Source organism: Arthrobacter sp. TS-15 (genome assembly GCF_006964045.1).
Classification (GTDB): Bacteria; Actinomycetota; Actinomycetes; order Actinomycetales; family Micrococcaceae; genus Arthrobacter.
In genome coordinates this window covers 1-54,114 of sequence record NZ_SDXQ01000047.1, presented here as the reverse complement: position 1 = coordinate 54,114, position 54,114 = coordinate 1, and the positions used below count along the sequence as shown (strand labels likewise).

The following is a 54,114-nucleotide window of genomic DNA, read 5'->3' as shown; positions in this document are numbered from 1 at the left end:
GAGCGGGGGCGGGGGTGGTAAGCACCTCTTTCTCATCGGCGTTGGTGCTCAAGTTGCCGGCTACCGAACTTTCCGTCGCGTAGTCCGGAGGAACGCCGCGGGAAGGTGTCGGCTCGAAGGGGACCCAGCCCAGGCCCTCGAAGTACAGCTCAGGCCACGCGTGCGCGTCCCGGGCGTCAACCTCGTACTCGGGGAAGGATCCCTGACCCACCAAGGCCACCGATTCACCCGTGAGGCGGCCCGGCGCGTAGCCCACCGCAATCCTGCTGGGGATGCCTTCAGCCCGTGCCATGACCGCCATGGCGGAGGAGAAATGGACGCAATAGCCGCTCTTCACTGCAAGGAAGTCGGCCAGGACCGAGAGGCCATTGCCGTCATAGCCATTCTGGACGGGAGCCTGAAGTGAATAAGTGAACTCGCCTGAACGCAAGTACTTCTGGATGGCCAGCGCCTTGGCGTAATTGCTGCCAGCCGATGCCGTGACGGTATCAGCCGTTTGGCGCACGATATCCGGAAGGTTCCCGGGGACCCTCAGGAAGTCCTCGGAGATATCCTGCGGAACGGCATTGGCCTGAGATAGGGACTGCGCAGTGATCTTGGGAGCTGCGGAGAAAACCACATACCGTTGCGCGCGGGTGGTGGTCTCCGTGCTCATGATGCTCAAGGTTGATGGATCCCACGTCCATCGTCCGTTAAGGCCGTTTACTGAGGCGGGGGCAAATGGAGCAGGAAGGTAAGGGCTGGAAAACAGGCCCGCATTGACCGACGTGACCGCGTTGACCACCTCGCCTTGGATCGCATATCCGGTCTCGATCCTGTCCACGCCCGCCCGGCGACCCGCCCCCCGATCATCAGGGGCCCAGGTTTCGCCGTCGAAGTTCTCCACCGTCACGGAGCGGAGGTACAGGGGAGCGCTGGCACTGGTGGCATAGGTGATGCGTCCCGAACCGGTGGGGCTGCGGAGGCTGTTGCCCAAAGTGATCATCGGGTTGAGCCCATTGGAGGTTCCCCAGGGGCTCAGCCGGGAGCCCTGCGGAAAGGTGCCGGTCTCGAAACCGGGAATCACCACAGGGACGGTCATGGTCAAGGCCAGTGCCAGGCCGCCTGTAATCACAGAGCGCCTGAACTGCCCGGCTCCACGTCCTGAACCCGACTGCAACCTCGCATCCGGGGCGAACCAGTGGCTGCACCCGAGGATGAGCAGGTAGCCCACGGCCGCGCCCATGAATCCGGCGACGCCCACGCTCTGGGGTTTGATGGTTGCCGGGACCACCATGACAGCCAGGAGACCAATACCGCTGGCGGCCGGCATGGACAGGGGAACGGCAAGGGCATCGATCAAGATCACCAAGAGGCCCAGGCAAGCGCAGAGGACAAAGACGATCCCCGCGTTGGGTGCTACAGGCGCACTTTCGGACACCACTGTCTCTGCAGCCCGTTTGATAAGGCGTCCGACGGCGGTGAAGGTTCCGGTGGTGGGGATGAACCCCGCCAGGCTTTCCTGGCGGCAGAAAATGAAGCTGAGAATGCCGGCCAACGAGGCAAATGAGGCCAAAGTGACCAACAACGGCTGGGCACGGAGCGCTCGGAGTACAGCAAGCGCCAGTGCGACCACCACCACGGTGGTGATCAGCGGCATGAACCAGGCCCAGCCCCTCAGGACTCCATTCAGGGACAGGGCAGCGCCAAGAACGGCCACTGAGACTGATCCCGCCATGACCCACGGGTATGGTCCGGCCCCCGGGGCCCGTGGCCGTAGCGGCTTGCCGGGTGCGGGCTTGCCGGAATCGGGTGTGCCGGAAGGACCGCCGGGTTGAGTCGGCGCTTTGGGGGAGCCTTGGTGTGATGTAGCTGTCATCGGGGCACCGCCGCTCCACGCCGGACATCCATGGCGGCATCGGCTGCCGCCACGATTCCGCCCTCGTCGAAGGCAGACCAGGCTGAGGTCAGCCGGGTCTTTGAGGTGACTGCCGCAGCTCTCCAACCTGCCAGGCGCAGGATCTCCAATACTTGGTCGGTGTTACGCGAAGCATCGGTCACCACCATGGCGAAAGCATTGGCGCCATACCCGGCCGCGGGAGCGAGCGCCCGTGCTTCTGCGAGTGTCAGGTTGCCCACCAAGGCCAGCAGGGGACCGCGCAGGCGATGCGCCGAGAGTTTGTCCATCAGGTGGTCGTTGAACGGAGAATCCGCAGACTCCGCGCCCGCTGCGCCGGAGGTGCCCTCTTTATGTTCCGGACCGGATTTGTGGTCCCCGATCTCGGCCCGGTGGTGATCCGGCCTGACGTGCCGGGGGCCGTTCAGCTCCACGGCCGCCAAAGCCTCAGCGATGGCCTGAAGGCCGCCCGCACCCGAGAACTCCTCCGCATCAGGATCCGCGGCCGACCTCGAACGGTGGAACGCCGGCCCACCGAACGAGTCAAGGAGCCGCAACGAATAACTTCGTTCCGCCAAGTGTGCGGCGATCGACATCGCTGCCGTAACTGTCCACTCAAAGTTGGTACTGGTGACCAAATCCGAATCTTCGTCACGGCTTCCGAACACGGAGCCGTTTCCGGAGGCAAAGGCGGTGAACCTTTGGTCAAGGATGAGAGTCGCTTCCGGTGTGGTTACCGACTCCTCCTGGCGGACCATGAGCTGGCCATGGCGGGCCGTGGCGGCCCAGTGAACGCGTCGCATGGGGTCCCCATGCCTATACTCGCGGGTCATAATGTCGTCGTCGCTGGGATTGGCCCGGATGCGGGTTGCCGTCACGCCGTCATTGCCCCGCGCTCCGGCCAGGCCCGTGACGGGAAGTTCGACGGCGGCAGGCGTCACGGTCAGGAGGTCGCCGTCGTCAATTGCGTGCCTGCGCAAAGACAAACCAAACGGGTCACTGAACTCTGCCGTGACCGGACCGATCCGGAACTGTCCACGCTTGCCCGAGCGAAGGTGATACTCGTAGCGGCTGGTGCCACCTGACGCTGACCTGGCCGGAAAACGGAAAGCGGGAGGCTCCCCGAAACGCTGAGGCAACTGCTCCTCCATGATGACCTGCCCCGTGGCAGATGAAGAACGGGCAATGGCCAGGCGAACAGTGGTGGTGCTTGAGGTCTCCACCGTGGACGGGTTGAACTCGCGGTACACCTGGAACTTTGGTTTGAGTACCCGGACGCCGGCAAGCGCCACCAATGGCAGGAGAATCAGCAAGACCGCCAAGGACAGGAGATCGCGCCTTCCCATGACGTAGGCGCACCCCAGGGAAAGGGCCCCGGCTGCCAGGAGTCCCCAGCCACGGTTGGTGAATAAATGCTTGGGAAGCCGATCCATGAGCGCCATTGGGGCGTGTCTCCTAAACGCTATGCCTGTCCCTGCGCCATGCGCCGGGCGGTTCCTGGGCAACGGGCAGGGAAGCGAAGATGCCCCGAAGAATACTCTGTGGAGTATCGCCCGAACTCGCGGCCTTGCGATCCAGGATGATCCGGTGGGCCAGCACCGATTCGGCAACGTCCACCACGTCATCAGGGAGGACAAAATCGCGGCCATCCAAAGCTGCCGTGGCCTTGGCAGCACGCAACAATTGCAGCAAAGACCGAGGGCTGGCGCCCAGGCGAAGGCGTGCGCTGTCCCGGGTGGCCCGTCCAATGGCCACCGTGTACTCCTTGATGGCCGTGGAGACGTACACCTGCTGGACCGTGGAAATCATGGCAGCAACATCGGCAGCGGTCACCACGGGAGTAACGTTTACCAAGGGCGAGGACGCCTGATGCGTCTCCAGCATCTCGATTTCGGCGTCCTTGTCCGGGTAGCCCATGGAAATCCGAGCCATGAAGCGGTCACGCTGGGCTTCAGGAAGCGGGTAGGTGCCTTCCATTTCGATGGGATTCTGTGTGGCCACCACCATGAAGGGCAATCCCAGCTGGTAGGAATGGCCGTCCACGGTTACCTGGTGCTCCTCCATGCATTCCAGCAGCGCGGATTGGGTTTTGGCCGAAGCGCGGTTGATTTCGTCACCGATGACGATGTTCGCGAACACGGCTCCGGGGCGGAACTCGAACTGCCGGGAAGACTGGTTGTAGATGGACACGCCAGTGACATCGGAGGGAAGCAGGTCAGGGGTGAACTGTATGCGGGAGACCGTACAGTCCACACTCCTCGCTAACGTCTTGGCCAACAGGGTCTTGCCCACGCCCGGGACGTCCTCCAAAAGAAGGTGACCCTGGGCCAGGAGGACCGTCAGGGCGAGCTTTGCCGCGTCCGCCTTACCGTCAATGACCTTATTGATGGAACCCAGGATGCGCTGGCTGGCATCGTGGAACCGTTCCGCGTCCATGACCTGCGGCCTATGCCCGTTGAGCCCGGAACCATCCTGTGGCAGGGTGCTGTAAGCCTCGCCCTGGACGGGCGGAGGCTCAACGGTGACTTGTTGCTTGGACTCCATGAATCGCCCTTCAGCCGTGGCCTCGGCAACAGCAATCTTCGCTAAACGCTGTTGTTGTTGACCGCTTGTCCGTTCCAGACTACCTAGACATTGGCCGCCGCTGACATAGTGCTCCGGAATTTATGTGCCATGTGGAATTTAGTGTGTACAACTTGGTGGTTGCCCAAGGAGGACCGCAGTCCGATTAAGGTGGAAGCATGTGCAACTCCCTCGCCCCAGCACCCTACAGGGCGCCATCCGATGCAGCAGAAGAAAAAGATTCCCGCCGGGAATACCCGCCGGCACCGGAGCCCCTCCCCGTAGCCGTCATGGATAACCACACACATCTGGACTTCAGGCACGGACTGATCGAGGTCTCCGTCAGGGATGCCATGGACTCCGCAGAAGCGGTGGGCGTGCAGGGAGCCGTGCAGGTAGGTTGCGACCTCGAATCGTCACGATTCACAGTGCAGGCCGTGGACGCTGATCCCCGGCTACTGGGCGCCGTGGCCATCCACCCCAACGACGCCCCCGAATACGCGGCCCGCGGGGAGCTGGAATCCGCGCTCGCCGAGATCGAGGAGTTGGCCCGGCATCCGCGGATACGGGCCATCGGTGAGACAGGGTTGGATTTCTTCCGGACCCACGGTGAAGGACTGGCGCATCAGCGGTACTCGTTCCGCCGCCACATCGACATCGCCAAACGGCTTGACCTGACGCTGCAGATTCACGACCGCGACGCCCACGACGACGTCGTCCAGGTTCTGCGCGAAGAAGGCGCTCCCGAGCGTGTGGTTTTCCACTGCTTCTCCGGAGATGAAGAACTCGCCCGGATATGCAACCGGAACGGATGGTACATGTCGTTCGCCGGGACAATGACGTTCAAGAATGCCGGGAACCTCCGCGCCGCCCTCGCCATCGCCGAGCCAAGCAGGATTCTGGTGGAAACCGATGCACCGTTCCTCACACCCCATCCCCACCGTGGCAAGCCAAATGCCAGCTATATGGTGCCCTACACGGTCCGGTCCATGGCGGACGTGACAGGAGATGACTTGTCCGAACTTTGTTCCCGCCTGGCCGAAAATACCTTGAATGCCTACGGATCCTGGGCATAAACGGCCCTTCTGGTGTCCAGGTTCAGCAGCCCGGCTGGATACCCGGTATGCACGTTTCTTGGTTCGTTTATAACGGATCGGTTACTGTGTTAAACAAGTAGCCGGGGTCGGGGAAGGCCTTCGGACAACTGCGTCGGTTCATTCCGGGGCAATCAGTTGAATGTTTTTTGGCGGCGCAGATGCCGGCAGCAAGAGCAGGACCAGGCGTATTGCCTGGCCCTGATGTTTTGCGGTCGGCATTACTTTTGCGCTTTTCCCCGTGCCCGGATGGTCTGAGAGTAATGGGCGATCGTGATCAAGTTCTTCACAACGGATGGCAAGTTCAGCTTCCTCAAAGTAGGTACCCAGTTGCTGGTAGTCGCGGCGCTGGTGGTTGGTGTTGTGGCCTTCGTGGGCAACAACAAGACCGTCACCCTCAACGTGGACGGCAAAGTGAGCTCCATCCAGACCTTTGGCGGCACTGTTGACCAAGTGGTCAAGGCAGCCAAGGTCGAGCTGAAGGACGCGGACCGCGTTTCGCCGGCCCTCGACGCGAAGGTCGACAACGGTTCAGTAGTGAACGTCAACCTGGCCAAGGCCGTGTCCATCGAACTGGACGGCGCCCGGAAGACCGTGAACACCACGGCCCCTGATGTTGCAGGCCTTGTGAGCGAGCTCGGCGTAGCCAGCTCCTCCGAAATCTCCCAGCCCAAGGAAGCGTCGTTGGAAGTAACCGGCTCGTTCGTTTCCATCTCCACGCCCAAGACCATCAGCGTCGTAGCTGACGGCAAGGACACCAGCACCACCACGACGGCGGCCGACGTCGCCACCGTGCTCAAGGAGACCGGAATTACTGTGGGCGCCAACGACCACATCTCCCAGCCCGGCAATGCTCCGATCGTCCAGGACATGGTAATCAAGGTCTCCCGCGTGGACACCAGCAAGACCGCCGAAGCCACAGAAGAAGTTCCCTTCGAAAGCGTGAAGAGCGACAGCGCGGAGCTCTTCAAAGGCGAAGAGAAGGTGACCCAGGAAGGCGTGGCAGGATCGTTGGTCAAGACTTTCAAGCTTGTCCTCGTCGACGGCCGTGAAGCTTCCCGCACCCTGGTCTCCAGCAACGTCGCCACCCAGCCGGTTCCCGAGAAGATCAGCGTCGGCACCAAGGCCCGTCCCGTTGCCACTCCCGCTCCCCAGGCAGCAGCCGCCGCAGCGGCACCCGCAGCCAGCGGCCCCACCGGCGCCCCGAACGAAGCCATGTGGGACAGGATTGCGCAGTGCGAATCGGGCGGAAACTGGTCCATCAACACCGGCAACGGCTACTACGGCGGACTGCAGTTCTCCAGCCCCACCTGGTTGGCAAACGGTGGTGGAGCCTACGCTCCCAACGCCAGCCTGGCCACCAAAGCGCAGCAGATTGACATCGCAAACCGCCTCTACGCAAAGAACGGCCTCAGCGACTGGGGATGCGCCCACGCGGCCTGACCCCGCACAGGCGATACGATACCTAGGTGACTGAACCGAATTCCGAACCCGCCGCCGTCGCGCCTTTGATGGGTGCCACAGATATCCGACGGCTCGCCGAAGAAATCGGTGTACGCCCCACCAAAACGCTGGGGCAGAACTTTGTGATCGACGGCAACACGATCCGCAGGATCGTGGCCGCTGCCAACATAGCCGATGGTGAGACCGTGCTGGAGGTTGGCCCCGGCCTTGGCTCCCTGACGCTCGGCTTGCTGGACGCAGCCAAGACCGTGGTCGCCGTCGAAATCGACCCCGTCTTGGCGGAAAAACTGCCCGAGACCGTGCGGGCCTGGCGTCCCGAGGCGGAAGAGAACTTCCACCTGGTGCTCTCGGACGCCATGAAGGTCACCGAACTGCCCCTGCCTCCCACCGCGTTGGTGGCCAACCTGCCCTACAACGTGGCTGTGCCCGTGGTGCTTCACCTGCTGCAGCATTTCCCTAGCCTCCAGCACGGCCTGGTCATGGTGCAGGACGAGGTTGCCGACCGTCTTGCCGCCACGCCGGGTTCCAAGATCTACGGTGTTCCGTCGGTCAAGGCTGCCTGGTACGGGCACATGCGCAAGGCGGGTGTGATCGGAATGAACGTGTTTTGGCCGGCACCGAAAATCCATTCAGGATTGGTGGCTTTCACCCGGCACGACCCCCCGGAAACGCATGCAACCCGTGAACAAGTGTTCGCTGTCATTGACGCAGCCTTCGCGCAGCGGCGGAAGACACTGCGAGCAGCACTTGCCGGTTGGGCCGGGAGCGCCTCCGAAGCCGAACGGTGCCTCGTTGCCGCCGGTGTTGACCCCACCGCACGCGGCGAGGTCCTGGACATCAACGCCTACGTCAAGATCGCCGAAGCCCGCCACCCTGTGAGCGCATGAACCCGGGCGGCCGCAAACCCAGCAGCCTCCCGTTCGTGCGGGAGCGCTTCCACGCCCGCACAGTTCGGGTCAAAGCCCCGGGCAAAGTCAACGTCTCCCTGAGCGTAGGCCCGTTGCGGCCTGATGGCTACCACTCGGTTGCCAGCGTGTACTTGGCCGTCTCCCTGTATGAGGAAGTGGCTGCCACAAGTACAGAGACTCCAGGAATCACCGTCAGCATCAGCCCGGACAGCACACTGGACCTTGACGGTGTGGATATCCCCTTGGACGAACGCAACCTCGCCTACAAAGCGGCAGCCATCATGGCTGAAGTGTCTGAAAAGCCAACAGGCGTGCACTTGGAAATCACCAAACGTGTGCCCGTGGCCGGTGGAATGGGCGGCGGATCCGCAGATGCCGCAGCCACCCTGTTGGCGTGCGACGCACTGTGGAACAGCGGCCTCTCACGCGATGAACTCGCGCATTTGGCGGCCGAGCTGGGCGCGGACGTTCCGTTTTCGCTCCTGGGCGGCACCGCCGTCGGGCTTGGTGTGGGAGACGAACTCTCACCCGCACTGGCCAAGGCACAAATGGACTGGGTGCTGGTTTTTGCCGACTACGGGCTGTCCACACCTGACGTATTCCGCACCCTTGACGGTCTCCGGGATTCCGAAGGCGTCGAGATTCCGGAGCCCGTTGATGTTGACCCCACCATCCTCCAGGCCCTGCGGAACGGCGATCCCGAAACCCTCAGCCGCGTGCTCATCAACGACCTCCAGCGGGCCTCCATCACGCTCGCCCCCCAACTTCGCGACACCATTGGGCTGGGCGAAGCGCGAGGCGCCCTCGCCGGCATGGTGTCAGGCTCCGGTCCCACCATCGCGCTGCTTGCCCGGGATTCCGTCGCAGCCGCGGTTCTTGCTGAAGAGCTTGGCCACCGTGGACACAATGCCCTGGCCGTACACGGTCCGGTTCCCGGCGCCCGGATCATCTCCGATACCCTCCTTTAGTACCCTCCAGCTCCCGTACCCCCGCATTCCAGCAGTAGAAAGTAGTACCCATTGGCCCACCTGCTTGGCGGCGAAAACCTCACCGTTTCGTTCGCGACCCGCACTGTCCTCGACGGCGTCACCCTAGGCTTGGAAGATGGCGACCGCATCGGCATGGTGGGCCGCAACGGCGACGGTAAATCGACGCTCATGCGCCTGCTCGCCTCCCGCTCGACGCCGGACTCCGGTCGCGTCACCAAGCGCGGGGACGTCAACGTCGGCTACCTGGACCAGGGCGACGTGCTCGACGGCGACCTGACAGTGGGCGCTGCGATCGTCGGCGACCGCGCGGACCACGAATGGGCGGCCAATCCCAAGATCCGCGAAGTCATGGGCGGACTGGTGGGCGATGTGGACTGGCACGCCAACGTCCACGCCCTCTCCGGTGGCCAGAAGCGCCGCGTCGCGCTGGCCAAGCTCCTCATCGAAGACCACGACGTCATCATGCTGGACGAACCCACCAACCACCTCGACGTCGAAGGCGTCGCCTGGCTGGCCCGACACCTCAAGACGCGCTGGCGCGCCAACCAGGGCGCCTTCCTCGTAGTTACCCACGACCGCTGGTTCCTGGACGAAGTCTGCAATTACACCTGGGAAGTCCACGACGCCATGGTGGACATGTTCGACGGCGGGTACGCCGCCTACGTCTTGGCGCGCGCCGAGCGCGACCGCACCGCCGCCGTCGTCGAAAGCAAACGCCAGCAGCTTGTCAAGAAGGAACTTGCGTGGTTGAGGCGCGGCGCTCCCGCCCGAACCGCCAAGCCCAAGTTCCGCATCGAGGCTGCCAATGACCTCATTGCCGATGTTCCCGACCCCCGCGACTCCGTTGCCCTCAGTAAAATGGCCACCGCACGCCTGGGCAAGGATGTGCTTGACCTTGAGAACGTGACGCTGGACTTCCTGGACGGCAACGTGGGGCAGAAGCTCTTTGACAACATCACGTTGCGTCTGGCCCCGGGCGAACGGCTGGGGCTGGTGGGCGTCAACGGCGCCGGCAAATCCACCCTGCTGAAACTGCTTAATGGCGAAATCCAACCGAGCTCGGGCAAGGTCAAGCGCGGTAAGACTGTGGTCACGGCCGTATTGACCCAGGACGTTAAGGAACTGGACGACGTCTCCGATCTTCGCGTCATTGAGGTCATCGAGCGCGAGAAGCGGTCCTTCAGTGTGGGCGGCAAGGAATTCACCGCCGGCCAGCTGGTGGAGCAACTCGGGTTTACCAAAGAGAAGCAGTGGACCCCCGTTTCGGACCTTTCCGGCGGTGAGCGCCGGCGGCTTCAACTCCTGCGCCTGCTGGTGGGGGAGCCCAACGTACTGATGCTCGACGAGCCCACCAACGACCTTGATACCGACACCCTTGCCGCCGTCGAGGACGTTCTGGATGGTTGGCCGGGAACGCTGGTGGTGGTCAGCCACGACCGTTACCTGCTGGAGCGTGTCACCGACAACCAGATGGCACTCTTGGGCGACGGCAAACTCCGTGGGCTGCCCGGCGGCGTGGATCAATACCTGGAACTGCGTGAAGCTGCACTGGCCTCGGGCGCCGTTGGGGGCGGCTCCGGTGCTCCGACAGCCGCTACCGGGTCCTCGTCCACTGCCGCCTCTTCCGGTGCCAGCGAAGCCGAAAAGCGCGAAGCCCGCAAGGACCTCAACAGGATCGACCGTCAGCTCAGCAAGATCTCACAGCAGGAAGAAAAGCTCCACACCCAGATGGCCGCTAAGTCCGAATCCGGCGACTTCGATGCCCTGGGGGAGCTCAACGCCAAGCTGCAGGAGCTGCTCGAGGAGAAAGAGGGCCTGGAGCTGGAGTGGCTGGAGGCCGCCGAAATCCTCGGCGAGTAGGGGTGCTGCGGCCTGTCAGTGCCGTTTCGCCGTCGCTTAGACACGACGCATAGGGGCTCCTGCGGTCGCGGGGCGACCTACGGTTCCCGATGCGCCGCGATGCGCTCCTTCGCGAAACGCCACTGACCGCCGATTACCAACGCTCTCTCACATCCCGCGGGTTTGGGGCGATCCCTCTCTCACATCCCGTCGGTTGACGACGCCGGCTCGTAGCCTATGAGCCAGCGCAGGCCGTGGCGGTCCACAACCTGGCCGTCTGATGCACCCCACGGTTTTGGCGCGAGCGGGTCCACGATCCGGCCGCCCTCGGCGAGTTTGTCGAACCATTCGTGGAGAACGTGGGGATCGGCTGCTCCAAGCAACGAGAGCATGGCCCCTTCGATCTGTACGGTCTTCTCGCCAGCCGCTGCGTCAGATCCGCTGAGGGAGACGACTCCGCTGAGGACTCCGTGGGCAATCGCTTCCGGTGGCCCGTCCGTGCGTCCAAAGTCCCGGTACGAATGCAGGGACAGTTCACCACCGAAGACTTCGGCGTAAAAGCCAAGAGCATCTCGAGCTGAGCCGGGAAAACTGATATAGAGCTGGGGCGCCGTCATGAACCAAGCTTACAAAAGTGCCAGGGCGCGAGGGATGTGAGAGAGGGATGGCCGGAAGGGGGTGGGATGTGAGAGACGGTTGGGTTTTTGGGGGTGGGATGTGAGAGACGGTTGGGTGCAAGGGGCGCGGAATAGACCTAGCCTTCGCTGCGGAGCCCGGGTTCTTTTTGCAGCCCGGTCAGGCCGTTCCAAGCCAGGTTGACCAGGTGCGCGGCAACGGCGCGCTTGTCCGGCGTACGGCTGTCGAGCCACCACTGGCCGGTCATCGCCACCATACCGACGAGCATCTGCGCATACATTGCTCCGTCTGAAGCGCTGAATCCACGGCGCGCGAATTCGTCGGAGAGAAGATGTTCCACGCGGGCGGTGACGTGGGAGAGCAGAGTGGAGAAGGCGCCCTCGGGCTGCGAGGGCGGGGCATCACGCATGAGGATCCGGAAACCATCCGTGCGGTCTTCGATGTATCCCAGAAGGGCCAGGGCGGCGCGTTCAACCAGTACCCGGGGCTTGGCTTCAGTGCTGAGGGCCTCGGTGATGGAATCCAAAAGGATCCGGAACTCGGTCTCCACCACCTGCCGGTACAGGCCCTCCTTGGACCCGAAGTGCTCGTAGATCACGGGTTTTGAAACGCCGGCTGAGGCGGCGATTTCCTCGATGGTGGTGCCGTCCAGGCCCCGGGCGGCGAAGAGTGCGCGTCCTATGCCTATGAGCTGTGATTTGCGCTGCTGCCCGGTCATTCGTACGCGCGCTGCGGGAGCAATGGTGGCGCGTGCTGCGGCCTCGGACACAGCAGCCGGCCGGGGGAGTTCAGTGCGGTTGCTCACCTGACCATCATGCCCTAAGTAGGCTGGGGAAGGGCTGATGGGCGGGCCGCCTGAGGATGGAGGAACCAGTCACGGAGCAGACGCGGGGCGGTCAAGTCGCGAAGCACAGGGTGGTCATGGCAAACTAGTTTCTTGTGTGTGCATCCCGGTGATCCGGGAAACCCTCCGGGCCGCAAGATTCGGGGGACGAAAGCATGCACGGTCCGCTCTGGTGTAATGGCAGCACCCCGGCCTTTGGAGCCGTGGAGTATAGGTTCGAATCCTATGGGCGGAACGGTCGGAAAATGCGCTCCTTCTCTGTACCTGTAGCGGCTCTCACGGTGCCTGGGTCCATTGTTGGATTGCAGCATTCCGAAGCCGGGTTACCCGGGACATACCGAGCAAGGAGAGCCAGTACGTGAGCCCCGAAACCATCGGTCCCGCAGCGGTGATCGTTTTGGCCGCAGGTGCCGGAACGCGCATGAAGTCGCGGACTCCCAAGATCCTTCACGAAATCGGCGGCCGCTCCATGGTGGGCCACGCTCTTCTTGCCGCACGTGCCATTAATCCCCTGAAGCTGGCCTTGGTGGTCCGCCATGAGCGTGACCGCGTAGCCGAGCATGTCACAGGGCTTGACCCGGAAGCGCTGATTGTTGACCAGGACGACGTTCCCGGCACCGGCCGCGCAGTGGAAGTAGCGCTCAAGGCCTTGGATGCCGACGCCGAGCTTTCCGGCACGGTAGTGGTCACCTACGGCGATGTTCCGCTGCTGACTGGCCAGCTCCTTGGCGAACTGGTGGCAACCCACGAGGCTGAGGGCAACGCTGTCACAGTGCTGACCGCAGTGCTGGACGACGCCACCGGTTACGGCCGGATCCTGCGCGCCGACGACGGAACCGTCACCGGTATCCGCGAACACAAGGATGCCAGCGAAACCGAACGGACCATCCGCGAAGTCAACTCGGGCATCTACGCTTTTGATGCCGCCGTTTTGCGCACTGCGCTGGCGAAGGTCACCACAGACAACGCGCAGGGCGAGATGTACCTAACTGACGTCCTGGGCTTGGCCCGCGACGCAGGCGGCCGGGTGGCCGCCGTCGTCACTGAAGACCGCTGGCAGGTTGAAGGGGCGAACGACCGCATCCAGCTCTCTGCCCTGGGTGCCGAGCACAACCGCCGAATCATCGAATCCTGGATGCGCGCAGGGGTAACCGTGGTGGACCCCGCCACCACGTGGATCGACGCCACCGTCACCCTTGACGAAGACGTCCGTCTGCTGCCCAACACCCAACTGCACGGTGCCACCACTGTGGCGCGCGACGCCGTCGTGGGTCCGGACACCACCTTGACCGACGTGAACGTGGGTGAGGGTGCGAAGGTGATCCGCACGCACGGATCCGGTTCCACGATTGGCGCCAAGGCGAGCGTGGGGCCTTTCACCTACCTGCGCCCCGGCACTGTCCTTGGGGAGACCGGGAAGATCGGCGCTTTCTACGAAACCAAGAACGTCACCATTGGCCGTGGCTCCAAGCTGTCCCACCTGGGCTATGCCGGTGATGCCGAGATCGGCGAAGACACCAACATCGGCTGCGGCAACATCACGGCCAATTACGACGGCGAGAAGAAGCACCGCACGGTGATCGGCTCGGGCGTCCGTACAGGTTCCAACACGGTCTTCGTAGCTCCCGTGACCGTGGGCGACGGAGCCTACAGCGGCGCCGGGGCCGTCATCCGCAAGGATGTTCCCGCGGGCGCACTGGCCCTGAGCCTGGCCGCACAGCGGAACGCTGAAGGTTGGGTCGTTGCCAACCGTCCGGGCACTGACTCCGCAAAGCTGGCTGAGGCTGCGCACGAGCTGACGTCCGCCTCCACATCCTCACAATCCCCGGCAACCACAGAAGAGGGCAAATAGGCATGAGCGAAATTACCGCACACGGCGAGAAGAAACTGATTCTCGCCGCCGGAAGGGCGCATCCGGAGCTGGCGCAGGAAATCGCGAAGGAGCTGGAGACCGAGCTCCTGCCGATCGACGCCTACGACTTCGCCAACGGGGAAATCTACGTCCGTTCGGCCGAGAGCGTCCGTGGCACTGATGCCTTCGTCATCCAGGCCCACCCGGCTCCGTTGAACAACTGGCTGATGGAGCAGTTGATCATGATCGACTCCCTCAAGCGGGCCTCGGCCAAGAGGATCACGGTTGTTTCCCCGTTCTACCCCTACTCCCGCCAAGACAAGAAGGGCCGTGGCCGCGAGCCCATCTCCGCCCGCTTGGTTGCCGACCTCTACAAGACTGCCGGCGCGGACCGCATCATGTCCGTTGATCTGCACACCTCGCAGATCCAGGGCTTCTTCGACGGCCCCGTTGACCACCTGATGGCCATCCCGCTGCTGGCTGACTACATCCGCACCAAGGTGGAAGCTGACAACATCACTGTTGTTTCCCCGGACACCGGCCGAGTCCGGGTTGCAGAGCAGTGGGCAGAGCGCCTGGGCGGCGCCCCGCTCGCATTTGTTCACAAGAGCCGCGACCTCACCGTCCCCAACCAGGCCGTTTCCAAGACCGTTGTTGGCCAGGTTGAGGGACGCACCTGCGTGCTGATCGACGACATGATCGACACCGGTGGAACCATCTCCGGCGCTGTCCAGGTGTTGAAGAACGCCGGCGCAAAGGACGTCATCATCGCCTGCACCCACGCAGTGTTCTCGGATCCCGCCGCGCAGCGCCTTGCCGACTCCGGTGCCCGTGAAGTTGTGGTCACCAACACCCTGCCCATCCCGGCTGAGAAGCGCTTCCCGTCGCTGACGGTGTTGTCGATCGCTCCCTTGATTGCGCGCGCCATTCGTGAAGTGTTCGACGACGGTTCGGTCACCAGCCTGTTCGACGGCAAAGCCTAACGCCGGACTGCTGACTTAAGCGGGCCATCTGCCGCCTTCGGGCGTGCGGGTGGCCCGTTTTCTTTGGTCGTTTTCAGAAAGAGTGCGATCCGCTGCTAAACTTTTGGGGATACCTTGGCGAGGGAGAGCACATCCGGTCCGCATTATGTGGATCAGGGTTGCGGGTCTCCGTTATCGACTGGGTCTGCATCTCCTTCAACACAGGCGGAACGGCTGCTCGGCGGCCGATCTCAGCTGGGCGTAGAAGGTCTCCAGACCTCCGCCCTTGCTGATAGACCAGCCCGGACTTTCCGGGTGACACAGTAATCAAGGAGTACACATGTCTGAGCAGAAGCTCACCGCAGAACTGCGCACCGAATTCGGCAAGGGTTTCGCCCGCCGTGCACGTATGGCCGGCCAGATCCCGGCTGTCATCTACGGTCACGGCGCAGAGCCGATCCACATCAACCTGCCGGGCCGTGCCACCACGCTGGCAGTGCGCGTTTCCAACGCCCTCCTCGCGATCGACGTCGACGGCGAGCAGCACCTCACGCTCGTCAAGGACATCCAGCGCGATCCCGTAAAGCAGATCATCGAGCACGTTGACCTCCAGACCGTGAAGGCCGGCGAGAAGGTTACCGTCGACATCGCCGTCCACGTTTCCGGTGAAGTTGCTCCGGGTGCCGTTGCCAGCCTCGAAGCCACCACGGTTTCCCTCGAAGCTGAAGCAACCCACGTTCCCACCGCCGTTGAGGTCAGCATCGAAGGCCTCAAGGCCGGCGAGAGCATCCACGCCTCTGACCTGGTCCTGCCGAAGGGTTCCACCCTGCTCACCGAAGGCGACACCCTGGTTGTCCGCATCGCTGAAGCCGCTGGCTCGGAAGAAGAAGAAGACACGGAAGCTGCTGCCGAGTAGTCTTCTGACTGTTTGAGGCTTACGCCGTTCAGTGGCCGGGCACCCTTGGGTTCCCGGCCACTTTCTTCTTTGCCGTCCACCGTTTCGGCTGAACCCGCACACACTCCTAGGATGAGACATGACTGACACTTGGCTGATTGTTGGCCTCGGCAACCCCGGCAGTGAGTACAGCAACAATCGGCACAATGTTGGCCAGATGGTGCTGGATGAACTTGCTTCCCGCATGGGTGGGAAGTTCAAGGTGCACAAAGCCCGGGCCCAGGTGGTTGAGGGGCGACTCGGTATCGGGGGTCCTCGCGTGGTGCTTGCCAAGCCCATGACGTACATGAACGTCTCTGGTGGACCCGTTGCAGGACTGTGCAACTTTTTTGACATTGCCCCGGACCATGTCATCGCAGTCCACGATGAGATTGATATCCCTTTTAACACAGTCAAGCTAAAACTTGGCGGTGGCGAGGGCGGCCACAATGGCCTGCGGGACATTTCAAAAGCACTCGCCACCAAGGATTATCTGCGCGTCCGAGTAGGCGTTGGCCGGCCACCAGGACGGATGGAGACAGCCGATTACGTTCTCCGCGATTTCGCTACCGCGGAGAAGAAGGAACTGCCGTTTCTCCTGGACGAGGCAGCTGACGCCGTGGAACTGCTCATGGACCAGGGCCTGCTCGCGGCGCAACAGAAGCACCACCCCGCCAAAGCTTGAGCAAATCTTGAGGAAAGCCTGAGGAAAGCCTGACGGTCCCGAGGACCTTTAGCCCTACAAACTGCGGGCGCCCGACGGTAGTGTGCATGGTACGCAGGTAAGCGGTGGGGGACTACCGCGAATGTGTAGCTAAGGATGCGGATGTCGGCGGAGTTGCTAAACAGGAGCGGTGGAGGCGCAGCGAGGGCTGCGGCTCCCGATCTGTTGGGCGGCCCAACAGACCGTCAAACATGGTCGCTGTTGGCCCGGAGCCACGATTTGTCCAAGGCGGGCAAGCATCTGGAATCACCCGATTCCTACGGCGTGGTCCTCACGGGGGAGCGGGGGATCGGAAAGTCGGGCCTGGCGAGGGCCGTGGTGTCCTCACTCGGCCCCAAAGTCCACAGCCTCCAGCTGCGTAACACTGTAGCCAGCGGTCAGACCCCCTACGGATGCCTTGGCTTCCTGCTTGCCCGGCTGCCTTCGGGGGCCGTGGGTTCGCCCACCGGCATACTGCACGCGGTCACCAACCTGATCAGGTCAGAGGCCGCCGGCCGGGAGACCGTGTTCATCGTGGACAACGCCGGCGGCATGGATCCCATGAGCACCGGGGTGCTGCTGAACCTTATGGCTACCGGCACCGCAAAAGTCATCGCCACCGTCCAACGCGCCAGTGACCTCCCCGCCGATTTCCACCGGCTGGTCCTTGAAGGAGTGCTGGGCGAGGTTCATCTGAACACCCTCAGCGAGGAACAGACCAAACAGGTCCTCGGCTCGGTTCTTGGCCATTACGTTTCTTCAACCCTGGTGGGTTCACTGCACTCGGCAGTGGGCGGCAACCCCATGCTCCTGCATGCTCTTCTTGAGGAGCAGCGGCATTCGGGCAACCTGGTCCTCAACGACTCCGTCTGGACACTGCGTGATCGGATCAATCTTGAGGGTGCCACGGTGGTGGAGGACTTTGTCCGTTCCAGGCTGGCGCGCGAACCGCAAGCCAGCAGGACCGTCGTCGAAATCCTGGCCTGCGCGCAGCGCGCAACGTTACTGGATCTTGCAGCGATCTTCGGCGCCGACGTCCTGGTGGACATGGAAGAGGCGGCACTGCTGACGATAGAAAAGACCGGTGAGCACTGGGTCTCGCTCCGGGACCCGTATGTAGGAGAAGTTGTCCGGGGTTGGCTGAGCACCCGCCGCATGCGTGAGCTGCGCCTGATGCTGCACGGTCCCAAAGAACCCGAGCTGCAGGCCTTGGCGCCGCAGGATCTCTTGAGCTATGCGGCATGGATGCACGCGTCCGAGGATGAGCCGGCGCCGTCGCCCGCGCATGCGCTTGCGGCCGGGCGGGCGGCGTTGGATGACTACGATCCCAACTTCGCTATCCAATGCACCCTGTCGTTGGACCCTCAGGACAGTGAATGGGTGCCCGGACAGCGTCTGAAGGCTGCGGCCTACCTTATGCTGGACCTGCCACTGCATGCGGCCCAGGCCCTGGATGAAGTGCCCGAATCCCGCATGAGTGCCTTGGACCCCTTGGAGTTCGCTGAAGTCACCGCAGCAAAATGCCAGGCAATGACGTGGATCGACGGACGGTCCGGTATGGTGCCGGGAGTGATCGCCGCCTGCTTGGAGACGCTCGAATCCAAGGCCAAGGACTATCCCGCGCAAGCCATGGCAAAGGCGCGTAACCGCCTGCAGCTATGTAATTACGAGTACAAAACCTTCACTGGTGAGTACGCCGCCATGATTGAGGACTTGGAAGCCGAGCAGGCCAAGGATTCCTCGGAGGACCCTGAACACTGGCTCAAATCCTCCTTCTTCCTGATTGAGGCCCGCTGCATGCTGGGCAGGGAACTGGAGGCGCAACAACTTGCTCGGACCGTTTCACGGCACTTGGGGGATGTGGACCGCCCGGCACAGTTGGAGGAATCCTTCGCCAAGCATGCGTTCCTGGTGCTCCTGCTGTCCGGCCAATGGCGCAAATGCATCGAACTGATGCGCCGCACGCCCTCGGGCTCCTCACGCCTCCGATACAGGGGCGCACTCACCGAACTGGGAATTGGGCTCGCATTCGCATACGCAGGCAAGCCAGCCAGCGCAATTGAACCCCTGCGATCGGCCGTCGCCCAGCTCGAACTGCGGCCCAGTATGAACATGAACAAGGTTGCTTACGCAGCCACCGCTTTTGCCTATGCTCAATTGGGCAATTCCGTGGAGGCCGGCCGATACCTTGACTTGTTCCGCACATGCAGGGGAGTGGGGACCTTCTTCTCCGAATCCGTGGCTGAGTTCTGTGCAGAGATGGCCGGGCGCTGGATGGGAGACCCGGACGTGAAGCAACGTCTGCTGGCCCGGGTGCGGAACGACATGGAGCAGCAGCGGTTCACCACCGCCGGCATCAACCTTTTTGGGGCCACAGTGGAAGGCACGGATGAGGAGTACCGGCTGCTGGAAGACATTGCCGGCCGACGCCAAGGACCGTTGGCCAAGATCTCCGGCGACCTTGCACGCGGCGCCCTGACGAAGAGCTCGCGCTCGCTGCTTGCGGCCGCAGACGCCGCAGCGGCACTGGATCTGCTGGTGGTTGAAGCCCGCTGCGTGGCCATGGCGCTTGACTTCGCCAGGGACGCCGGCGAGACCACGGCGGCCCGAACGGCACAACTGCGGCTCGAAAGGTTGGAGCATTCCGTCCCGGCGTTACCGATCCAGCCACGCAGCGACGCGCCGGTATTGACCGAACGGGAACGCCAGATTGCTAAACTCGCGGGAAAGGGTGTCAGCAACCGCGAAATCGCGATGGATATTGGGGTGTCTGTGCGAACTGTAGAAGGTCATCTGTACCAGGTGTTCACCAAGCTCGGCGTATCGTCTCGGGGCGAGCTCAATGGGCTGCTGTGAACTGCGGCGTGCAACTTCCGTAGCCCCGGCGCGGGTTGCCCATGCGGGCTGAGCACCTTGTAGGCCGGGACGCGGAACTCGAACTGGCCATGGAGATCCTGAGGCAGGAAGGCGCCGGGGCTGTGCTTCTGGTTGCCGATTCCGGAATTGGCAAAACCGCCCTGGCAGCCGAGATCGCCGCCCGCCTGGCTGGGGAGATGGTGGTGATGCAGGTTCACGGGAGCCCTGCTTTGTCCGCGGTTCCCTATGGAGTCCTGGCTCCCTATCTGCTGGATCTTCCCGTGGAGCAGGCAACCTCGCCTGTGGCGATCCTGCGCGAGTTCTGGTCCCAGTTCGAGCAACGGCGTGGCGGGGAAGGTGCCCGCCTGCTGCTGATCGTGGACGATGCCCACGATCTCGATGAAGGCAGCACCCAGATTTTGGCCGAGCTGGTCACCGCCGGATGGGCGCGGCTGGTAGCCACCAGCAGGCCCAGGCCCGGCTTGCCTGCGGCGTTGCTGCAACTCTGGTACGACGGATTGGCAGAGCGGTTGGAGCTCCATCCGCTGGATCAGGACACTGTCACGGAGTTGGCGGAAAAGACCCTTGGGGGAGCGGTCATGTCCAGTGCGGCCGAAGCCCTGCACGCCATGTCCGAAGGCAACCCCTTGCTGCTCCACTGCCTCCTGGAGGACTCCAGGACTGACGGAAACCTGGTCCGTCGGAACGGAGTGTGGCTCCTGACGCGTGCACTTTCCGGGGACGGGGAAAGCCTTGCTGATGTAGTCCGCAACAGGGTCCTGCGTACCAGCGAAGCCGAACGGGAGGCGATGTACGTCATTGCCTTATCCGAGCCCGTCCCCGCCGCGGTGTTGGATACGCTGGTAGGCAGGGACACCGTACGGGCGTTGATGGATAACCGGCTTGTGGTCTCTGCCAACGGACCCGGCGGGCCCCTCAGGATGTGGCACCCCATGTACGGTGAGGCGCTCCGGCAGATCGTTTCGCCCGCCCGCAGCCTGCAGATCCGCCAGCGCATGGTGCAGCAATTTCCAGGAGAACCGTCCACGGAGGAGGGCCTGCTGCGCATGGTGGGCTGGGCCCTGGACTGTGGTGCCGACGTCGATGATGAACGGCTGCTGCAGGCAGCCTTCCTGGCCGCCAAGACGCTCCAGTACCCGCTGGCATTAGCGGCGGCTGCCAAGGTCCGCTCGGAGGAGTTGCGCCCGCGGGCACGCGCCGTCATGGCCATGGTCAAATACAACGACGGCGACTACCGCGGTGCCGTCCGACTGTTGGAGGAAGGCTCCGGGTTCCTGGATGCTGACGCGGCCGGCCCCGTGGGCGCAGGCCTGCTGTGGGCTGCCGCGCGCGCCGCCGCGGGAGACTCGCCGGCTGACATTGTGGCTGATGCCTGGGCCGCGGCAAAAGCCCTGATGGGTGAGCGGGAGTCGTCGGATTCTGTGCTCCAACGGGTCGAAGGGCACGTCCGGGCAGTGGAATTGGCGGTCCTGGCCAGTGACGGCCACTACGAGGAACTCCGCGAGGGCCTGGACCGGTTTGCCGAGAAGTTTGCAACGGATGGCCCCGATCTTGCCCTGAACCGGATATTCCTTCGTGCGATGCAGTGCGAGCTGTTGACGGTGGAGGGCCAAGCCGTGGAGGCGCTGGACGCCGGGCGTGAAGCTTTGCTGCTGTTGGACGAGCACCACCATGAGATTCTCTACATCAGCGACTTCGTGCTGCTGCGCTACACGCTTGCCGCCTTGGAGGCTGGAGACTGGGAGGCAGCCGGGACTGCCCTGGACCGGTACGGTGCTGCCACGGCCAGGGGGCTGATCTATTTTGGCGGTGATCTTGAGGCGCTCAAAGGCTTGTCATTGCTGCGTCAGGGCCGATTGGAGAAGGCCGAGGAACTGCTGACGCCCGCCGTCGAGGCTCTCCGCGTCAGGGACCCGCTGCAGCTGCGAAGCCTTGGAACGGCCCTTGCCTTCTACGCGGCGGCCAGGTCCGGCAACGCATCGCTGGCCAGCCGACTGGAGAGCGAGCAGTGTGATGCTGCCGCCGGTGGTGCCTACGTTGAGGCCCTTGCCGAGCTGTTCCGCCTTGCTGGCGAGGAACTTCTCAGCAAGGGCACAGGGCTGCCGAAACTTAGTGGTCTACCGGAATCGGGTCATCTTCACCGGCTGCCGGGCATTCTGCTCCAAAACCTGGTCCTCAGGGCTGAAGCCGGGGACGTCCAGGCCTTGGAGTCAATCCAGGAAACGGCGTCGTCGATGGCAGGAAGCTGGGCAACCGGCTGGCAGTCACTGGCGGCGGCGCAGTTGCGCGGTGAGGGCGAAGGGCTGGTGAACGCAGGCAACCTCCTGGCAGCATCCGGGATGCCCGGGCCGGCAGCCGTAGCGTTCGACAAAGCGGCTGTGACTTTCGATGCCGAAGGCAAACGCCCGGAAGCGCGACAAGCTGCGGTACTGCGGGATGTCAATGAGGCAACCCTGGGCGACGCCCTGGTCCACGACCCCCAAACCGAGGCGGACCGGTCTGTGCCACTGACCCGACGCGAGCAGGACATTGTGGCATTGGCTGTTTCGGGCCTGACCGACCGTCAAATTGCCGAGAAACTCATGGTTTCGGTCCGGACCGTGGAAGGCCACTTGTACCGGAGCTACGCCAAACTGGGTATCCGCAGGCGGGAAGACCTGGGTACTGCCGTCCGTCACTGACGACGCCGCCTGAGTACCCGCAAAATCGCCGTTAAAGCAGCTTCCCTTGGAATCGCGCGGGATTTAACCAATCAATGGAGTAATGCGCGGGTATTTCGTGTCGCAACCAAGTAGTGCCCTGTCCGGGGACTGAGTACAACAGAGTACCGGCGGGATAAAAGCGGCCCACTTTTCGAGTACCAACTACTGATGTACGGCATGTTGCGCCCCGGCAGTATTGATCTTGGAAGAACGGTTCAGCCCCAAGCATCACCGGGATTCCGGAAATCGCATCACCCGCATCGGAGGTCTCTTGAGCCGATGCTCCGGCCACCGAAAGGTGGTCCGGCCCTGTACGAAGCCGGCGGCGACAGAGTCTTCTGAGACCGAGACTCTCCCCCCAGCCGCCGCCGGCTTCTAGGACAGGGATCCGCGCACCGCGGAACCCAAAAACCCTTCCCGGATCATGGGACTGCTGCTATTGGAGTGTGCATGTTGCCGGACCCTTGGCTGGACGAAGACACCGTCACAGCCGGTCTGAGGCCATCAACATTTCCCGATAGAACGCAACTTCTAAACCTCATCCTCTCGGCAGTCCCGTCCCCGTCCACCAGCGGCATCGTGGTGGTGGGAGAGCGGGGCTCCGGAAAGAGCCACCTTCTTCTTTCCGTCAAAGAGGGACTTCCCGAGACCGTCGACGTCCGCACCTTCAGCGGAAAACCGGAACGCCGGGCCCTTCAATTCGGCGCTTTAGGCGCCGTTTCGGCAACGGCAGGGGCGGCGGCAGCGGCCGACGAGGCCGTGGCGCCGGGCCTGCACGTTCTCCGGGCCCTGACCAGTACTCTGGGGCCGGCCGACTACTTGTACACACCCTCACGCGGACGACGCCGGAACAAGCGGCACGTTCAACCGGCACGGCCGCAGCTGGTCCTGTTGGTGGACGACATCCACTACATCGATCCGGCCTCACTGGCGGTCCTGCTGCAACTCATTCCGGGCTTCGGTGCCACCTTGGTGGCCACAGCGGAAAGCCGACACCCCCTCCCGCCTGATCTTTACCAGCTCTGGGAAGACGGCTTCCTGGAGCAGTACTTCCTCCCACCCTTTACCTTCAGTGAGGCACACGCTTTGTGCCAGTCCATCCTTGGCGGGCATGTCCAGCGACGCGCGAGCAGCCTCCTTGCCGCAATGAGCGGTTTCAACGTGGGATTGCTGTGCCTGGCGGTCGACGACGCGCGCCGCTCCGGGTTCCTGGTCCGGGCTGATGGTTACTGGACCATCGATGTCCGGGCCCACTGTGAATGGCCCGGCGTGGTTGAGCATGTCCGGGCGGAGAACATTTCGCGCCCCCCTGAAGAGCGCCAGGCGCTCGAACTCATCGCGCTCTCGGAGCCGGTGGCGCTTGAGGTGGTGGAGCGTCACTTCGGTCAGAAAGCCATTGAACATCTCCTCACCAATCACCACATCAGGCTGCTGCCAGGCTCGCCCCCGCTGCTCAGCACAAGTTCCTGGCTGCGCGGGGAGGGGACCAGGCTGTCCGTGCCGCGCTCGCGGAGCATGGCCCTTCGGCTGGGCGTGGAGGAACCTGAGCTGACTACGGAGACGGCGCCTGCCCTGCTGCGATGGATCACGTGGACCCTGGACTGCGGGCTGAGCCTCTCCGACGAACTTCTCCTTGCTGCCGCACCCGCCGCTGACAGGCCGTCCACCGCCGAGCTTGCTCTGAGGGCCGCCTCGGCAGTGACGGGCGAGGATCACCTGGACGAGGCCAGGCTGGTCAGGGCGCGGGCATTGATCGCCGAGGGCCACCTCCGGGAAGCAGGTCCGGAACTTCGGCAGCTGGCAACCGCGGGCGGGCTCCCTGAAGTGAAGATCGATGCCGCGCACCGGTTGCTGGCTCTGGGGCTGCTGGGTGCTGCATCCCTACCTGCCGGGTCTGCGTTCACCCATCATCGGCCGGGGGAGCCCACTGACGCCGCCCTATTGATCATGAACAATGTGCACGAAGCCGAGCGTCTGCTGCTGTCCGGGGCCGCCCCGGAAGCCTTGAAAAGGTCAACAGCAGCCATGGAAGCCATCAACGCCGATCCCACCTTGAACATGTTCCTGCCGGGGGTACTGCTCCGGCACGTGATGGGCCTGCGGTACAACCTGGCCTGGGAACCGGCGGATCCGCTGGTGGATACTCCCGCCCATTACACCCTGCCGATGCACCTCTCGGCGTGCCTGGACGTCGCCCGCGGTTACGTCCAGCTCAGCCAGGGACTCCCGCGTGCAGCCCGTGCCACCTTGGAGCCGGTCCTGGCAGAACTGCACGACGCCGGTCTGCCGCCAGTCCTTGCTCTGGCTGCGGCCCTGCTGGCCTACTCCGAGGCGCTGTGCGGGAACACCCGGCAGGCTTTGGCCAAGGCCCGGCAGAGCATGACTGCGCAGGAAGCCGCCGGGGTGTCCGTTCAGCATGACTCCGACCAAGCAGCAGGACATTCAGCGGATCCGTCCGGACTCTTCACTCAACATGCTCTGGGGGCGCAGCCTGGTCTGTTGTCGCAACTCGCTGCCGTGTACGTCGCAGCGGCGCAGGACCAGGTTGCCGGGACGTCAACACACCTGATGGCTCTGGCGGAACATGTGCACGCCCAAGGCAGCATCCTGATGGAGGCAGAGGTGTTCTCCCTCCTGACACTTAACCCGGCCAGTGCCGCCGTCGACGATCCCGCGATCCAGCGACGCCTTGGCGCGCTGGCAGCAACTGTTCATGGTCCGGGCGGGGCAGCATGGGGGACGTTTGCAGCCGCTCTGGTGGGCAACGACCCCAAAGCACTTGAAGCGGCGGGCCGGAGCCTGTCCGCGGACCGGCAGTTTGCCCACGCCGCCCTGTGCTATTCCCGGGCCGCAGCGGGTTACGAGGCCAGGACCCGGGCTGCCGCCAGCCGCCGGGCCTCGGTGCTCCTGGGGAGGCTCCGGGCCGCCTTCGATAGCGGGATGGTTCCACCGCTGGGCTGGGTGCCCGGGAGGGCCGGCGGCTGAACGTGCTGTACGGCACACCTGCGGCACCGCACGGCAGGGGCCACCGTGGGATAATGAGGAGTCCCTGAAGGATTTCCAAGGAGCGTCCCTTGACTGCCGTATCAACTCCCGCCTCACTGCAGCGATCCATGCATGCCATGGACAACGCGGAGGTGTTGCGGATCCGGAATGATTTCCCGGTGCTGGACCAGCTGGTCAACGGCAAACCCTTGATCTACCTGGACTCCGGCGCTACATCGCAAAATCCGCTCAGTGTCATCGAAGCCGAGCAGGAGTACTACGAGCAACGCAACGCCGCTGTTCATCGTGGCGCCCACCACCTTGCCGTGGAAGCCACGGAGGTCTTCGAGGACGCCCGCCAGGCCGTGGCGGATTTCATCGGTGCGCAGTACGAGGAAACAGTGTGGACCTCCAACGCCACCGAGGGCCTGAACCTCATCAGCTACGCCCTGTCCAACGCCGCTCTCTGGGCAGCACAGGGAAGGGGTGGGTCCGCGCTGAAGGACCTGGCCATCGGTCCGGGCGATGAGATCGTGGTCACCGAAATGGAACACCACGCCAACCTGATTCCCTGGCAGGAACTGGCGTTCCGGACCGGCGCCACCCTGAAGTACATCCCGATTGCGGACGACGGCACCTTGCAGCTTGATGCCGCCGCGGAAATCGTGGGGGAGCGGACCAAGCTCCTTGCCTTCAGCCACGCATCCAACGTCCTGGGCACCATCAACCCCGTCGCCGAGCTCGTAGCCATGGCCCGCCGCGTCGGTGCTTTGGTGGTCCTGGACGCTTGCCAGTCCGTTCCGCACATGGCTGTGGACGTCAAAGGACTGGATGTCGATTTCGCCGTGTTCTCCGGCCACAAGATGCTGGCCCCCACCGGGGTAGGGGTGCTGTACGGCAAGCAGGAACTCCTGGATGTGTTGCCGCCGTTCCTGACGGGCGGATCCATGATTACAACGGTCACCATGGAACGGGCCGAGTACCTGCCGGCACCGCAGCGGTTCGAAGCCGGAACCCAGCGCATCTCCCAGGCCGTTGCGCTCGCAACCGCCGTGAACTACCTCACCGAGACCGGGATCGACCGCATCCATGCGTGGGAGTCGACGCTGGGCCAGCGTCTGGTGAAGGGGCTTGAGGCAATCGAGGGCATCCGCGTCGTCGGTCCGGCCTCAGGGTCTGAAAGGATCGGCCTGGCAGCTTTCGACGTCGCCGGCGTCCACGCGCACGACGTCGGACAGTTCCTTGATGACCGCGGCATCGCCGTTCGCGTCGGTCACCACTGCGCCCAGCCGCTGCACCGGCGCCTGGGCCTGACGGCAACCACCCGCGCCAGCACCTACCTCTACAACACCACGGACGACGTCGACGCTTTCCTGGACGCAGTTTCGGGTGTCCGGGCCTACTTCCAGGCCTGACACGCGGCACAGGCCTTTGGCCGCACAGCCGTCAACCAACGATTTTCCCCAGAAGAGGCACCAAGCATCATGAGTCTTGACCAGCTGTACCAACAGATCATCCTGGACCACTCCAAGCAGCGGCACGGCAGCGGCCTCGCGGAAACGGGTGCGCCGGACGGTACATCCACCGGGCAATCGCACCAGCTGAACCCTGTGTGCGGGGATGAGGTGACGCTGCGGCTCGCAGTCTCCGACGGAACCGTTCAGCAGATCCGCTGGGACGGTGCGGGCTGCTCCATCTCCATGGCCTCAGCTTCTGTGCTTAGCGAACTTGGCGAGGGCATGTCCGTGGAGGAGCTCCACTCGGTCATCGATAATTTCCGCGAGGTGCTCCGGTCCCGCGGAAAAGTACAGGCAGACCCGGAGATCCTGGGCGATGCCGCCGCCTTCGAAGGCGTGGCCCGTTACGCGGCACGCGTGAAATGCGCCATGATCTCCTGGGTTGCCGCTGAGGACGCGCTCAACCAGGCCACCGCCTAGCCTCTGGCGGAGCACCTCCGCCTTAGGCGCGGGCAAAAGCGTCAGGTACGCCGTCGCCGTCGTCGTCCCGTTCTTCGTCTGCCTGCACTTGGCGGTAGCGCCGGTTGCGGGCCTTAAGCACGACGGCGGCCAGCAGCGCCGAGATCAAGGAGCCTGCCAGGATGGCCACTTTGGCGTGGTCGTTATGGGCGGAGCCGGCGCCGAAGCTCAATTCGCCGATCAGCAATGAGACCGTGAAGCCGATGCCGGCCAGCAGTGCCAGCCCGAAGAGGTCGATCCAGGCGATGCTGGAGTCCAGGCTTGCGCGCGTGGTTTTGGTGACCAGGAACGTGGTGCCGAAGACACCCACGGCCTTGCCCACCACCAATGCTGCAACAATCCCGAGCGCCACGGGATCCCTGAGGGCGGCTCCCATGCCGTCCAGTCCGCCCAAGGCCACGCCTGCGGAGAAGAACGCGAAGACAGGTACCGCAAAGCCTGCCGAGAAGGGGCGTAGTTTGTGTTCGAGGTGCTCGGCCAGGCCCTCTGCCGGTTCTCCCTTTTTGCCGCTGGCCAGGACGGGAACGGCGAAGCCCAACAGCACTCCGGCCACGGTGGCGTGGATACCGGAGGCGTGGACGAAGCCCCACGTGGCCAAAGCAAGGGGCAGCAAGAGGTACCAGCTGCGGATCCGCTTCTGCACAAGGAACGTGAAGAGGGCAAGCGGCACCAGGGCGGCCAAAAGCATGAGCGGCTGGAGCCCCGTGGAGTAGAAGAAGGCGATGATGCCGATGGCGATGAGGTCGTCCACCACGGCGAGCGTCAGCAGGAATGTCCGTAGTGCGGCGGGCAGGTGCGTGTTGATGACGGCCAGCACCGCGAGGGCGAAGGCGATGTCCGTGGCTGTGGGAATAGCCCAGCCTTTGAGCGTCTCTCCGGCTGTTCCCAGGTTGAAGAGGACGTAGATCAGGGCCGGCACCACCACGCCACCAACAGCAGCAGCGACGGGGACAACGGCTTTGGCAGGTTTACGGAGTTCCCCGGCCACGAATTCGCGTTTGAGTTCAAGTCCTGCCAGGAAGAAGAACACCGCCAGCAGGCCATCCGAAGCCCAGTGGCCAAGGCTCAATTCAAGATGCCAGGGTTCGTAGCCGATCTTGACGTCGCGGAGTGCGAAATAGCCGTTTGCTGCAGGGGAGTTCGCCCAGATGAGCGCCACCACGGTAGCTGCCAGAAGGAGTGCGCCGCCCACCGTTTCCGTACGGAGAATGGAGAGGATCCGGCGATATTCGGGGTACGTGGAGCGCGAGAAGACTTTGCTGGAGCTGCTGGAGTCGGGCTTGGGTGCTGCGGGCTGGCTCGATGGGTGGGGCACTGGGGCTCCTCAAGAGTGGGCGGGCATTCGCGGTACGGCAAAAGAACCGCCGACCAGACTTCCCGGCACACCACTACCCATCCTACCCAACTGAGTCGCAGTAGTGCGCGTTGTGAGCTCTCAGAACGCGCACTACTGCGACTCAGTTGGGTGAGGGTTAGGCGATCAGGCCCGCGATCCCTATGCCCGCCGTCGCGAGTCCGAGCACCATGGAGATGGTGACCAGCACAACGTGGACCGTGAGGAACTTGGTGGCCTTCCCGGCTGCATCGCGGGCGCGGGGGTCCTTCATGACGCGCTTGAGGAACTGCGGCCACACCACCAAGGACCAGACGCCGGCAACGATCAGGACGATCGCCAGGATTGCGGGAATCTCCACGCTAGTGGCTTTCGAGCCAGGCCTGAGCCTGCTGGGACTGGATTCCCAGGGCCTTGCCAACCATGGGCTCTGCGGCATCGGCGATCTTGCCACCGAGGAACGGAACCGAGGAGGTCACGTTGCCTTCAAGCTCGATCCGGGTGCTGCCGCCTTCGGCCACCAGACGCTGGACCGCAGAGACATCGAGCGGAGCGCCGGCGATCTTCAGGTCAATGGTGCTGGACCGTGAACCGTCGGCAGCCGGGGCTTCCCACTTCTCGGTCTGGGTGACCTTCAGCGTTTCGCCAACGAACTTGCGTGCGATGTCCGGCAGGCGCGTGGTGGGCAGCGTACGAACCGTGGTGGTGGTGAAAGCGCCGGCGGTGTCGCCGTCAACGGTGAACGATTCCAAGGAGCCGCCCACGTATTCGCTGGTGTGACGCAGGAAATCCTCGTTGACAAAGACTGCGGCTACGCGGTCAACGCTGTGGGGCAGGGTGGTGGATGCACTCAGGGCCATGGGTCCTCCGTGGATGGTTGTGGTGAAGCTTTTTAGCTCCCAACATCCTACGGTGTCTCGGTGGACACCCCGGAACCGGCCTCCTGAAGGGTAGTGGCCGCCGCAGAAATGTTGCGGGCCATGGAAGGGAAGATGAACCCATGGAAAGGATAAACGCCCAACCAGTAGAGCCTTCCTGCCAAACCGCGGGGGAAGAAGATGGCCCGTTGTTTGTAGAGGCTGCCGCTGCCGTCGGGCTCTACCGACAACTCAAGCCAAGCACCGCCGGGAGCCCGCATCTCGGCCCGTAAGCGCAGCAGGTGTCCACGGTCAATCGCCTCCACCCGCCACCAGTCCACTACCTCGCCCGTGTTCAGGGTCTTGGGATGCCTGCGTCCGCGCAAGAGCCCCGCACCGCCCTGCAACTTGTCCAGCCAGCCCCGGACCCGCCACGCCAAGGGAAGGGAATACCAGCCGTTCTTGCCGCCGATTCCCTCAATAATGGTCCAAACGTGTTCAGGCTTGGCTTCGCTGTGGAAGGTCCGTTCGTCCAGGAACACTTTGTACCCGGCCCAGTCGGGGTCGCTCGGCAGGGGATCAGCGTCAATGCCGGCGTTGGCCCACGTGGTCTCCACCTGTCCGTCCCGTTCCTTGCCCAGAGCCAAAGCGACGGCACGCCGGTAGGGCGTCAGGCCGCCGTCGGGCTGTGGAATGTAACGGTCGACGTCGTGCTCCCGCGACACCGCGTCATGCTGCAGCGACTGCACCAAGGGCAGGGACATGGACAACGGAATGGGAGTCACCAGCGCAACCCACAGGCCAGCGAGCTTGGGCGCGGGCACGGGGAGGGCGATCACCAGTCGCCGCGGGAGCCCACGCTCCACGGCGTACTTGTTCATCATGTCCTTGTATTTCAGGACGTCCCGGGACCCAATGTCGAAGGATCGGTTCAGTTTCTCCGGGATGGCAGCCGCAGCTACAAGGTAATGCAGGACGTCGCGGACGGCGATCGCCTCAACCCTGTTATTGACCCAGCTGGGCGCCGGCATGACCGGGAGCGTCTCTGCCAGGTGCCGGATCATCTCGAAAGAGGCCGAACCCGAACCGATGACCACACCGGCCTGGAACACGATGGAGTCAACCGCCGATTCAAGGAAAACCCGGCCTACGGTCTCCCGGGAACGCATATGGATGGAAAGATCCTCGTTCTCCGGGTGCAGTCCGCCCAGGTAGACAATCCTGTCCACACCCGCATCCGCGGCCGCTCCCGCCACGAGCTTCGCCATGGATTCTTCCTTGGCTTCAAATCCGCTGCCGGAGGCCATGGAGTGCACCAGGTAATAGAGCACATCCACGCCGGTCAGGGCAGCGGCCAGGCTATGGGCATCGGAAAGGCTGTCCTGGATGATCTCAACGTCGTCATGCCACGGAACATCGGCAATCTTCTGTGGCGTGCGGACAAGGACCTTGACCTTGTGGCCGGCTTCAAGGAGCCGGGGGACCAGTCGCCCGCCGATGTAGCCGGTGGCGCCTGTGACCAGTACTGTCTTGGTCTCCTGCGGGGTATTGGAATGCGTAGCTTCCGAAGGCTGCAATGGAACTCCTGTGGCTGGGGGTAGAGGTAGGCTGGAATGACCCGGCATTCATCTGAATTTCCGGGCATTTGTGTTGCCTGCCCTTGGACCCACCCTAGGAGTTTCTGCCATGAGCCTCAACGGTCTGCGCCGCGCACTGGCGGAGGACAAGACTTTTGCGCGCGTTCGCACGGAGGCGCAGCGGTCCTTCAGCGACCGGAACGCCGACTACCAGATCAGCGCCCCCCAAGGGATGCGCGCGGTGTTGCTCGCCGAAATGGCCGACGCCCTGGCTTCCGCTGGCGTCGACGGTGACAGTGCCCCCGTGGTCCTGGCAGTCACCGCAACCGGCCGTGAAGCCGAGGACCTCACCGCGGCGCTCGCCTCCTACCTCCCGGCAGAGTCCGTGGCCACCTTCCCCAGCTGGGAAACCCTTCCGCACGAGCGGCTTTCGCCACGCTCGGACACCGTTGGCCGCCGCCTCTCGGTCCTGCGCCGACTGACGCACCCGGAAAGCTCGACGGCGGCCCCCTTGCGTGTGGTGGTAGCCCCGGTTCGCGCCGTGGTCCAGCCGATTGTGGCCGGCCTGGGTGACTTGGTCCCCGTCACCTTGCAGGTGGGGCAGGAACGTTCCTTCACGGAAGTTGTCCGTGCCCTGTCCGATGCCGCGTATGCCCGCGTTGACATGGTGACGCACCGCGGCGAGTTCGCCGTCCGTGGCGGCATCCTTGACGTCTTCCCACCTACCGAGGACCACCCCATCCGCGTGGAGTTCTTCGGAGATGAAGTGGACCAGATGCGCTGGTTCGCCGTGGCAGACCAGCGCTCGCTGTCAGCACCTGGAATTCACCACCCCACTGAGCTCCACGCGCCCCCGTGCCGGGAGATCCTGATTACCGCGTCCGTGATGTCCCGTGCAGCCAAACTCAAGGCTGACATGCCTGCCGCGGCTGACATGCTGGAGAAGATCGCGGGCGGAATCGCTGTTGAAGGCATGGAATCGTTGGCACCTGTTCTGGTGGATGCCATGGTTCCGTTCGTGGACCAGCTACCGGCCGGCTCGCTGTCGGTGGTCATCGAACCGGAGAAGGTGCGCACCCGCGCGCACGACCTCGCAGCCACCAACGAGGAATTTCTGGAAGCTGCCTGGTCAACAGCGTCCGACGGCGGTGCGGCGCCCCTTGATCTCTCGTCCCAGGCCTCCACTGACTTGCACGCCGCCAGTTTCCGCTCGCTCACCGACACCCGCTCGGCCGCCCTGGAACACGGCGTGTCCTGGTGGTCCATCACCTCGCTCGCCTCGGACGAGGACCTGGTCCTGGACATCGATGTGCTCAACATGCGTGCCCGCGAACCTCGTGGCTACCAGGGGGACGTGGCCGAGATGCTGGAGTTTATCGGCTCCCGTGTGCGTGAGCAGTGGCGTGTGGTGGTGGTGACCGATGGTCCCGGGCCCGCCCAGCGTTTGGCGGAGCTGTTCCACGACGCCGAGATTCCCTGTTCCCGCGTTGACTCCCTGGATGAGGAACCCCAGCCGGGCATCATCGAGGTGACCACCGCCGCCGTCGGACGCGGTTTTGTCCTGGACGGCCTCAAACTTGGCCTGTTGACCGAAGCTGATTTGTTGGGCCGTGCCACGGCCAGTTCCACCAAGGACATGCGTCGTATGCCGTCCAAGCGGCGGAATGCCGTGGACCCGTTGCAGCTGCACGCCGGCGACTTCGTGGTGCACGAGCAGCACGGAATTGGCCGGTTCGTGGAACTGATCCAGCGCAAGGTGGCCGGAACGTCGTCCTCGGACGCCGGGCTGCGTGAGTACCTGGTGCTGGAGTACGCGCCGTCCAAGCGCGGCGCGCCGGGTGACCGGCTCTTCGTCCCCACCGATCAGCTGGATCAAGTGACCCGTTACGTTGGCGGAGATGCGCCGGCGTTGAGCAAGATGGGCGGCGCGGACTGGGCCAGCACCAAGTCCAAGGCACGCAAGGCCGTCAAGGAAATCGCCGGTGAGCTGATCCGCTTGTACTCGGCCCGCATGGCCTCCCGGGGTCACGCGTTCGCGGCCGATACTCCTTGGCAACGCGAGCTTGAAGAAGCCTTCCCGTATGTTGAAACGCCGGACCAGTTGACCACCATCAATGAGGTCAAGGCGGACATGGAGCGGGAGATCCCCATGGACCGTCTGGTTTCCGGCGATGTGGGCTACGGCAAGACCGAAATCGCCGTACGGGCAGCCTTCAAAGCTGTCCAGGACGGCAAGCAGGTGGCGGTCCTGGTGCCCACCACCCTGCTGGCGCAGCAGCACTACGAAACGTTTACCGAGCGCTTTTCCGGCTTCCCCCTGAGGGTAAAGCCGCTGTCCCGCTTCCAAAGCAGCAAGGAAGCCAAGGAAACAGCTGAAGGCGTCAAGAGCGGCGCCGTGGATGTGGTGATCGGCACCCACCGGCTTCTGTCCAAGGATTTTCAGTTCAAGGACCTGGGCCTGGTGATTGTTGACGAGGAGCAGCGCTTCGGTGTGGAGCACAAGGAAGCGCTCAAGAAAATGCGCACCAACGTGGATGTACTGGCCATGAGTGCCACGCCGATCCCGCGAACCCTGGAAATGTCGCTGACCGGTATTCGCGAAACATCCACGCTGGCCACCCCGCCGGAGGAACGCCACCCCGTGCTGACCTACGTGGGCCCGTACACCAACAAGCAGACCTCCGCCGCGATCCGCCGTGAACTCATGCGCGAAGGCCAGGTGTTCTTTGTCCACAACCGCGTCTCTTCCATTGAACGCATCGCCGCCCAGATCCGCGAACTGGTGCCCGAAGCCCGTGTGGAAGTAGCCCACGGGCAGATGTCGGAGAGCCGCCTTGAGAAGATCATCGTGGACTTCTGGGAAAAGCGTTTCGACGTCCTGGTCTGCACCACCATCATTGAGACCGGCTTGGATATCTCCAACGCCAACACCTTGATTGTGGACGGTGCTGACAAGTACGGCCTCTCGCAGCTCCACCAGCTCCGCGGCCGTGTTGGCCGTGGCCGGGAACGTGCCTACGCCTACTTCCTGTACCCCTCAGAGAAACCCTTGGGCGAGGTGGCGTTGGAGCGCCTCAAAGCGGTGGCCGCGCACAACGAGCTCGGTGCGGGCATGCAGTTGGCCATGAAGGACTTGGAAATCCGTGGAGCGGGCAACCTGCTGGGTGGCGAACAGTCCGGCCACATCCAGGGCGTGGGCTTCGACCTCTATATTCGCCTGGTGGGTGAGGCTGTTGCCGAGTACCGCGGCGAGGCCGAAGAGAAGGCCGCGGAGATGAAAATCGAGCTGCCTGTCAACGCCCACCTGCCGCACGACTACGTACCCGGCGAAAGGTTGCGCCTGGAGGCGTACCGGAAGCTGGCTTCCGCCATCACGTACGAGGCCATCGAGGAAGTCCTGGCGGAGCTTGTGGACCGCTACGGCGAGCCGCCGCTGCCTGCCCAAAACCTCATTGCCGTGGCGCGCTTCCGGGTAGGTGCCCGCGAAGCCGGCCTGTCCGACGTCGCACTTCAAGGCAACTTCATCCGCTTCTCGCCGGCGCAACTGCCCGAGTCCAAAACCATGCGCCTCAACCGCATGTATCCGGGCTCGCAGGTGAAGCCTGCCTTGGACGCGGTGCTGATTCCCAAGCCCAAGACCGCGAGGATCGGCGGACGGGACCTCCAGGACGCCGAGATCCTTCAGTGGGCCAACAACGTCATTGAAGCGATTTTCGCTGATGTACCCGTGAAGGCTGGCTAACTGCATGATGGGAGGACATCACGCCGCGTCGGGAGCCGCGGCGTGGATTGCCATTGCCTCAACAGGCCCGTACGCCTTGGGCTGGTACCCCTTGGATTCCACCGGAATTTTGATTGGCGCCATGGCGACGGCGGGAACTGCTTTGGTGGTGGACTGGGACCACCGCCACAGCACCATCGCCAATTCGCTGCCCCCGCTGTCCAACGTCATTGCGGTGGGGATCGAAAAAGCCAGCGGAGGACACCGGCAGGGGACGCACTCGCTACTGGGCGCCTCCGCGTTCGTGGTGCTCGCAGCCATGGCGGCCCAGTTCCAGATGGTGACCCCTGTAGGCAAGCTTTCCATCGGCGCGGGGTTGCTCTGCATGTTCATGATCAACCTGGCAGCCAAAGCCCTGAACCTGTTCCCGAAGTCAGGCTGGATCACCAACTGGCTCTTCGCTGTGGTGATGGCCGGCCTGGTGACCTGGTTCGCGCCGGATCAATGGGGCTGGCTGCCGCTGTCCATGCTCACCGGGGTGGTGGTGCACATCGTGGGGGACATGATCACCGTTGGCGGGGTGCCACTCCTATGGCCCATTGTCATCAAACCACCGAAGTTCCTGCGCAAATCCGTGATCCGGGGTATTTGGCGGCCGAATGGGGCCTTCTCCATCCCCTTGCTGGGACGGGCAGGTTCCCGACGTGAGTGGTTGGTCCTGATACCAGTCAGTGGCTACGCCATGGTGGGCATGGGCGTGGCCGCGTGGACTCTGGCTCAACAGCACTGGCCCGGCGTGCTGGCGGCTCTGGGCGGGGTAGTGCAATTGCCGTGACAGGCCGCTAAATCAGCAGCGTGTCCCATTGTTGGCCAGAACGTTCCCGGGCGCATCCTCAAGCATGATGGAGCCGGCGTGGCATGTGACGTTGTCCGTCACCACGATGTTCTCCAAATCGCCGTGGAAGTTGAGCCACGGGCCTTGAAGGTTGAAGAACTCGTTGTTCTTTACCGCAACGTCGCGGACCGCAGCGGCGCCGTCGTCGTAGTATCCGGTTTTGATTCCGTCCGGAGAACCCCAGAAACGGTTGCCGTCCACGGTGATGTTGTAGATCTCATGCGTCCCAACGGCCAATTGCAGGCCGGAGCCGTGCGATCCGCCGCGGACGTCGTTGTTTCGATACGTCACATCATGAACGGGTGCGCCGAGGGCCTGGGCCACGAGGCCGTCGTCGCCATCCGCCCCCTGCCGCTGGTCAACGGTGTTGCCCTCAACCAGGCCATGATGGGAATCGGTGATGTGAATGCCGTCCAGCTGATCGTAGCGGCCGCTGGTGGTCACCAGAGTGTTGTTGTTCCGGACGCAGAAATCGCTGCTGGCCACCACCGCGATTGAATAGGTGTAGGGATTGCGGGTGGTGACGCCCTCCACCAAGGCGTTGGTGGAGTGACGGACATCCACCAGGTACTCGTGCAGGCGTCCCGGGAGGTTGCCCTCCAATTCGTCACCATTTTGGTCTGCGGTGAGTTGGGCGATGGTTACGTTCTGTGCGCCATTGGTGGTGATCAGGGGGTGCCCACCGAACGGTCCCTCGAATTCCAGAAACTCCGGGCCCGCTTTCAGGACGGTTGCCGGTCCTGCTCCACGGAGGGTTACGTTGCTCTTGAGAATGAGAGGGCGCTCCAGGGTGAAGACACCTTTGGGGAGTTGGACGATCGCTCCGCCGCTCTTGGACGCTGTGTCTATGGCCTGCTGCAGGGACGTGGACGTGTCCTGAGGGTCCAGGTAGCCGTCCACCCTCCATTCTTGGACGCTGCCGGCCTTGCTTCCGTTGGTATGGCAGGGCCCGGGTTCTGCTCCCCGGGGTGCATCTAACTGACCCGGCGGTATGGGCCCACCGCAGCCTGTGAGAAGCACTGTGGCAGCCAGGGAAAGGGCCAGCAAAAAGGAATGGCCCAGGCAGGAGCCTGGGCCATTCAACGTCATGGGCAGCGCTTAGCTTTCGCCTGCGGAGTCAGAGCGGCCAAAAACGGTCTGCGGGATCCAGAAAGCCAGGGCAAACAGGCCGAGGCACACGGCCATCGGCCACGGGTTATCCAGCGTCAGGAAGGACAGGGAGTAGATGGCGCCCAGGAAGAGCGCGATCATGACCACGAACAGCACAATGCTCTGGACGAGACTATTCTCTTTTTCAATGGGGGCGCTTGTGGCGTTCTTGGACATTCATTCCTCCTCGGCCCCGCAGGGCTCAAAATCTCTGACGGCAGCGGAAGCCTTAGTAGGCAGATGAACCCTGTTCACCTTTGACAATGGCAATTCCGGAACTCGCTCCGATACGTGTTGCACCAGCAGCAATCATAGCCTGTGCATCAGCCAGGGACCGCACGCCACCGGAGGCTTTGACGCCCAGGTCCGGTCCCACGGTCTTGCGCATCAGTGCAACGTCTTCAACGGTTGCGCCGCCGCCATTGAATCCGGTGGAAGTCTTGACGAAGTCCGCCCCCGCTTCCACAGCCGCTTCGCAGGCGATCACCTTCTGCTCATCGCTCAGCATGGATGTTTCGATGATGACCTTCAGGATGGCTTCACCGGCGTGGACTACCTCGGACACGGCCCTGATGTCATCCACCAGCGCGCCTTTGTCATTAGCGCGGGCGGAGGCCATGTTGATCACCATGTCGATTTCATCCGCGCCGTCCAGCACGGCACCGCGGGCCTCAAAGGCCTTGACGTCGCTGGGGGTGGCGCCCAGGGGGAACCCGATCACCGAGCACGTGAGCACACCGGAACCCTTGAGGGCCTTGGTGACGGTTTTGACCCACACCGGGTTGACGCAGACTGACTTGAACTTGTAGTCGACGGCCTCCGCGCACACCTTGAGGACGTCAGCCTCACTGGCCTCAGGCTTCAACAGTGTGTGGTCAATGTAGGAGGCGATATTTGCAGAGGCGACGGCTTCGTTGCTCATGGGATCCTTCCGTGCAGGGCGTGGCCGGCCCGGTGGCCGCAGGGTTGTCACTGCCCGTCAAAGGACCATCTTGCCACATGCCCCAAGTGCCGCCCGGGCCGCCGCCGGCACAGGGTCAGGCGGCAATCAGCGTCTGCTGATCCTCTTTTCCCGCGCTGAGGAGCAGCCCGGAGGCGCACAGCATTGCAGAGGAATCGGCGGAGAGAAGCAGGCCCAAGCGGAGCCCGTCGCAGGACGCGGCATCGCCGATCGCCCAGATTCCCGGCACGGAGGTGGTGAGGTCGCGCCCCACTGAAATGCCGCCGTCGGAAGCTATTGTGAGTCCGGCGCTTTCGGCGAGATCGTTGCGGGCAGTGCGTTCCTCGGCCAGGACCACCAAGTCGCCCTTCATGCTGCTGCCATCTTCGAAGAGGATGCCGGTTGCCGGCAGTGCGGAACCTTGAGGACGGGCGTCGGGTCCGGTTCCGGCGTCAGTGCCCGGGAAAGGCACGACGGCGGTGGGGCGGAGGGTTGTGCGGACGGGGCGGACGCCGCGGGCCCGTAGCACGGCCTCAGCCTGGCCCGCTGCAGGACCGTTACCCACCAGGATTCCCAGCGGGCGGCGGCCCACCAACCGGGTGACGTCTTTGACCGCTTCGCCGATGGAAGCGGCGTCATCGATGGTGGAGTAGCTCAGGCCAGATTCGGCGCCTGCCACCGGCGGAAGGGCCGGGGCCGAGCCGGTGGCGATGACCAACTGGTCGTAGGAGAACTCCATGCCGTCCACGGTGGTGACGATCCTTGCGTCGGCGTCAATGAAGCTGGCCGCCTGGCCGAAGCGGACCGAGACCTGGGGGAGTTCGGCGAGTTCCAACAGGGCCTCAGGGCACTCGTCGCGGTTGCTGAGTACTGTGATGGTTCCCCGGAAGGCGCGCTGCCGGGAGTCGGACCCGCCGGCGAGTCGCCGCACCAAGGCCTGGGCCGCTGGGCCTGCGCCTGCAATGACGATGTGGAGGGAAGGTGCGGACGGGATGGCGGACATGTTTGGCCCTTTCGCTCATGTGACCTGCTGTTGTTCATCAGCGTAGGGGTCCGGTTTTTCGCGGGTGTTTCGCCGCTGTTGCCATCTAGGGCCTATCCGTAGCGTGGTGTTTACCGGCCGGTAATAACGTGCGTCACATGTGGGTTCCGCCGGGCCGGCTTCAAGGCCCGTCTGGAGCGGTGATAGTGCAGATGTAATGATGGACGCATGAGCCACGTCACGTGCGATCTGACTGTTTCCCTGGACGGATATGTTGCCGGTCCCAACCAGCGGCTGGAGGAACCGTTGGGCGACGGCGCAGAGTTCCTGCACAGATGGATGTTCGAGGAGCCGGAGGCGAACGCACCCGAGATTGAGGCGATCCTGGCGGCAGGTGCCTTCATCATGGGACGCAACATGTTCGCAGGACCCGGACCGGCGGCGTGGGATAAGGAATGGCGGGGTTGGTGGGGCGAGGAGCCGCCGTATCACGCCCCCGTATTCGTTCTGACCCACCATCGTCGCGAGCCGTTGGAGATGGAGGGCGGCACAACTTTTTACTTTGTGACCGACGGCATTGAATCGGCGTTGGCGCAGGCCCGGGAAGCGGCTGCGGACAAAGATGTAGCGATTGCCGGGGGAGCGCAGACAGCCCGCCAGTACCTTTCAGCCGGGCTCATGGACGAGTTGCGGCTGCACATTTCACCCATGATTCTTGGTGGCGGGGAGCGATTGCTCGACGACGTAGGGAACCTGACGCTTGAGCAGACCGGGGTGCGCGGGACCGGGTTGGTCACGCACGTACGGTATCGACCCAACATAATAGGGTCATGACCCGTTCCCTCCGAGCTGTGGCCAGGGCTGCCATGGTGGCCGTGATCGTTTCTTTCCTGACGGCATGCAACGCGCCGGCGCCACTGCCCGAACAGGACCCCCGATCCATTCCGCACGACGCGGACACCGGGCAGACCATTGCTGAAGCCCGCGAGGCCATCGACGCTATTCCCGGGATTTCCGTTACCGACTTTGCAGGCGGAGGCCCACCTAATGTGAAGGGCAACACCGGTTACGCGGTGGCGTTCGACATTGAGCCCGGGTACACCGTCACCTACGGCGACTTGCTCATCGACTACATCGTCCGCAACGTGTGGGCTGTGGGCGAGGGCTATATGCCCAATACACAGATCCAGATCTCTGCGAGCACCGCCGACCGCGAGCCATTCTTCGACCTCACAGCCGCAGCCGTGGGCTCTGCCTGGCTCAGCCCGCAAACTTCCACGCCCTCGGAGCACAACACCGTGATTATCCCGCTCAGTGCTGATGACCCGGAGGGGGCGCGGAACCTCTCCCTGTTCAAGAAAGACGGTTCCTGGCCGGGCGTCATACCGAAGCCTTTCTCCTATGACGTCACCGTCAAGAGTGGCTGATCCCACGCGACAGCCGCTCCGCGCATTAGAGGCCCCCGCGGCCGTGGTTTGCCTGAGTACAGGGCGTCGAGGACGCTAAGGTCGGCGCCGCTGACACTTGCCTTACCGCTGGCGCGTGACCTTGCGTGTCTGGCGGAACTCGGAACCACAGCACTACCGAGGACACCATGAACCTGAGGACCAGCTTCTCAACGCTGGTGGCAACAATGTCGGGGGTCCGCTGTACACTGAATTATCGAACATATATTCGAATAAAGGTGTGTTGTGGGCGTGATAGTCGGCCCCCGCGTGATAGATGCGGGCTTTTCCCTGATGTCAGTACTGTTGGCACCTATTCCTGTGGCGGCGGGATATCCCTCGCCTGCGCAGGACTATTTTGATGGCCGGATCGACCTCAATGAGCACCTGATCAAGGATGCCACCAGCACGTTCGTGGTGAGGGTGACGGGTCAGTCCATGGAGGGTGCCGGGATCAGTGACGGGGATGAGTTGATCGTTAACCGGGCACTGGAGCCCAAAGATGGGTCCGTCGTCGTTGCTGTCCTTGATGGTGAGTTGACCATCAAAAGGCTGCGCGTCACGCCGTCGGGAGTGGTGCTGCAGGCGGACAATCCCAAGTATCCGGACATTCGAGTGCCCGCGATGTCGGAGCTGACCATTTGGGGCGTCGCCACAACGTGCCTGCATCACATCTGACTGAATCCAGCCGGTGGGGCTTCGCACCCTCTGGGTCGCCAAAGCCCTCCCGGGCCTCTTCTTTCGCACGATGGTGACCGTCGTTGGAATCGCCGGAACATTCTCCCTGCTGGCGGACCTCCAAGTAGCTTTCCATCAAATGGACCCGCTTCTTCAGCCATGGGTGTTCGTCTGATTGGGCGTCGTAAGCGTGAAGACTGGCAGTCCGGGCGGGGTCGAAGAGCTTGAGTACAGAATTGCGTGAATACAGTCATCGATGTACTTTTTTCGTATGGAGACGCTCACTCACGCACCAGTTCTGGCCCGGTTCGGCTATGCGGTGTCGGACCCAACCCGCGCCCGGATCCTTCTGGCGCTCTCTGATGCCCCGTCCTATCCCTCGGATCTGGCAGATTCGTTGGGGGTCTCGAGGCAGAGCATGTCCAACCATCTGTCGTGCCTGCGGGGCTGTGGGCTCGTTGTGGCCGTTCCTGATGGGCGGCGGAGCCGGTATGAACTGGCAGATGCCAGGCTTGGTCACGCCATCAAAGACCTGATTGGTGTCGTCCTCGCCGTGGACCCGGCCTGGTGCGCCCCGGACGGGACGTGCCTGGTATGAGCGCGGTCCTCGAAGCTCCTGCCTCGGAGCGCCGGCTTGTCCTGATGCGTCGCATCCGCCTGTTCGCGGCCGCAACCATCACTTATAACGTCATCGAGGCGGTCGTGGCGCTCTGGGCCGGAGGGATCGCGGACTCTTCGGCGCTGATCGGCTTCGGACTGGACTCGGTTATCGAGGTTACTTCGGCTCTTGCGTTGTCCTGGCAGTTCTCCGCCAAGGACCCGGAGCGGCGTGAGCACCTGACGTTGCGGATCATTGCCATCTCCTTCTTCGCCCTGGCCGCGTTCGTGGCCGTGGACGCTGTCCGCTCACTGACCGGGGCGGGTGAGGCCCAGCACTCAACCCCGGGCATCGTTATCGCTGCGTTGAGTTTGGCGATCATGCCCGTGCTGTCGTGGGCACAGCGACGTGCCGGGCGGGAGCTCGGTTCCAGGACCGCCGTCGCCGATTCCAAGCAAACCCTGCTCTGCACCTACCTCTCCGCAGTTCTGCTGATCGGTCTGGTCCTGAACAGCACCCTGGGCTGGTGGTGGGCCGATGCCGGCGCGGCGCTGGTCATTGCCGGTATCGCCGTCCGCGAAGGTATCAACTCCTGGAAAGGCGAGGCTTGCTGCACTGTCCCGCACGCCGATCACGGCCACGCTGACGAAGATGATGACGACTGCTGCGCGCCCACTTCTGAGGCGTCACCAGTGTCCGCTCCGGTAGTCGTCGAACTCGCGCGCCCAGCCGCCGCAGAGCCAGCGGATACTTGCTGCGCAGGCTGCAGATCGGATGCCGTGGCGGAGCCTGTCAGTGTGAAGCTTGGATCAAAGCCGGCTGATCGATGAGCGCAGTCATTTCCGGCCGAAGGGTCCGCATCGCGATTTGGATCCTTCTCGGCGCGATAGTGGGTGCCGGCGTGATCTGGTACGCAGTGCTTACCGCCAACAAGCCGGCTCCGGCCGCCCCACTCGCGGCCACTGACGCCCAGCTCGTCAGGGAGAACAGTCACCGGGTCACGAGCCCGGCCATCGAGAAAGCCCAGCTGGTCGAGTTCCTGGACTTCGAGTGTGAATCCTGCCGCGCCGCTGAACCCTTGGTGGAGGAACTGAAGAAGGAATACGGGGACCGGATCACGTTCGTCCACCGCTACTTCCCGTTGCCCGGCCACCGGAACTCCTGGACCGCCGCGCTGGCTGTGGAAGCCGCCGCGCAGCAGGGAAAGTACCAGGAGATGGCCTCCAAACTCTTCGCAACCCAACCCGATTGGGGCGAAAAGCGCGACTCCCAAGCGGCTCTGTTCAGGACGTCCGCGCAGGAACTCGGTTTGGACCTGGCGCAGTACGATGCCGCGATCGCCGACCAAGCAACCAAAGACCGGATCAGCCACGACGTCGCCGACGGCAAAGCCCTCGGCGTGACCGGCACCCCTACGTTCTTCCTGAACGGAAAGAAACTCACCCTGAACACCGAAGCCCAATTCCGGCAGCTCCTCGACGAAGCCGTGCGGTCGGAGTCGGGGTCGGAAACACCAGCCGGCGGCGAAGCTAAGGGCTGAGGGGCTGTGACATCAGCGTTGGTTGGGGATGTCCCGTCGGAGCCGTAGCGCGACCCATAGACCGCAGCGACGGCATATGTAGGGTGGGTTCGGAGCCGAGAGCGTGGAGTTTGCTGCGTTGCATCGTTCTGCCGCAGCACGAGCAGGTCGCGGTGTCAGATTCCACTGTTCGTCAGCGCTTCTGCTAGCTGATCGACAGTCGGTAGGCCGGCAAAGCCATCCGGAGTCATGTAGATACGGCAGGCCAGCTCGCTTGCGGGCGCGCCCGCTGGGAAGATGTCGGTTCCGTTCAGGGTGATCGTCGGCGAGCCGGCGAATCCGGTGTTCTCGGTATCTGTCGCTGACTTCAGTACCCGAAGGTGAACTTCAACGTCGCCGCGGCCCACGCAGCTCAGGGCCTCTTTGAGACGCTCGTAGGCTTTGACTGTGTTGGGGCACCCATCAATGTGCAGCAATTCCAATCTCATAGGACCATTGTCTCCGTCATCCCGCGTGCTGCGGTAGGGCCGCTCTGGACCCGTGCGTTGCCGGGGAACAGGGTCCCCCGAGTCTCAGGGTGCTGGACGTTTGTGGGCCTGTTTCTGGCGGCCCGCCCGACACCGTGACGTACCAGCGGGAGCCTGTCAGTCTGTGAAGCCCGGTGAGACGGGTAAGGACTGCCGGTGGGAGTTGTGGCGAGAGGAGTCGAAACTGAGGACATCTTGGTTGCGTTCAGGCAGTGTCCCGTGGGCCACGGGGAAGGACCGGAGCCGCCGGGTGGCCGCGTCCCAGCCGAGCGAATCCAGGCCATCAGGGGTCACCGTTACATGCCCTTCCTTGAGTTCGCGCAAGAGCTACTTGGATTTCCGTACCTCTGGCATCCTGCCTGATCGGACTTTTCCACAGTCCGGTGGGCGGGATGTTTTCTTGTCGGGGCCCGAGGGTACAGTAGAAGCATTCGAATATATGTTCGAATCAACGGCGTGTCCTGCACTGAAACGGGGGCGCGCATGCTATCACCAAGCCAGGGAGTGGAATGTCCAAGCCAGCGCTCATGCACCGCATGCAGGAGATTGCCCATGTGGATATCAACTGCTTCTACGCCTCGGCGGAGCGTGCCTTCAACCCAGCGTTGGAGGGCAAACCGTTGATTGTCCTGTCCAACAACGACGGCTGCGCCGTGACCAGATCGCCGGAGGCCAAGAAACTGGGGATCGGGCTGGGGGAGCCGTGGTTCAAGCTTGCGCCGCGTGCCAAGGAATGGGGGCTCATAGCACTCTCAAGCAACTACGAACTGTACGGAGACATCAGCTCGCGCGTCATGGAGCTCCTGGCCCGGTACTCAGCATGGCAGGAGGTGTACTCCATTGATGAGGCGTTCCTGGGAGTGAAGGGGCAACCTGAAGACCTGTGGGAATTGGGGCGCACCATCAAGGTTGCGTGCCAACGGCACGTGGGGGTTCCAGTTTGCGTAGGTATCGCGCGCACCAAGACACTGGCCAAGCTCGCCAACAAATGGGCCAAGCATAATCCGGCCTTCAACGGTGTGTGCCGTTGGGACTCCATCCCCGAGGCCCAACGCGAAACACTCATGGCGCGGCTCTCCGTGATCGAGATCTGGGGTGTGGCCAGCAGGCTCACGAAACGCCTGAATGCGATGGGGATCTTCTCTATCTTGGACCTGGTCCGGGCCGACCCTGTGGCGTTGAGGGATAAATTCTCCATCGTCATGATGCGCACTGTCTTGGAACTGCAAGGCACGCCCTGCATCCCCATGGAGGAAGAACGAATCGGGCGGGACCAACTGATTTTCTCCCGGTCTTTCTCCACGCCGATCACCACGGCCGCGGAGTTACGTCAGGTGCTCAGCGTCTACGGTCAGATGGCCAGTGCCAGGCTGGCCAAGCACGATCTTCAGGCCAAGTTGCTGACTGCCTTTGCTGCAACATCGGTCTACAACCCCAACGACAAATCGTTCCCCACTGTCAACGTCAAACTACCTATGCCAACCTCGGACCCCGTTCTGCTGACCAAGGCCGCACACGCTCTGGTTCCCAGGATCCAAGAAGGCGTTAGGTACGCCAAAGCCGGGATCATGGTCACTGACCTTCGCCCCAGCGGCAATCAGAAACCATTGGAAATCTTCGAGAACCCGCATGAAGAGCGGGGCATAGGCCCCTTGCTGGAGCAAGTCAGCAAGCGGTATGGCCGGGGCTCCATCGGTTTGGGCCATGCGGGCATCAAGGGCGGCCCGGACTGGTCCATGAAACGGGACATGCTCAGCCCCCGCTACACCACCAACTGGGACGAACTTCCCCTGGTGAAGGCGGCCTAGCGTGGTAGGGAAAACCGTGGCAGGAGACCTAAGCCCGCAACCGGTAACCGCGCTTCACCACGGTTTCCACGAGCTTGCCGTCCGGAAGGGAGGACCGCAGCCGGCTCACCGTCATGTCCAGGGCGTGCACAGAGCCGCGCAGGTCCAACAAATCAGAGAGAGCCTCCCGGGACAGTACAGCTCCACCCGCACCCAGCAGCGCTCGTAACAGCAGCAGGGGAGCCGGTGCAAGGTCCACCACCTCGCCGTTAATCCGCAAGCAGCGTCCGCGCAATTCGATGGTGGCGCTCTTTGTTTCCAAACGCCGTACGTGGTTCAACGAGAGATGTTCGGTCACCAGCCTGATCAGCGCACCCATGCGGTACCGGTCGGGAATCAGTGGCGTCAGCCCGGCGTCGACCAGCGGTTGTGCGGTGACCGGCCCAACGGCCGCAACAGTTACCGGACCCTTCAGGGCTTCGATGAGCTGGCGGTAGAGGCCCATTTCGTGGGCGGTGCTCCACATCGCATCCACGGCGGGGGCGCTGGTGAACGTCAGGACGTCGAGGTTGCCACCCACCACGGCTTCGATCAGCCGCGGCAGCTTGTCTTCGCCGTCGGGCTTAACCCAGCGGTACGGGGTCACGGTCAGGACCGTGGCGCCGGACATGCGGAGCCGTTCCAACTGGCGGACGTCGGTGTACCCGTGCAGCTGCACAGCGACGGTCTTGTTGCGAACGCCTTCGGCCAGCAGCATGTCCACCAGAGTCGCGGTGGTTTCGTCACTGCTGATTCCGACGTCGGCAAGACCGGCCGCCCGCACGGCGCCGCGGGCTTTGGGGCCACGGACGAACATGCGGCACGCGGACAGCGTTTCCAGGAGTTGCTCGCCGATGCCGAAAGAATCTGCGGCTTCACACCAGCGGCGCATCCCGTATGCCGTGGTGGCGATGCAGATGTCCGGTTTAGCCGCGATGATGGTGCGGGTGTCCTCAATGAGGACCATATCCTCCTGCACCGGGGCGATCTTCAAAGCCGGGGCGTGCAGCACGCTCGCGCCGCGACGCTCCAGGGCCTCAATGAGGTCCCGGGAGCGGCGGTGCGAGGTGACGCCAATGCGGAAACCGTCCAGCGGCGCTTCTACGGCTTCGGAAGCTTCCGGCGCGGCCGTAGCGTCCTGGACTTCGATGGCATGTGCAACAGTCATGGGTTCTTACCTTCAGGCTTCAAGGAGCGAAGCCGCGAGTCGGCTCAGTTCAGCGGATGCTTCGGCATGGTTCCGGTTGGCTTCAGCAACGCGGACCACCTCGCCGATGACCAGTACGGCCGGGTTGCTGCAGCCGGTGGCCGCCGTTTCGATGGTACCGAGGTCCGCGATGGTGGTGCGCTGCCCCGGGCGGTAGCCACGTTCCACCACCGCCATGGGCATGTCCGGCCTCATCCCTGCCCGGCGAAGACCAGCGGCCAGCTGCGGCAGGGTACCGATGCCCATGAGGACCACGATCGTCCCGCCGAGGCCGGCAAGATGGGTGTGTTCCTTCTCGGTCAAGGGGGCATGGCCGGAGACCACGGTGAACATGTGGCTCACTTCGCGGTGTGTCACTGGAATGCCGGCTGCGGCGGGCACGGAGATCGCGCTGGTGACGCCGGAGATGACCCGGACGGGAACACCGGCTGCAACACAGGCCGCCACTTCCTCGCCACCACGGCCAAAAACGTACGGGTCCCCGCCCTTGAGCCGGACAACGTTCTTGCCCAGCAGTGCAGCGTCCACCATGAGCTTTTCAATGTCCCGCTGAGTTACTTTATGGAGCCCGGGCTGCTTTCCCACGTCCACGAGTTCTGCAGAGGTCAGATCGGCCAGCTCCTGGTAGGGAGCGAGCCGGTCATAAAAGACGACGTCGGCATCGCGCAGTGCGTCCACGGCACCCACGGTGAGCAGGTCCAAGGCCCCAGGGCCCCCACCCACCAGGGTCACATGGCCTTCGGCTCCGGGAGCAGGCTCAAACGCAACGGGAACCCCGGCGTCGCGGCAGCGTTCCACCAACGGCAGCCAGCCGGCCCCGCCGTCGTCCACTACGGCCACCAAGAAAGGGCGCTCGGGCAGCTGGCCGTCACCTGACATGCCTTCGGGGGAGCTGAGCCGGTACACGTTGGCGCCGGCCTTTTGGTAGCGGCGGACTGCTTGACGGGCCGATTGTTCATTTCCCGTGACCAGGACGTCGCGGCCGGTGAGATCAATGGTGAGCTGCATGGTGAACCCCTAGTTTTCTACGCCGACGGTTTCGCTGCGGACCGGGATGGTGGAAGCGATGAGCACGCCGCCCTTTTCCTCGTTGGTGGCCGGACGGATCTGGCCGCGCTCCGGTACGAAGGAAATGGACTCGTCTTTCTGGTTGGGGGCGTTGACGAAAGAACGGAAACGGCGGAGGCGCTCCGGGTCCTTCAGGGTCTCGGCCCACTCGTCCTCATAGGTGTCGATGTGCTTGGCCATCGCCGCCTCAAGCTCTTCAGCGATGCCCAGGGAGTCGTTGACCACTACTTCTTCGACGTGCTTGATGCCGCCGTCCAGTTCTTCCTGCCAGCGTGCGGTGCGCTGGAGTCGGTCTGCGGTGCGAATGTAGTACATGAGGTAGCGGTCGATGTACTTCAGCAGGGTTTCGTCGTCCAGGTCCTTGGCCAACAGCTGGGCGTGGGCCGGGGTGGCGCCACCGTTACCGCCTACATACAGGTTCCAACCATCGGCCGTGGCAATGACACCAACATCCTTGCCACGGGCTTCTGCACATTCACGGGCGCAACCGGAGACGCCCATCTTCAGCTTGTGCGGGCTGCGGAGGCCACGGTAACGCAGCTCCAGCGCGATGGCCATGGCCACCGAATCCTGCACACCAAACCGGCACCAGGTGGAACCAACACAGGACTTAACCGTGCGAAGACTCTTGCCGTAGGCCTGACCGGATTCGAAACCGGCATCCACCAGTTCCTTCCAAATGTCCGGAAGCTGCTCAAGGCGGGCACCGAACATGTCGATACGCTGGCCGCCGGTGATCTTGGTGTAGAGGTTGTACTTCTCAGCGACGGCGGCGATGACGCCCAGGCCCTTCGGCGTGATCTCGCCACCGGCGATGCGGGGGACCACCGAATAGGTGCCGTCCTTCTGCATGTTCGCCAGGGCGCGGTCATTGGTGTCCTGCAGCGCACCGCGGCCGGCGTCCAGGACGTACGCGGAGTGCTGGCTGGCCAGGATGGAGGCGATGGTGGGCTTGCAGATATCGCAACCGGCGCCCGTGCCATACTTGGCCATGATGTCTTCGAAGGACGTGAGCTCCAGGACGCGGATGGCGTCGAAGAGTTCCTGGCGGGAGAGGCTGATGTGCTCACAGAGGGCCTTGGAGACCTCGATGCCGGACTTCTTCAGTTCGCCTTCAAGGAGCTTCTTGAGCATGGGAACGCACGAGCCACACTGCGTGCCGGCCCGGGTGCAGCCCTTCAACTCGCCGAGTTCCTGCACGGGGGAGTTGCCCTCACAGGCACCGCAGCCATTGATGGTGTCGCGAATGGTTCCGGCGGCCACGTTGTTGCAGGAGCAGAGGATGGCATCGTCCGGAAGCTCGGTCTCCGGAGCCTCGCCACCACCGGCAGCGCTCAGGTAGGCGCCCGGCTCGGCGGACAGTTCGCGGCCCAGAAGCGGGCGAAGACTCATGTACGGGGAAGCGTCGCCCACGAAGATGCCGCCCAGGAGCGTCTTTGCATCATCGGTGGTGACAATCTTCTGGTAAACGCCACGAGCGGGGTCCGCGTACACGATTTCCAGGGAGTGCTCGGTCCGGGCAAACGCGTCCCCGAAGCTGGCCACGTCCACACCGGACAATTTGAGCTTGGTGGCGGTATCAAAGCCGGGGAACGTTGCTTCGCCACCGTGCAGGCGGTCGGCCACGATCTCAGCCATGGTGTTGGCAGGAGCAACAAGTCCCAGGCACATGCCCTCAAAGTTGGCTACTTCACCGATGGCCCAAATGCCGGCCACTTCGGTGGCACAGAAATCATTGATGACAACGCCGCCGCGCTGGCCCAGGCTGAACAGCTGCTCTTCGCCTTCTGCTGCGCGGAAGAGATCGTCGCGAGGCTTGACGCCGATAGCCACGATTACCAAGTCCGCCTCAATGGTGCGGCCGTCAGCCATCAAGACTCCGGTGACATTGCCGTCGTCGTCCGTCAATACCTCGGAGGGGAAGACGCCGCCGTGGACTTCAAAGCCCTTCGCTTCGATCAACCGGCCCAGTGCCTGCCCCGCACCTTCATCCAGCTGGGTGTTCATGAGCCAGGGCGAGCCGTTGATGACAATGGGAGTGGCGCCGAGCTGCTCCGTGCCAGCCGCAGATTCCAGGCCCAGGAGACCGCCGCCGATGGTCACGGCGTTGACCTTACGGCCCAGCTTCCCGCTCAGTTCGGCGATGGCCTTATTGATGGCCCACACGTCCTCAAGTGTCCGGTAAACGTGCGTGTGCTCTGCGCCCGGGATAGGGAGTCGGGCTGCGTCAGAACCTGTAGCCACCACCAGGTGGTCGTACTCATACTTGTTGCCGGCGGCGGTGAGGACACTCTTGGCGACCGAATCGATCTTCACGGCGCGCTCGCCGGTGACCAGGGTCAGGGCCTCATGGTCCCACATGGACGCGTTGCCCAGGGTGAGGTCTACATCGGTTTCCGTCAGTGCCTTGCTCAGCGCCACACGGTCGTAGGGGAGGTGCGCCTCTTCGGTCAGCACCGTAACCTGCCAACCTTCAAGACCGCGATTGAACATGGCATCGGCGAAACGGTGGGCAGCGGGGCCGCCGCCGACGACGACGACGCGGCGCGGGTTCTCTGTACTTGAAGTGTGTCCGGTCACTGGTGGGCCTTTCGCAGATGTTGCATACGGATCTGTCGCAACTTGTGCTTCCAGCCTAGGGACGGGCAGTTTCGCTTCAGTTTCCCTTATGTTTCGTGATCTTAACTTCTGCATCACGAACGCATTTCATCAGGTGTGAGGTCTCTTTTACGCATTGGACACATACACGGACAACCGATGAAACACCGTGGTCTTAGCTTGGAGGAGTGGCCGCAAGTGTGGCCCGGTCCGGGGGAATGACGGTGAAAATACCAGCACCCGGACACTGTGAGAGGGGCTGAAATGACCGTAATTCTGGACCGTGCCGAGGACCTGACCACCACCGCCGCCTGGCACCGTGTTTGCGCGGTGGACGAACTCGAACTGGCTTGGGGCGAAGCCGCGCTGATCGCCGGACGTCAGGTTGCGTTGTTCCGCACAGCACCCACCGAAGTCTTCGCCGTAGCGCAGCAGGATCCGGCGACGCTCGCCAACGTTATGGCCCGCGGAATCATCGGATCCCGCGGAACCCGGCCCACCATCGCATCGCCGCTGCACAAAGAGGTCTACGACCTCGAAACCGGCGAATGCTTCACCAACCCCGAACTCAAGCTCGACGCGTTCGCCACCCGTTTGGTGGATGGTTTTATTGAGGTTGAACTCTAGGAGTTTTACAAACCCAATGCTTCGCTGACGTCCCTGAGAACATCATCCAGGGACGTTCGCGCTGCTTGGCGCGCGGCGGCAAGTTCCGCCGCGGACTCCACAGCCTGGATGACTTCCAGGTAACACTTGAGCTTGGGCTCCGTGCCGCTGGGACGAATAATGACGCGGCTCTGGTCCCTTGTGAGGTACAGCAGCCCGTCCGTGGGAGGCAGGGCTTCGCTTCCTTCGGCAAGATCGGTGAAAACCTCGACCGCGGACCCCCCGAACGCTTCCGGCGGGTTAACCCGCAGGCGATTCATCATGGCGTCCAAAAGCCCCAGATCCGCCACCCGGATGCTGAGCTGGTCGCTCGCATGGAGCCCGTGAACCAGGTAGAGGTCGTCCAGCGTGTCGAAGATCGTTTTGCCCTCGGCCTTTGCTGCCGCTGCCAGTTCCGCAATCAACACTGCCGCCGAGATGCCGTCCTTGTCGCGCACCAAATCCGGCGCCACGCAGTATCCCAGGGCTTCCTCGTACCCGTAGCTGAGTCCGGGAACCCTTGAAATCCACTTGAAGCCCGTGAGCGTCTCCTCGTGGGCGTACCCTGCTGCGGCCGCGATGCGCGAGAGTAGCCGGGAGGACACGATCGAGTTAGCGAACACGCCCGTCTGCGGCTCATCGCCGGCAGCGGCAGCCATGCGCGCCACCACGTGCGCGCCCAGCAGCGCTCCCACTTCGTCGCCGCGGAGCATCCGCCAGGCTCCCGTGGAGGGATCCAGCGCAGCAACAGCGGCCCGATCGGCGTCGGGGTCGTTGGCCAAAACAATATCTGCACCTGATTCTGCAGCCGCGGCGAGGGCCAGGTCCAGGGCGCCGGGCTCCTCCGGATTGGGGAACGCGACGGTGGGGAAATCCGGGTCCGGCTCGGCTTGCTCGGCCACCAGCGTGACGTCGGTGAACCCTGCGGCGTGGAGGACGGAGACAGCCGTTTCACCGCCGACACCGTGCATGGGTGTGAGGATGATTTTGAGGTCCCGGGCCGGGAAATGGTCCCGATCCACCAAAGCGGCCACGGCGTCTTCATACTCGGCGGCGATGGACATGGGCAGCACGGTCCAGCCGTCTTCTGCCAGCGTGATCGAATCCAATGCACCTACAGCCTCGATCTTGGCTGCGATCTCCGTGTCGTATGGCGCCACGATCTGCGAACCGCGTCCGCTTTCGGTCACGGCGTGCCGTCCGAGGTAGACCTTGTAACCGTTGTCTTGCGGCGGGTTGTGACTGGCGGTGACCATCACGCCGCCGTCGCACTTCAGTGACCGGACCGCGTAGGCGAGCAACGGCGTCGGAAGTGCTGCCGGCATGAGGAAGGTCTCGATGCCTGCTGCTGTAAAGATTGCTGCGGTTTCCTGGGCGAAGATGTCCGAGTTGTAGCGGGCATCGAAGCCGACGACGGCGCGAGGCCGGGTGCCTGGCGCCGCTGCGGCTATGGTCTCGGTGAGGAAAGCGGCGAGGCCTGCCGCTGCCCGGCGGACGACGACGCGGTTCATCCGGTTGGGGCCGGGACCGAGCGCTGCCCGTAGGCCGGCAGTGCCGAACTGCAGGGTGCCGTTGAAGCTGTCGCCCAGTTCCTGCGCTGCTCCCGCATCACCGCTCTCGGCGAGCTCGGCCAGCTCGACGAGAGCAGCCGCCGTCGCCGGGTCCGGGTCTTGGGAAGCCCATTGGCGGGCGTCGGTGATCAGCTGTTCGAATGCGGCATCGCTGGATGTCATAGGGTCAAAACTATCCTCAATGAGACCTTAGCGGGCAACGAGGTACAGGATCCCGCCCCAATGAGTGGTCGTAAAGGGTGAGATCCCGCCCCTCAGCGGAGTTCAAAGAGATCGGGAAGTAATGGTGAAGTCCGTGTCGCCGCCCGTGCTGAACACCGAGGTGGCCGCACTATCCCAGTCCGGGAAGAACGTGTCAGAAAGAGCCACGTCGCCACCCTCGGCGAAGACTTCCACGGAGGATAAGTCCAGGAGGATGGTGAGATGGACCTTGTTGCCGGGGGAGGGCAGCGCCACTTCATGAAACGGGCTGAACTTAGGGGAGAAGTTAGTGGTCCCGGCCTGTGAACGGTCCACCCTCACAGTCCCACTCTCCTTGTTATAGGAGACGCGCAGCCCGGACTCGGAGCCTGGTGAGTGCCGGAGGAGAACGCCTGCCTCGCGCGCCGACGTCAGGTCCATGTCCAGCTCGATCAACTGGGTGCGCCGGTGGAAGTCCTGGCCGAGGTCCTTGACTGCGGAGCCGACGGTGAGGTTTTTGCTCTTCACTTCACCGGCGCGTTCCATCGTTCCCCGGGCCACTCCGGCTATGGAGGATCGCAACTCAAACCTCTTCCCGCCCCGAACCAGGGTGAGTTCACGGGGAATCGCCATGGAACCGCGCCACGGTGTGGTGGGCACGTCCTGGGCATAGTCCCAGTTGCCCATCCACCCCAGGAGTACGGGTTTGTCCCCGGGTGCCCCGGAAATGGAGTTTGCGGCATAGTAGTCGGCGCCGTGGTCCAGCCACTGGGATTCGTCGAGCGGCGCGTCGGGAGCGGCCGCATCCTCGGCGGTAAAGCGTGTCCCATCGAATTCGCCCACGAAGTACTGCATGCCCGAGCCGCCTGCAATGCCGCCGGGGTTGATGCTCAGCAGCATGACCCACTTCTTGGCAGTGGAGTCCTCCACATCCATGTGCAGGAGTTCGGGTACTTCCCAGAGCCCTCCCTGTGCGCCGACGCCGGAGAAATCGCTCAGGTACTCCCAGCGGAGGAGGTTGGTGGACTTGAACAATTTCACTACCTGGGCGTCGGCCACCACGGTGGTCATTACCCAGTAGCGGCCTGGCTCGTACCAAGTGATTTTGGGGTCACGGAAGTTGTTGTTGGTGGGTGTCAGGTTCAGGACCGGGTTTCCCTGGTACTTCTGCCAGGTCATGCCGTTGTCCACGCTGAACGCCACCGACTGGGCCTGCGCGCCTTGGGGCAGCACGCCGTTCTTGCCGTAGGCGCTGGTGTAGAGGGCCACCATGGGTGGATTCTCCGCCGACCCGAGTCCCGAGGCGTTGTTCTTGTCCATCACGATGCAGCCGGAGAAGATCTCTTCCTCCGGGCTTGCCTCCATGGCTACGGGTTGCTGCTCCCAATGGACCAGATCAGTGCTGGTGGAGTGGCCCCAGGACATATTGCCCCACGAGTTTCCGCGGGGGTTGTACTGGTAAAACGCGTGATAGGTACCGTCGTGATAAACGAGGCCGTTGGGGTCGTTGAGCCAGTTCTTTTCAGCCGTCAGGTGGGCCACGGGCCGCCACGGATCCGACGCGGACGGGCGGGGCCCGCCCGTCCGCGTCGGAT

43 protein-coding genes and 1 tRNA gene are annotated in these 54,114 nt (G+C 63.4%); 25 read left to right on the top strand and 19 right to left on the bottom strand.

Annotated elements, in window-relative coordinates:
• The 3 genes from EU811_RS18870 to EU811_RS18860 form a co-directional block, all read right to left on the bottom strand.
• The coding region (locus EU811_RS18870; RefSeq protein WP_142939842.1) for a transglutaminase family protein at positions 1-1,858 on the bottom strand (1,858 nt) is incomplete at its 3' end.
• Positions 1,855-3,318 carry a DUF58 domain-containing protein gene (locus EU811_RS18865; protein WP_142939841.1) on the bottom strand — a complete coding sequence of 488 codons (1,464 nt, stop codon included), beginning with the start codon at positions 3,316-3,318 and terminating at the stop codon, positions 1,855-1,857. The genes EU811_RS18865 and EU811_RS18870, both read right to left, overlap by 4 nt.
• Positions 3,319-3,331: 13 nt before the next feature.
• Positions 3,332-4,420 (bottom strand): AAA family ATPase, encoded by a 1,089-nt coding sequence (locus tag EU811_RS18860; RefSeq protein ID WP_142939840.1) that lies wholly within the window; start codon positions 4,418-4,420, stop codon positions 3,332-3,334.
• A gap of 197 nt (positions 4,421-4,617) precedes the next feature.
• On the opposite strand from EU811_RS18860, the gene EU811_RS18855 reads away from it, so the two are divergent.
• The 5 genes from EU811_RS18855 (at position 4,618) to EU811_RS18835 (ending at position 10,753) form a co-directional block, all read left to right on the top strand.
• Positions 4,618-5,514, top strand: coding sequence for a TatD family hydrolase (locus tag EU811_RS18855; protein WP_142939839.1), 897 nt, complete (start codon positions 4,618-4,620; stop codon positions 5,512-5,514).
• A gap of 291 nt (positions 5,515-5,805) precedes the next feature.
• Positions 5,806-6,975: a resuscitation-promoting factor gene (locus EU811_RS18850; protein WP_142939838.1), complete on the top strand. Its 1,170-nt coding sequence runs from the start codon at positions 5,806-5,808 to the stop codon at positions 6,973-6,975.
• 26 nt (positions 6,976-7,001) lie between these two features.
• Positions 7,002-7,883, top strand: coding sequence for a 16S rRNA (adenine(1518)-N(6)/adenine(1519)-N(6))-dimethyltransferase RsmA (gene rsmA, locus EU811_RS18845; RefSeq protein ID WP_142939837.1), 882 nt, complete (start codon positions 7,002-7,004; stop codon positions 7,881-7,883).
• Entirely contained in the window at positions 7,880-8,872 is a 993-nt protein-coding gene (locus EU811_RS18840) for a 4-(cytidine 5'-diphospho)-2-C-methyl-D-erythritol kinase (RefSeq protein WP_142939836.1), read from the top strand. The genes rsmA and EU811_RS18840 overlap by 4 nt, the downstream gene beginning before the upstream one ends.
• A 51-nt stretch (positions 8,873-8,923) precedes the next feature.
• The gene (locus EU811_RS18835; protein WP_142939835.1) at positions 8,924-10,753 is read left to right on the top strand and encodes an ABC-F family ATP-binding cassette domain-containing protein; all 1,830 of its coding nucleotides are present in this window, start codon (positions 8,924-8,926) and stop codon (positions 10,751-10,753) included.
• Positions 10,754-10,932: 179 nt separating this feature from the next.
• Here the strand turns inward: EU811_RS18835 and EU811_RS18830 are convergent, their stop codons facing one another.
• Both EU811_RS18830 and EU811_RS18825 read right to left on the bottom strand, forming a co-directional pair.
• Positions 10,933-11,349 carry a VOC family protein gene (locus tag EU811_RS18830; RefSeq protein ID WP_142939834.1) on the bottom strand — a complete coding sequence of 139 codons (417 nt, stop codon included), beginning with the start codon at positions 11,347-11,349 and terminating at the stop codon, positions 10,933-10,935.
• Positions 11,350-11,486: 137 nt separating this feature from the next.
• A complete protein-coding gene (locus EU811_RS18825; protein WP_142939843.1) occupies positions 11,487-12,086 on the bottom strand; it encodes a TetR/AcrR family transcriptional regulator in 600 nt (199 codons plus the stop codon).
• 289 nt (positions 12,087-12,375) lie between these two features.
• On the opposite strand from EU811_RS18825, the gene EU811_RS18820 reads away from it, so the two are divergent.
• The 10 genes from EU811_RS18820 to sufU all read left to right on the top strand — a co-directional run bounded on the left by EU811_RS18820 (position 12,376) and on the right by sufU (position 27,164).
• Positions 12,376-12,447: transfer RNA gene (locus EU811_RS18820), tRNA-Gln, on the top strand.
• Between the two features lie 123 nt (positions 12,448-12,570).
• Positions 12,571-14,064 carry a bifunctional UDP-N-acetylglucosamine diphosphorylase/glucosamine-1-phosphate N-acetyltransferase GlmU gene (gene glmU / locus EU811_RS18815; RefSeq protein WP_142939833.1) on the top strand — a complete coding sequence of 498 codons (1,494 nt, stop codon included), beginning with the start codon at positions 12,571-12,573 and terminating at the stop codon, positions 14,062-14,064.
• Positions 14,065-14,066: 2 nt separating this feature from the next.
• Positions 14,067-15,047 (top strand): ribose-phosphate diphosphokinase, encoded by a 981-nt coding sequence (locus EU811_RS18810; RefSeq protein ID WP_011774071.1) that lies wholly within the window; start codon positions 14,067-14,069, stop codon positions 15,045-15,047.
• Positions 15,048-15,366: 319 nt separating this feature from the next.
• Positions 15,367-15,942: a 50S ribosomal protein L25/general stress protein Ctc gene (locus tag EU811_RS18805; protein ID WP_142939832.1), complete on the top strand. Its 576-nt coding sequence runs from the start codon at positions 15,367-15,369 to the stop codon at positions 15,940-15,942.
• Positions 15,943-16,060: 118 nt separating this feature from the next.
• A complete protein-coding gene (gene pth / locus EU811_RS18800) occupies positions 16,061-16,645 on the top strand; it encodes an aminoacyl-tRNA hydrolase (RefSeq protein WP_142939831.1) in 585 nt (194 codons plus the stop codon).
• 141 nt (positions 16,646-16,786) lie between these two features.
• Positions 16,787-19,519 (top strand): helix-turn-helix transcriptional regulator, encoded by a 2,733-nt coding sequence (locus tag EU811_RS18795; protein WP_238703458.1) that lies wholly within the window; start codon positions 16,787-16,789, stop codon positions 19,517-19,519.
• A gap of 41 nt (positions 19,520-19,560) precedes the next feature.
• Positions 19,561-22,221 (top strand): helix-turn-helix transcriptional regulator, encoded by a 2,661-nt coding sequence (locus EU811_RS18790; RefSeq protein ID WP_142939829.1) that lies wholly within the window; start codon positions 19,561-19,563, stop codon positions 22,219-22,221.
• Between the two features lie 471 nt (positions 22,222-22,692).
• Positions 22,693-25,227 carry an ATP-binding protein gene (locus EU811_RS18785; RefSeq protein WP_142939828.1) on the top strand — a complete coding sequence of 845 codons (2,535 nt, stop codon included), beginning with the start codon at positions 22,693-22,695 and terminating at the stop codon, positions 25,225-25,227.
• Positions 25,228-25,316: 89 nt separating this feature from the next.
• Positions 25,317-26,642: a cysteine desulfurase gene (locus EU811_RS18780; RefSeq protein WP_142939827.1), complete on the top strand. Its 1,326-nt coding sequence runs from the start codon at positions 25,317-25,319 to the stop codon at positions 26,640-26,642.
• Positions 26,643-26,711: 69 nt separating this feature from the next.
• Positions 26,712-27,164 (top strand): Fe-S cluster assembly sulfur transfer protein SufU, encoded by a 453-nt coding sequence (gene sufU / locus EU811_RS18775; RefSeq protein ID WP_142939826.1) that lies wholly within the window; start codon positions 26,712-26,714, stop codon positions 27,162-27,164.
• A gap of 22 nt (positions 27,165-27,186) precedes the next feature.
• Here sufU and nhaA read toward each other — a convergent pair whose 3' ends face one another.
• The 4 genes from nhaA to EU811_RS18755 form a co-directional block, all read right to left on the bottom strand.
• The gene (nhaA, locus tag EU811_RS18770; protein WP_142939825.1) at positions 27,187-28,518 is read right to left on the bottom strand and encodes a Na+/H+ antiporter NhaA; all 1,332 of its coding nucleotides are present in this window, start codon (positions 28,516-28,518) and stop codon (positions 27,187-27,189) included.
• 157 nt (positions 28,519-28,675) lie between these two features.
• Entirely contained in the window at positions 28,676-28,897 is a 222-nt protein-coding gene (locus tag EU811_RS18765; protein ID WP_142939824.1) for an SCO4848 family membrane protein, read from the bottom strand.
• Between the two features lies 1 nt (position 28,898).
• Positions 28,899-29,396, bottom strand: coding sequence for a DUF2505 domain-containing protein (locus tag EU811_RS18760; protein WP_142939823.1), 498 nt, complete (start codon positions 29,394-29,396; stop codon positions 28,899-28,901).
• Between the two features lie 47 nt (positions 29,397-29,443).
• Positions 29,444-30,970: an SDR family oxidoreductase gene (locus tag EU811_RS18755; RefSeq protein WP_142939822.1), complete on the bottom strand. Its 1,527-nt coding sequence runs from the start codon at positions 30,968-30,970 to the stop codon at positions 29,444-29,446.
• Positions 30,971-31,079: 109 nt separating this feature from the next.
• Between EU811_RS18755 and mfd the strand changes: the two genes are divergently transcribed.
• Positions 31,080-34,712, top strand: coding sequence for a transcription-repair coupling factor (gene mfd, locus EU811_RS18750; protein WP_142939821.1), 3,633 nt, complete (start codon positions 31,080-31,082; stop codon positions 34,710-34,712).
• A 4-nt stretch (positions 34,713-34,716) separates the two neighbouring features.
• On the top strand, positions 34,717-35,526 hold the full coding sequence (locus EU811_RS18745) for a metal-dependent hydrolase (protein ID WP_142939820.1): 810 nt from the start codon (positions 34,717-34,719) through the stop codon (positions 35,524-35,526).
• Between the two features lie 12 nt (positions 35,527-35,538).
• Here the strand turns inward: EU811_RS18745 and EU811_RS18740 are convergent, their stop codons facing one another.
• The 4 genes from EU811_RS18740 to EU811_RS18725 all read right to left on the bottom strand — a co-directional run bounded on the left by EU811_RS18740 (position 35,539) and on the right by EU811_RS18725 (position 38,678).
• Positions 35,539-36,486 (bottom strand): right-handed parallel beta-helix repeat-containing protein, encoded by a 948-nt coding sequence (locus EU811_RS18740; RefSeq protein ID WP_160147662.1) that lies wholly within the window; start codon positions 36,484-36,486, stop codon positions 35,539-35,541.
• 198 nt (positions 36,487-36,684) lie between these two features.
• Positions 36,685-36,912 (bottom strand): hypothetical protein, encoded by a 228-nt coding sequence (locus EU811_RS18735; RefSeq protein ID WP_142939818.1) that lies wholly within the window; start codon positions 36,910-36,912, stop codon positions 36,685-36,687.
• Between the two features lie 52 nt (positions 36,913-36,964).
• A complete protein-coding gene (deoC, locus tag EU811_RS18730) occupies positions 36,965-37,657 on the bottom strand; it encodes a deoxyribose-phosphate aldolase (RefSeq protein WP_142939817.1) in 693 nt (230 codons plus the stop codon).
• A 115-nt stretch (positions 37,658-37,772) separates the two neighbouring features.
• Positions 37,773-38,678 carry an FAD-dependent oxidoreductase gene (locus tag EU811_RS18725; protein WP_142939816.1) on the bottom strand — a complete coding sequence of 302 codons (906 nt, stop codon included), beginning with the start codon at positions 38,676-38,678 and terminating at the stop codon, positions 37,773-37,775.
• A 207-nt stretch (positions 38,679-38,885) separates the two neighbouring features.
• Between EU811_RS18725 and EU811_RS18720 the strand changes: the two genes are divergently transcribed.
• From EU811_RS18720 to EU811_RS18695, 6 genes are all read left to right on the top strand, one after another.
• Positions 38,886-39,491, top strand: a complete 606-nt coding sequence (locus EU811_RS18720) for a dihydrofolate reductase family protein (RefSeq protein ID WP_142939815.1) — start codon at positions 38,886-38,888, stop codon at positions 39,489-39,491.
• A complete protein-coding gene (locus EU811_RS18715; protein ID WP_142939814.1) occupies positions 39,488-40,084 on the top strand; it encodes a hypothetical protein in 597 nt (198 codons plus the stop codon). The genes EU811_RS18720 and EU811_RS18715 overlap by 4 nt, the downstream gene beginning before the upstream one ends.
• A gap of 264 nt (positions 40,085-40,348) precedes the next feature.
• Entirely contained in the window at positions 40,349-40,780 is a 432-nt protein-coding gene (locus EU811_RS18710; protein ID WP_142939813.1) for a LexA family protein, read from the top strand.
• A gap of 271 nt (positions 40,781-41,051) precedes the next feature.
• Entirely contained in the window at positions 41,052-41,378 is a 327-nt protein-coding gene (locus EU811_RS18705; protein ID WP_142939812.1) for an ArsR/SmtB family transcription factor, read from the top strand.
• Positions 41,375-42,208, top strand: a complete 834-nt coding sequence (locus EU811_RS18700; RefSeq protein ID WP_142939811.1) for a cation diffusion facilitator family transporter — start codon at positions 41,375-41,377, stop codon at positions 42,206-42,208. Before EU811_RS18705 ends, EU811_RS18700 begins: the two co-directional genes overlap by 4 nt.
• Positions 42,205-42,918 (top strand): DsbA family protein, encoded by a 714-nt coding sequence (locus tag EU811_RS18695; RefSeq protein WP_142939810.1) that lies wholly within the window; start codon positions 42,205-42,207, stop codon positions 42,916-42,918. The genes EU811_RS18700 and EU811_RS18695 overlap by 4 nt, the downstream gene beginning before the upstream one ends.
• A 155-nt stretch (positions 42,919-43,073) precedes the next feature.
• On the opposite strand, the gene EU811_RS18690 is transcribed toward EU811_RS18695, so the two are convergent.
• Positions 43,074-43,385, bottom strand: a complete 312-nt coding sequence (locus tag EU811_RS18690; RefSeq protein ID WP_142939809.1) for a thioredoxin family protein — start codon at positions 43,383-43,385, stop codon at positions 43,074-43,076.
• 548 nt (positions 43,386-43,933) lie between these two features.
• Here EU811_RS18690 and EU811_RS18685 point away from each other — a divergent pair.
• Entirely contained in the window at positions 43,934-45,232 is a 1,299-nt protein-coding gene (locus EU811_RS18685) for a Y-family DNA polymerase (protein ID WP_142939808.1), read from the top strand.
• Positions 45,233-45,260: 28 nt separating this feature from the next.
• Here EU811_RS18685 and EU811_RS18680 read toward each other — a convergent pair whose 3' ends face one another.
• From EU811_RS18680 to nirB, 3 genes are read right to left on the bottom strand one after another with little or no spacing between them, the layout of a single operon-like run.
• Complete coding sequence (locus EU811_RS18680; RefSeq protein WP_142939807.1) at positions 45,261-46,418, bottom strand: uroporphyrinogen-III synthase; 1,158 nt, start codon at positions 46,416-46,418, stop codon at positions 45,261-45,263.
• Between the two features lie 12 nt (positions 46,419-46,430).
• Positions 46,431-47,465: a uroporphyrinogen-III C-methyltransferase gene (gene cobA / locus EU811_RS18675; RefSeq protein WP_142939806.1), complete on the bottom strand. Its 1,035-nt coding sequence runs from the start codon at positions 47,463-47,465 to the stop codon at positions 46,431-46,433.
• Positions 47,466-47,474: 9 nt separating this feature from the next.
• The gene (gene nirB, locus EU811_RS18670; RefSeq protein WP_142939805.1) at positions 47,475-50,105 is read right to left on the bottom strand and encodes a nitrite reductase large subunit NirB; all 2,631 of its coding nucleotides are present in this window, start codon (positions 50,103-50,105) and stop codon (positions 47,475-47,477) included.
• Positions 50,106-50,387: 282 nt separating this feature from the next.
• Between nirB and nirD the strand changes: the two genes are divergently transcribed.
• Complete coding sequence (nirD, locus tag EU811_RS18665) at positions 50,388-50,750, top strand: nitrite reductase small subunit NirD (protein WP_142939804.1); 363 nt, start codon at positions 50,388-50,390, stop codon at positions 50,748-50,750.
• 5 nt (positions 50,751-50,755) lie between these two features.
• On the opposite strand, the gene EU811_RS18660 is transcribed toward nirD, so the two are convergent.
• Positions 50,756-52,501: a phospho-sugar mutase gene (locus EU811_RS18660; RefSeq protein WP_142939803.1), complete on the bottom strand. Its 1,746-nt coding sequence runs from the start codon at positions 52,499-52,501 to the stop codon at positions 50,756-50,758.
• A gap of 102 nt (positions 52,502-52,603) precedes the next feature.
• Positions 52,604-54,114, bottom strand: a 1,511-nt coding sequence (locus tag EU811_RS18655; protein ID WP_142939802.1) for a glycoside hydrolase family 32 protein, incomplete at its 5' end; no start/stop codon positions are given.

Coding starts and splice junctions, on each gene's coding strand:
- EU811_RS18865 (WP_142939841.1), bottom strand. CDS start 3,318: ATGGCGCTCATGGATCGGCTTCCCAAGCATTTATTCACCAACCGTGGC.
- EU811_RS18860 (WP_142939840.1), bottom strand. CDS start 4,420: ATGGAGTCCAAGCAACAAGTCACCGTTGAGCCTCCGCCCGTCCAGGGC.
- EU811_RS18855 (WP_142939839.1), top strand. CDS start 4,618: ATGTGCAACTCCCTCGCCCCAGCACCCTACAGGGCGCCATCCGATGCA.
- EU811_RS18840 (WP_142939836.1), top strand. CDS start 7,880: ATGAACCCGGGCGGCCGCAAACCCAGCAGCCTCCCGTTCGTGCGGGAG.
- EU811_RS18830 (WP_142939834.1), bottom strand. CDS start 11,349: ATGACGGCGCCCCAGCTCTATATCAGTTTTCCCGGCTCAGCTCGAGAT.
- EU811_RS18825 (WP_142939843.1), bottom strand. CDS start 12,086: ATGACCGGGCAGCAGCGCAAATCACAGCTCATAGGCATAGGACGCGCA.
- EU811_RS18810 (WP_011774071.1), top strand. CDS start 14,067: ATGAGCGAAATTACCGCACACGGCGAGAAGAAACTGATTCTCGCCGCC.
- EU811_RS18805 (WP_142939832.1), top strand. CDS start 15,367: ATGTCTGAGCAGAAGCTCACCGCAGAACTGCGCACCGAATTCGGCAAG.
- pth (WP_142939831.1), top strand. CDS start 16,061: ATGACTGACACTTGGCTGATTGTTGGCCTCGGCAACCCCGGCAGTGAG.
- EU811_RS18795 (WP_238703458.1), top strand. CDS start 16,787: ATGTCGGCGGAGTTGCTAAACAGGAGCGGTGGAGGCGCAGCGAGGGCT.
- EU811_RS18790 (WP_142939829.1), top strand. CDS start 19,561: ATGCGGGCTGAGCACCTTGTAGGCCGGGACGCGGAACTCGAACTGGCC.
- EU811_RS18785 (WP_142939828.1), top strand. CDS start 22,693: ATGTTGCCGGACCCTTGGCTGGACGAAGACACCGTCACAGCCGGTCTG.
- sufU (WP_142939826.1), top strand. CDS start 26,712: ATGAGTCTTGACCAGCTGTACCAACAGATCATCCTGGACCACTCCAAG.
- EU811_RS18760 (WP_142939823.1), bottom strand. CDS start 29,396: ATGGCCCTGAGTGCATCCACCACCCTGCCCCACAGCGTTGACCGCGTA.
- mfd (WP_142939821.1), top strand. CDS start 31,080: ATGAGCCTCAACGGTCTGCGCCGCGCACTGGCGGAGGACAAGACTTTT.
- EU811_RS18745 (WP_142939820.1), top strand. CDS start 34,717: ATGATGGGAGGACATCACGCCGCGTCGGGAGCCGCGGCGTGGATTGCC.
- EU811_RS18735 (WP_142939818.1), bottom strand. CDS start 36,912: ATGTCCAAGAACGCCACAAGCGCCCCCATTGAAAAAGAGAATAGTCTC.
- deoC (WP_142939817.1), bottom strand. CDS start 37,657: ATGAGCAACGAAGCCGTCGCCTCTGCAAATATCGCCTCCTACATTGAC.
- EU811_RS18725 (WP_142939816.1), bottom strand. CDS start 38,678: ATGTCCGCCATCCCGTCCGCACCTTCCCTCCACATCGTCATTGCAGGC.
- EU811_RS18720 (WP_142939815.1), top strand. CDS start 38,886: ATGAGCCACGTCACGTGCGATCTGACTGTTTCCCTGGACGGATATGTT.
- EU811_RS18715 (WP_142939814.1), top strand. CDS start 39,488: ATGACCCGTTCCCTCCGAGCTGTGGCCAGGGCTGCCATGGTGGCCGTG.
- EU811_RS18705 (WP_142939812.1), top strand. CDS start 41,052: ATGGAGACGCTCACTCACGCACCAGTTCTGGCCCGGTTCGGCTATGCG.
- EU811_RS18700 (WP_142939811.1), top strand. CDS start 41,375: ATGAGCGCGGTCCTCGAAGCTCCTGCCTCGGAGCGCCGGCTTGTCCTG.
- EU811_RS18695 (WP_142939810.1), top strand. CDS start 42,205: ATGAGCGCAGTCATTTCCGGCCGAAGGGTCCGCATCGCGATTTGGATC.
- EU811_RS18690 (WP_142939809.1), bottom strand. CDS start 43,385: ATGAGATTGGAATTGCTGCACATTGATGGGTGCCCCAACACAGTCAAA.
- EU811_RS18685 (WP_142939808.1), top strand. CDS start 43,934: ATGTCCAAGCCAGCGCTCATGCACCGCATGCAGGAGATTGCCCATGTG.
- EU811_RS18680 (WP_142939807.1), bottom strand. CDS start 46,418: ATGACTGTTGCACATGCCATCGAAGTCCAGGACGCTACGGCCGCGCCG.
- cobA (WP_142939806.1), bottom strand. CDS start 47,465: ATGCAGCTCACCATTGATCTCACCGGCCGCGACGTCCTGGTCACGGGA.
- nirD (WP_142939804.1), top strand. CDS start 50,388: ATGACCGTAATTCTGGACCGTGCCGAGGACCTGACCACCACCGCCGCC.
- EU811_RS18660 (WP_142939803.1), bottom strand. CDS start 52,501: ATGACATCCAGCGATGCCGCATTCGAACAGCTGATCACCGACGCCCGC.